This window comes from Sphaerisporangium corydalis, assembly GCF_025506355.1.
Taxonomy (GTDB): Bacteria; Actinomycetota; Actinomycetes; order Streptosporangiales; family Streptosporangiaceae; genus Sphaerisporangium; species Sphaerisporangium corydalis.
The window spans coordinates 88,333-143,320 of the sequence record NZ_JANZYP010000001.1; the positions used below are offsets into that span (position 1 = coordinate 88,333).

The 54,988-nt window shown below is 73.5% G+C and carries 52 protein-coding genes and 1 pseudogene (1 of these 53 cut by a window edge); 15 read left to right on the top strand and 38 right to left on the bottom strand.

Annotated features, from left to right (window positions below):
• Positions 1–81 precede the first annotated feature (81 nt).
• Positions 82–933 (top strand): SGNH/GDSL hydrolase family protein, encoded by an 852-nt coding sequence (locus tag NYZ98_RS00380; RefSeq protein ID WP_262840339.1) that lies wholly within the window; start codon positions 82–84, stop codon positions 931–933.
• A 71-nt stretch (positions 934–1,004) separates the two neighbouring features.
• Here the strand turns inward: NYZ98_RS00380 and NYZ98_RS00385 are convergent, their stop codons facing one another.
• From NYZ98_RS00385 to NYZ98_RS00405, 5 genes are all read right to left on the bottom strand, one after another.
• Complete coding sequence (locus NYZ98_RS00385; protein WP_262840340.1) at positions 1,005–1,610, bottom strand: response regulator transcription factor; 606 nt, start codon at positions 1,608–1,610, stop codon at positions 1,005–1,007.
• Between the two features lie 25 nt (positions 1,611–1,635).
• Entirely contained in the window at positions 1,636–2,775 is a 1,140-nt protein-coding gene (locus tag NYZ98_RS00390) for a sensor histidine kinase (protein ID WP_262840341.1), read from the bottom strand.
• Positions 2,776–2,828: 53 nt separating this feature from the next.
• Positions 2,829–3,554, bottom strand: coding sequence for an ABC transporter permease (locus NYZ98_RS00395; RefSeq protein WP_262840342.1), 726 nt, complete (start codon positions 3,552–3,554; stop codon positions 2,829–2,831).
• Positions 3,551–4,465: an ABC transporter ATP-binding protein gene (locus NYZ98_RS00400; protein WP_262840343.1), complete on the bottom strand. Its 915-nt coding sequence runs from the start codon at positions 4,463–4,465 to the stop codon at positions 3,551–3,553. The genes NYZ98_RS00395 and NYZ98_RS00400 overlap by 4 nt, the downstream gene beginning before the upstream one ends.
• Positions 4,466–4,684: 219 nt before the next feature.
• The gene (locus NYZ98_RS00405) at positions 4,685–5,578 is read right to left on the bottom strand and encodes a dihydrodipicolinate synthase family protein (protein WP_262840344.1); all 894 of its coding nucleotides are present in this window, start codon (positions 5,576–5,578) and stop codon (positions 4,685–4,687) included.
• A 71-nt stretch (positions 5,579–5,649) separates the two neighbouring features.
• Here NYZ98_RS00405 and NYZ98_RS00410 point away from each other — a divergent pair, with 71 nt between their 5' ends.
• Positions 5,650–6,678 (top strand): LysR family transcriptional regulator, encoded by a 1,029-nt coding sequence (locus NYZ98_RS00410; protein ID WP_262840345.1) that lies wholly within the window; start codon positions 5,650–5,652, stop codon positions 6,676–6,678.
• 39 nt (positions 6,679–6,717) lie between these two features.
• Here NYZ98_RS00410 and NYZ98_RS00415 read toward each other — a convergent pair whose 3' ends face one another.
• Both NYZ98_RS00415 and NYZ98_RS00420 read right to left on the bottom strand, forming a co-directional pair.
• A complete protein-coding gene (locus NYZ98_RS00415; RefSeq protein WP_262840346.1) occupies positions 6,718–7,722 on the bottom strand; it encodes a BtrH N-terminal domain-containing protein in 1,005 nt (334 codons plus the stop codon).
• Between the two features lie 90 nt (positions 7,723–7,812).
• A complete protein-coding gene (locus NYZ98_RS00420) occupies positions 7,813–8,550 on the bottom strand; it encodes an alpha/beta fold hydrolase (protein WP_262840347.1) in 738 nt (245 codons plus the stop codon).
• Positions 8,551–8,640: 90 nt separating this feature from the next.
• Here NYZ98_RS00420 and NYZ98_RS00425 point away from each other — a divergent pair, with 90 nt between their 5' ends.
• A complete protein-coding gene (locus tag NYZ98_RS00425; RefSeq protein WP_262840348.1) occupies positions 8,641–9,600 on the top strand; it encodes a helix-turn-helix transcriptional regulator in 960 nt (319 codons plus the stop codon).
• 88 nt (positions 9,601–9,688) lie between these two features.
• On the opposite strand, the gene NYZ98_RS00430 is transcribed toward NYZ98_RS00425, so the two are convergent.
• The 3 genes from NYZ98_RS00430 to NYZ98_RS00440 form a co-directional block, all read right to left on the bottom strand.
• Positions 9,689–12,988: a S41 family peptidase gene (locus NYZ98_RS00430; RefSeq protein ID WP_262840349.1), complete on the bottom strand. Its 3,300-nt coding sequence runs from the start codon at positions 12,986–12,988 to the stop codon at positions 9,689–9,691.
• A gap of 236 nt (positions 12,989–13,224) precedes the next feature.
• Positions 13,225–13,362, bottom strand: coding sequence for a hypothetical protein (locus tag NYZ98_RS00435; protein ID WP_262840350.1), 138 nt, complete (start codon positions 13,360–13,362; stop codon positions 13,225–13,227).
• Between the two features lie 115 nt (positions 13,363–13,477).
• Positions 13,478–14,512 carry an Rv2578c family radical SAM protein gene (locus NYZ98_RS00440; RefSeq protein WP_262840351.1) on the bottom strand — a complete coding sequence of 345 codons (1,035 nt, stop codon included), beginning with the start codon at positions 14,510–14,512 and terminating at the stop codon, positions 13,478–13,480.
• A 136-nt stretch (positions 14,513–14,648) separates the two neighbouring features.
• Here NYZ98_RS00440 and NYZ98_RS00445 point away from each other — a divergent pair, with 136 nt between their 5' ends.
• Positions 14,649–14,930, top strand: a complete 282-nt coding sequence (locus NYZ98_RS00445; RefSeq protein WP_262840352.1) for a DUF3040 domain-containing protein — start codon at positions 14,649–14,651, stop codon at positions 14,928–14,930.
• A 36-nt stretch (positions 14,931–14,966) separates the two neighbouring features.
• On the opposite strand, the gene NYZ98_RS00450 is transcribed toward NYZ98_RS00445, so the two are convergent.
• The gene (locus tag NYZ98_RS00450; RefSeq protein ID WP_262840353.1) at positions 14,967–16,601 is read right to left on the bottom strand and encodes a penicillin-binding transpeptidase domain-containing protein; all 1,635 of its coding nucleotides are present in this window, start codon (positions 16,599–16,601) and stop codon (positions 14,967–14,969) included.
• A gap of 108 nt (positions 16,602–16,709) precedes the next feature.
• Positions 16,710–17,378, bottom strand: coding sequence for a lysophospholipid acyltransferase family protein (locus tag NYZ98_RS00455; protein ID WP_262840354.1), 669 nt, complete (start codon positions 17,376–17,378; stop codon positions 16,710–16,712).
• A 336-nt stretch (positions 17,379–17,714) separates the two neighbouring features.
• On the opposite strand from NYZ98_RS00455, the gene NYZ98_RS00460 reads away from it, so the two are divergent.
• Positions 17,715–18,266, top strand: a complete 552-nt coding sequence (locus NYZ98_RS00460; RefSeq protein ID WP_262840355.1) for a GNAT family N-acetyltransferase — start codon at positions 17,715–17,717, stop codon at positions 18,264–18,266.
• Here the strand turns inward: NYZ98_RS00460 and NYZ98_RS00465 are convergent.
• From NYZ98_RS00465 to NYZ98_RS00515, 11 genes are all read right to left on the bottom strand, one after another.
• Positions 18,263–19,252 (bottom strand): tyrosine-type recombinase/integrase, encoded by a 990-nt coding sequence (locus NYZ98_RS00465; RefSeq protein WP_262840356.1) that lies wholly within the window; start codon positions 19,250–19,252, stop codon positions 18,263–18,265. The genes NYZ98_RS00460 and NYZ98_RS00465 overlap by 4 nt on opposite strands.
• Before the next feature lie 62 nt (positions 19,253–19,314).
• Positions 19,315–19,791 carry a MarR family winged helix-turn-helix transcriptional regulator gene (locus NYZ98_RS00470; protein WP_262840357.1) on the bottom strand — a complete coding sequence of 159 codons (477 nt, stop codon included), beginning with the start codon at positions 19,789–19,791 and terminating at the stop codon, positions 19,315–19,317.
• Between the two features lie 194 nt (positions 19,792–19,985).
• Positions 19,986–20,366, bottom strand: coding sequence for a SchA/CurD-like domain-containing protein (locus tag NYZ98_RS00475; RefSeq protein ID WP_262840359.1), 381 nt, complete (start codon positions 20,364–20,366; stop codon positions 19,986–19,988).
• 60 nt (positions 20,367–20,426) lie between these two features.
• Positions 20,427–21,059 (bottom strand): antibiotic biosynthesis monooxygenase family protein, encoded by a 633-nt coding sequence (locus NYZ98_RS00480; protein WP_262840361.1) that lies wholly within the window; start codon positions 21,057–21,059, stop codon positions 20,427–20,429.
• Between the two features lie 61 nt (positions 21,060–21,120).
• The gene (locus NYZ98_RS00485; protein WP_262840363.1) at positions 21,121–21,588 is read right to left on the bottom strand and encodes an SRPBCC family protein; all 468 of its coding nucleotides are present in this window, start codon (positions 21,586–21,588) and stop codon (positions 21,121–21,123) included.
• Positions 21,589–21,603: 15 nt separating this feature from the next.
• Positions 21,604–21,855, bottom strand: coding sequence for an acyl carrier protein (locus NYZ98_RS00490; RefSeq protein WP_262840365.1), 252 nt, complete (start codon positions 21,853–21,855; stop codon positions 21,604–21,606).
• A gap of 29 nt (positions 21,856–21,884) precedes the next feature.
• Positions 21,885–23,123: a ketosynthase chain-length factor gene (locus NYZ98_RS00495; protein WP_262840367.1), complete on the bottom strand. Its 1,239-nt coding sequence runs from the start codon at positions 23,121–23,123 to the stop codon at positions 21,885–21,887.
• The gene (locus NYZ98_RS00500; RefSeq protein ID WP_262840369.1) at positions 23,116–24,486 is read right to left on the bottom strand and encodes a beta-ketoacyl-[acyl-carrier-protein] synthase family protein; all 1,371 of its coding nucleotides are present in this window, start codon (positions 24,484–24,486) and stop codon (positions 23,116–23,118) included. Before NYZ98_RS00500 ends, NYZ98_RS00495 begins: the two co-directional genes overlap by 8 nt.
• Positions 24,483–24,902, bottom strand: coding sequence for a cupin domain-containing protein (locus tag NYZ98_RS00505; RefSeq protein WP_262840371.1), 420 nt, complete (start codon positions 24,900–24,902; stop codon positions 24,483–24,485). The genes NYZ98_RS00500 and NYZ98_RS00505 overlap by 4 nt, the downstream gene beginning before the upstream one ends.
• A complete protein-coding gene (locus NYZ98_RS00510; RefSeq protein WP_262840373.1) occupies positions 24,895–25,224 on the bottom strand; it encodes a TcmI family type II polyketide cyclase in 330 nt (109 codons plus the stop codon). The genes NYZ98_RS00505 and NYZ98_RS00510 overlap by 8 nt, the downstream gene beginning before the upstream one ends.
• Before the next feature lie 96 nt (positions 25,225–25,320).
• On the bottom strand, positions 25,321–27,195 hold the full coding sequence (locus NYZ98_RS00515) for an AfsR/SARP family transcriptional regulator (protein WP_262840375.1): 1,875 nt from the start codon (positions 27,193–27,195) through the stop codon (positions 25,321–25,323).
• A gap of 484 nt (positions 27,196–27,679) precedes the next feature.
• Here NYZ98_RS00515 and accA point away from each other — a divergent pair, with 484 nt between their 5' ends.
• The 3 genes from accA to NYZ98_RS00530 all read left to right on the top strand — a co-directional run bounded on the left by accA (position 27,680) and on the right by NYZ98_RS00530 (position 31,282).
• Positions 27,680–29,350, top strand: a complete 1,671-nt coding sequence (gene accA / locus NYZ98_RS00520; RefSeq protein WP_262840379.1) for an acetyl-CoA carboxylase carboxyl transferase subunit alpha — start codon at positions 27,680–27,682, stop codon at positions 29,348–29,350.
• Positions 29,351–29,411: 61 nt separating this feature from the next.
• Positions 29,412–29,891 carry an acetyl-CoA carboxylase biotin carboxyl carrier protein gene (locus tag NYZ98_RS00525; protein ID WP_262840382.1) on the top strand — a complete coding sequence of 160 codons (480 nt, stop codon included), beginning with the start codon at positions 29,412–29,414 and terminating at the stop codon, positions 29,889–29,891.
• A gap of 32 nt (positions 29,892–29,923) precedes the next feature.
• Entirely contained in the window at positions 29,924–31,282 is a 1,359-nt protein-coding gene (locus tag NYZ98_RS00530; protein ID WP_262840383.1) for an acetyl-CoA carboxylase biotin carboxylase subunit, read from the top strand.
• 111 nt (positions 31,283–31,393) lie between these two features.
• On the opposite strand, the gene NYZ98_RS00535 is transcribed toward NYZ98_RS00530, so the two are convergent.
• Together NYZ98_RS00535 and NYZ98_RS00540 are read right to left on the bottom strand one after the other, a co-directional pair.
• Positions 31,394–32,086: a response regulator gene (locus NYZ98_RS00535; protein ID WP_262840384.1), complete on the bottom strand. Its 693-nt coding sequence runs from the start codon at positions 32,084–32,086 to the stop codon at positions 31,394–31,396.
• Positions 32,083–33,282: a sensor histidine kinase gene (locus NYZ98_RS00540; RefSeq protein WP_262840385.1), complete on the bottom strand. Its 1,200-nt coding sequence runs from the start codon at positions 33,280–33,282 to the stop codon at positions 32,083–32,085. Before NYZ98_RS00540 ends, NYZ98_RS00535 begins: the two co-directional genes overlap by 4 nt.
• A gap of 327 nt (positions 33,283–33,609) precedes the next feature.
• On the opposite strand from NYZ98_RS00540, the gene NYZ98_RS00545 reads away from it, so the two are divergent.
• A complete protein-coding gene (locus NYZ98_RS00545; protein ID WP_262840386.1) occupies positions 33,610–34,293 on the top strand; it encodes a hypothetical protein in 684 nt (227 codons plus the stop codon).
• 118 nt (positions 34,294–34,411) lie between these two features.
• Here NYZ98_RS00545 and NYZ98_RS00550 read toward each other — a convergent pair whose 3' ends face one another.
• The 8 genes from NYZ98_RS00550 to NYZ98_RS00585 all read right to left on the bottom strand — a co-directional run bounded on the left by NYZ98_RS00550 (position 34,412) and on the right by NYZ98_RS00585 (position 42,604).
• A complete protein-coding gene (locus NYZ98_RS00550) occupies positions 34,412–34,960 on the bottom strand; it encodes a hypothetical protein (RefSeq protein ID WP_262840387.1) in 549 nt (182 codons plus the stop codon).
• The gene (locus NYZ98_RS00555) at positions 34,957–35,415 is read right to left on the bottom strand and encodes a hypothetical protein (protein ID WP_262840388.1); all 459 of its coding nucleotides are present in this window, start codon (positions 35,413–35,415) and stop codon (positions 34,957–34,959) included. Before NYZ98_RS00555 ends, NYZ98_RS00550 begins: the two co-directional genes overlap by 4 nt.
• Positions 35,416–35,456: 41 nt before the next feature.
• Positions 35,457–36,239 (bottom strand): hypothetical protein, encoded by a 783-nt coding sequence (locus NYZ98_RS00560; RefSeq protein ID WP_262840389.1) that lies wholly within the window; start codon positions 36,237–36,239, stop codon positions 35,457–35,459.
• 29 nt (positions 36,240–36,268) lie between these two features.
• Entirely contained in the window at positions 36,269–36,721 is a 453-nt protein-coding gene (locus NYZ98_RS00565; protein ID WP_262840390.1) for a hypothetical protein, read from the bottom strand.
• Between the two features lie 40 nt (positions 36,722–36,761).
• Positions 36,762–38,303, bottom strand: a complete 1,542-nt coding sequence (locus NYZ98_RS00570; protein WP_262840391.1) for a phenylacetate--CoA ligase family protein — start codon at positions 38,301–38,303, stop codon at positions 36,762–36,764.
• The gene (locus NYZ98_RS00575) at positions 38,300–39,874 is read right to left on the bottom strand and encodes a pyridoxal phosphate-dependent decarboxylase family protein (RefSeq protein ID WP_262840392.1); all 1,575 of its coding nucleotides are present in this window, start codon (positions 39,872–39,874) and stop codon (positions 38,300–38,302) included. Before NYZ98_RS00575 ends, NYZ98_RS00570 begins: the two co-directional genes overlap by 4 nt.
• A 740-nt stretch (positions 39,875–40,614) precedes the next feature.
• A complete protein-coding gene (locus NYZ98_RS00580; protein WP_262840393.1) occupies positions 40,615–41,961 on the bottom strand; it encodes a DUF1996 domain-containing protein in 1,347 nt (448 codons plus the stop codon).
• A 235-nt stretch (positions 41,962–42,196) separates the two neighbouring features.
• Positions 42,197–42,604 carry a hypothetical protein gene (locus NYZ98_RS00585; protein WP_262840394.1) on the bottom strand — a complete coding sequence of 136 codons (408 nt, stop codon included), beginning with the start codon at positions 42,602–42,604 and terminating at the stop codon, positions 42,197–42,199.
• Between the two features lie 149 nt (positions 42,605–42,753).
• Here NYZ98_RS00585 and NYZ98_RS00590 point away from each other — a divergent pair, with 149 nt between their 5' ends.
• Together NYZ98_RS00590 and NYZ98_RS00595 are read left to right on the top strand one after the other, a co-directional pair.
• A complete protein-coding gene (locus NYZ98_RS00590) occupies positions 42,754–43,383 on the top strand; it encodes a TetR/AcrR family transcriptional regulator (RefSeq protein WP_262840395.1) in 630 nt (209 codons plus the stop codon).
• Complete coding sequence (locus tag NYZ98_RS00595) at positions 43,376–44,800, top strand: hypothetical protein (RefSeq protein WP_262840396.1); 1,425 nt, start codon at positions 43,376–43,378, stop codon at positions 44,798–44,800. Before NYZ98_RS00590 ends, NYZ98_RS00595 begins: the two co-directional genes overlap by 8 nt.
• A gap of 128 nt (positions 44,801–44,928) precedes the next feature.
• Here NYZ98_RS00595 and NYZ98_RS00600 read toward each other — a convergent pair whose 3' ends face one another.
• Both NYZ98_RS00600 and NYZ98_RS00605 read right to left on the bottom strand, forming a co-directional pair.
• Positions 44,929–45,558 (bottom strand): LysE family translocator, encoded by a 630-nt coding sequence (locus tag NYZ98_RS00600; RefSeq protein ID WP_262840397.1) that lies wholly within the window; start codon positions 45,556–45,558, stop codon positions 44,929–44,931.
• A 387-nt stretch (positions 45,559–45,945) separates the two neighbouring features.
• Entirely contained in the window at positions 45,946–47,151 is a 1,206-nt protein-coding gene (locus tag NYZ98_RS00605) for an FAD-dependent monooxygenase (protein ID WP_262840398.1), read from the bottom strand.
• Between the two features lie 138 nt (positions 47,152–47,289).
• On the opposite strand from NYZ98_RS00605, the pseudogene NYZ98_RS00610 reads away from it, so the two are divergent.
• Positions 47,290–47,487: pseudogene (locus NYZ98_RS00610) on the top strand (GntR family transcriptional regulator); the annotation flags it as partial.
• 246 nt (positions 47,488–47,733) lie between these two features.
• Positions 47,734–48,462, top strand: coding sequence for a TetR/AcrR family transcriptional regulator (locus NYZ98_RS00615; protein WP_262840597.1), 729 nt, complete (start codon positions 47,734–47,736; stop codon positions 48,460–48,462).
• Between the two features lie 12 nt (positions 48,463–48,474).
• On the opposite strand, the gene NYZ98_RS00620 is transcribed toward NYZ98_RS00615, so the two are convergent.
• Positions 48,475–49,500: a tyrosine-type recombinase/integrase gene (locus NYZ98_RS00620; protein ID WP_262840399.1), complete on the bottom strand. Its 1,026-nt coding sequence runs from the start codon at positions 49,498–49,500 to the stop codon at positions 48,475–48,477.
• Between the two features lie 215 nt (positions 49,501–49,715).
• On the opposite strand from NYZ98_RS00620, the gene NYZ98_RS00625 reads away from it, so the two are divergent.
• Positions 49,716–50,819: a serine hydrolase domain-containing protein gene (locus NYZ98_RS00625; RefSeq protein WP_262840400.1), complete on the top strand. Its 1,104-nt coding sequence runs from the start codon at positions 49,716–49,718 to the stop codon at positions 50,817–50,819.
• Positions 50,820–50,822: 3 nt separating this feature from the next.
• On the opposite strand, the gene NYZ98_RS00630 is transcribed toward NYZ98_RS00625, so the two are convergent.
• Together NYZ98_RS00630 and NYZ98_RS00635 are read right to left on the bottom strand one after the other, a co-directional pair.
• Complete coding sequence (locus NYZ98_RS00630; protein WP_262840402.1) at positions 50,823–51,854, bottom strand: tyrosine-type recombinase/integrase; 1,032 nt, start codon at positions 51,852–51,854, stop codon at positions 50,823–50,825.
• 152 nt (positions 51,855–52,006) lie between these two features.
• Complete coding sequence (locus NYZ98_RS00635) at positions 52,007–53,914, bottom strand: serine hydrolase domain-containing protein (protein WP_262840404.1); 1,908 nt, start codon at positions 53,912–53,914, stop codon at positions 52,007–52,009.
• Between the two features lie 223 nt (positions 53,915–54,137).
• On the opposite strand from NYZ98_RS00635, the gene NYZ98_RS00640 reads away from it, so the two are divergent.
• Positions 54,138–54,988, top strand: partial view of a sensor histidine kinase gene (locus NYZ98_RS00640; RefSeq protein WP_262840406.1) — the 5' portion only. Its footprint extends 289 nt past the window's final position; only the first 851 of its 1,140 coding nucleotides appear in the window; it begins with the start codon at positions 54,138–54,140; its stop codon lies beyond the right edge, outside the window.

Consider the following 54,988-nt stretch of genomic DNA (forward strand, 5'->3'; position numbering starts at 1 on the left):
CGGTAATAGAGCGGGCCCCCTCCGGTCCCTACCTTGGTTCTCGGTCTCTTCCGGGATCGATCGTCCCAGGTGGAGGTGACCATGGTCAGAGGGATCGCGCTCGTCCTCGCCGCCGCGGCGCTGTGCGCGCCCGGCACGGCCGCCGCGGCGGCCGACCCGGTGCCCCCGGTGATGGCGGCGCTCGGCGACTCGATCAGCGCGGGGTTCAACGCCTGCGGCTGGTACGTCGTGTGCACCTCCCGGTCCTGGTCGGCGGGGGACTCGGCGGAGGTCGGCAGCCACTACCTGCGCCTGACCGCGATCTCCCCGGCCGTCAAGGGGCACAACTTCAACTTCGCGGTGCCCGGGTCCACCAGCGCCGGCCTGGCCGCCCAGGCGGCGCGGGCGGTGGCCGCCAGGGCCGCCTACGTCACGATCCTGATCGGCGCGCAGGACGCCTGCGTGGCCACCGAGGCGGGCATGACCCCGGTCGCCACCTACCGCGCCAACCTCGACCGCGCGTTCGCCACCCTGGCGACGGCGGGCGTGCGCGTCTTCGCCGCCAGCATCCCCGACCTGCGGCGGCTCTGGCGCATCGGCAAGGACAACATCGTGGCCAGGTCCTTCTGGACGATCGGCCACATCTGCCCCACGATGCTGGCCGGCGCCGCCTCCAAGGCCAAGAAGGACCAGGCCCGGCGCGCGCGGGTCAGGGAGCGCGTCCAGGACTACAACGAGCAGATGGCGGCGGCGTGCGCCGCCTACGGCCCGTCCTGCCGGTACGACGGGGGCGCGATCTTCTCCTATCCGTTCACCCTCGACCACATCAGCAAGTGGGACTTCTTCCACCCCAACACCGCCGGCCAGCGGGCGCTGGCCGGGGCGACCTTCGGGCGGGGCTTCCCCTGGGAGCAGGACACCCTCACCCGCGCGCCCCTCGTCGTGGCCCCCTGACACCGGCGGTGCCGGCCGCCCCCTCGGCCGCCGTGAATCGGGCGGAAGATGCCGGGCCCCCGTGAGGACGGTCAGAGCCAGCCGTGGTGGCGCGCGAGGGTGGCGGCCTCGATGCGGTTGCGGGTGCCGGTCTTGCCGATGGCCGCCGACAGGTAGTTGCGCACGGTGCTCTCCGACAGGTGCAGCCGGGCGGCGACGTCGGCGATCGTCGAGCCGCCGGCCGCCGCGGCCAGCACGTCGCGCTCACGGTCGGTCAGCGGGCTGGGCCCGGCGCTCAGCGCCGCCGCCGCCAGCGCGGGGTCGATCACGCGCTCCCCGGCCAGGACCCGCCGGACCGCCGCCGCCAGCTCCTCGACCGGGCCGTCCTTCACCATGAACCCCTGGGCCCCGGCCTCCATGGCCCGGCGCAGGTACCCGGGCCGGCCGAAGGTGGTGAGGATCAGCACCCGGCAGGAGGGCAGCGCCCCCCGCAGGTCGGCCGCGGCGTCCAGCCCGCTGCGGCCGGGCATCTCGATGTCCAGCAGCGCCACGTCGGGACGGTGCTCCAGCGCCGCCGCGACCACCTGCTCCCCGGAGGACACCTGGGCCACGATCTCGATGTCGTCCTCCAGCCCGAGCAGCAGCGCCAGCGCCCCGCGCATCATCCCCTGGTCCTCGGCCAGCAGCACCCGGATCATCGGGCGCCCCGGCGGCCGACGCGGGTCATCGGGGCTCCGCGGGCAGCGTGACGCGCAGCCGGAACCCGCCCGGGTCCTGGTCGGTCACCTCCAGCAGCCCGCCCGTCGCGGCGACGCGCTCGCGCAGCCCCTTCAGGCCGTGCCCCGACCACGCCAGGGGGGCGCCGCCCCTGCCGTCGTCGAGGATCTCCAGCACCGTGCCGTCGTCGCCCGCGGCCAGGTCGATGCGGCACGTGCGCGCCCCGCTGTGCCGGATCAGGTTGGTCACCCCTTCGCGCACGGCCCATCCGAGCAGCGCGTCGGCCTCGGGCGCCAGCTCCAGCACCCGGGCGCGCGTGGTGAGCCGCACCCCCGCGTCGGCGAGGACGGTGCGGGCGGACTCCAGCTCGGCCGACAGCCCGCGCCCCCGGTAGCCGGTGACCGCCGCGCGCACCTCGGTGAGGGCCTCGCGCCCGATGCGCTCGATGTCGGCGGCCTGCTGGACGGCGGCGGCGGTGTCGCCGGGCAGCACGCGCCGCACGGCCTCGGCCTTGACCACCATCACCGACAGCGTGTGCCCGAGCAGGTCGTGCAGGTCGCGCGAGAACCGCAGGCGCTCCTCGGCCACGGCCCTGGCGGCGAGCTCCTCGCGGGTCCGCTTGAGCTGTTCGATCACCTCGAACAGCCGCAGCATGATGGAGGGGACAAGGCCCGCCGAGAAGGTGCCCCAGCACAGCGACAGCACCGTGCCCCAGTCCTCGCCGTGACTCAGGGTGACGGCGAACACGGCGCCCAGCGTGACCAGCAGGACCACGGAGATCCGTCCCACCCCCTTGACCGCCACGCCGCAGGCGATCGCGAAGAGGGCGAAGAGCACGTACCAGTTGCCGTGCATCGTCCAGGCCAGCACCAGGGTGAGCGCGCCCAGGGCGGGCAGCGGCCCCCGCTCGGCCTTGCGCGGGTCGGCGAAGGCCGTCCGGATCGTCCCCACGTACAGCGCGCCGGCGGCGGCGACACCGGAGATCGCCAGCCACAGCGGGCGGGAGCCGCCGGCGAAGGTGTCCCACAGGGGACCGGTCAGCAGGACCAGCCACGGGTAGAACCCCTTGGCGTCGGGTCCCTCGGTCGCGAAGTCGTCGCCGCGGCCGCCCTGCCGCCCCTCCAGGGCGGGATGCGACGTGCTCACCGCCACACCGTAGCCGCTGCCGGCAGGGGTGTCGTCCGGCCCGGGGGAGGGGGTCACGAGCGTTCGCCGGCGCGGCGGTAGCCGTACATGGCGTACAGGCCGAACACGGCGAGCCAGCCGAGCAGGATGAGCGCCGCCCGCGCGGTGGGCGCCTGCCCGAAGGCCACGTCCCGTGCCAGGTCGGCGTAGGCGCGGGCCGGGGTCCAGTCGGAGATCGCCTTCAGCCAGCCGGGGAACCGGTCGGTGGGCAGCCACAGGCCGCCGACGACGGCCAGGGCCATGCCGGCGGCGAAGTTCGCGATCCCGGCGGCCTGCCCGGTGAGGCGGTAGCCGTTGCCGAGGCCGAACAGGGTGAACGGGACGGTCCCCGCCCACAGCAGGCAGATCACGGCCGCCCACCGGCCGGGGCTCAGGGAGACGCCGTTGATCAGCGTGCCGGCCAGCAGGATCGCGACGATGGCGGGGACCACGACCGCCATCCCGGTCACGGTCTTGCCCGCGATGACGGTGACCGGCCGCAGGGGCGTGAGGCGGAGCTGCCGCAGCCAGCCGAGGGCCTTGTCCTCGCCGAGCCCGGTGCCGTTGTTGAACGCCGCCCCCATCCCCCCGTAGGCGGCCATGCTGACCATGAGGTACAGCGCGACCTCCCGCTCGTCGCCCGGGGCCAGGCCGAGGTTGGTGAAGATGAGGTACATCACCACGGGCATGGCGATGCCGAACAGTACGAAGGTGAGGTCGCGCACGACGCGGAGCAGTTCCAGGCGGATGTAACCGATCATCGTGCGGCGCTCGTTTCTGGGGTCGGGGGAAGGGGGGCGGCGGTGAGGGCGACGAAGGCGTCCTCCAGGTCGGCGGGGGAGACCTCCAGGTCGCGGATGGCCCGCGCCTCGGCCAGGGCCGTCACGGTGGCGTCGGAGTCGGTGCTGCGCAGGCGGGCGCGCCCGCCGCGGATCTCGACGGCCGACACCCCGGGCAGGCGGGCCAGCCAGGCCGTCTCCCCGCTGACGGTCAGGCTGACCGTGGTCAGGGCGGTGACGCGCTTGATCTCCTTGGCGGTGCCGTCGGCGACCACCCGGCCACCGCTGATCATCACGATGCGGTCGGCGTGGTCGTCGGCCTCGTCCAGGTAGTGGGTGGAGAACAGGATCGTCGTGCCCCGCGCGGCGAAGTGGTGCATGCCCTCCCAGAACTCCCGCCGGGCCTCGACGTCCAGGGCGGCGGTGGGCTCGTCCAGGACGAGCAGGCCGGGGTCGCCGACCAGGGCCATGGCGAACCGCACCCGCTGGGCCTGGCCGCCGGACAGCCGGTCCGCCCGGCGGCCCGCCAGGCCGGTCAGGCGGGCGGTGGCCAGCACCTGGTCCACCGGCAGCGGCGCGGGGTAGCAGCCGGCGACGAATCCGACCAGCTCGCGGACCGTCACCCTCGGGATCAGGCCGCCCTCCTGGGTCATGGCGCCCACGCGCCCGGCCCGCACGGCGGCCTGCGGGCCGCCGCCGAACACCTCGGCGGTGCCGGAGTCGGGGGCGGAGAGGCCGAGGAGCATGCCGATGGCGGTGGACTTGCCCGCGCCGTTGGGACCGAGAAGGGCGAGGGTCTGCCCTTGGGGGATGTCGAGGGTCAGGCCGTCGACGGCCCTGACCGTGCCGAAGCTCTTGGTGAGCTCGGTGAGTGTTACGGCGTTCACGCTCATGTGGGCAACGCTAGGGATCACCCACGGGCGCCGGTAGAAACGTGAATCCGGCTTCCGGCAGGACAAAAGTCCTACGCCGCCGCCCCGCGAGGTACGGCCGATGGGCAGGCGGCGGTGTCGTCGGCTTCGGGGATGTACGGTCCGCCGACCCGCCGCCTGCCCCCCGGTCGCGCCCCTCTGCGGTGGGCGGGTCCCCGAGACAACCCACCTGGCCTTGATCTACAAAGTAAAGGCCTCGGCTTTGGGTCCCCACACGGTCTCCCAGGCTTCCAGCGCCGCCGCGACCGTGTCCGGAGAGGCGGCCAGCAGCGGCAGCCGTACGGCCGGGGTGGGGATGTCGCCGCGCGCGTGCAGCACCGCCTTGATCACCGTGGGGTTCGGCTCCGCGAACAGCCGCAGCGACAGCAGCGCCAGGCGGTGCCCGAGGGCGCGCGCCTCGCGCACCTCGCCGGACCGCCACGCGCCGACCAGCCGCGCGAAGCCGGCGGTGTCGACCAGCGCCGAGGCCAGGATGCCGCCGTGCGCGCCGAGGGCCAGCATCGGCGAGATGTACGGGTCGTCGCCGCCGAGGATCGCGAACCCCGGGGGCGGGTCGGCCAGCAGGCCGACGGTGTCCTCGTCGATCCCGCCGCGCGCGGACTTCACCCCGGCCACGCCGGGGATCGCGGCGAGCCTGCGCAGCGCCGCGACCGGCAGGTACTGGCCCGTGCGGTACGGGATGTCGTAGACGATCAGCGGCGCCGGGCTCAGCCCGGCGAGGTGCGCGAAGTGCGCGAGAACGCCCTCCTGGCCGGGGCGGACGAACGGGGGCACCACGGTCAGCGCGGCGACGACCTCCGGGTGGCCGCCCAGCTCCCGCAGCTCCCCGGCCGTGTTCGCGCCCACCACCAGCGGTGCCCGCCGCTCCCTGCACACCCGGGCCGCCACCTCGATCACGGCCCGCTTCTCCGCGTCCGTGAGCGCGCCGGGCTCGCCGGTGGTGCCGAGCGCGACCAGGCCGGCCGCGCCGTCGGCGAGCAGACGCCGCGCGAGCGCCTCCAGCGCGCCGAGGGCCACCTCGCCCGAGGCCTCGAACGGAGTGATCAATGGGACGTGGAGACCGTGGAGTGTCATGGGCACCATCGTCGCGCGGCCCAATGTGAAGGACCAGTTCCGATTCGTGAAGGCATGCGTAAGCTGAGCTTGTGCTTGATGTGCGCCGCCTGCGGCTGCTCCGCGACCTGGCCAGGCTCGGCACCATCGCCGCGGTGGCCCAGGCCCACGCCTATTCGCCGTCGGCGGTGTCCCAGCAGCTCGCGGCGCTGCAACGGGAGGCGGGGGTGCCGCTGCTGGAGCGGACCGGCCGCGGGGTGGCGCTCACCCCGGCGGGCGCCGCGCTGGTCGGGCACACCGAGACCGTGCTCGCCGCGCTGGAGGCGGCCTCGGCGACCCTCGCCGCCACCCGGACCGGGCTGAGCGGCACCGTGCGCATCGGGGCGTTCCCGACCGCCGTGCGCACCGTGCTGCCGGCGGCGCTGGTCGCGCTGGGCCGCGACCACCCGGGGCTCGACCTGATGGTCACCGAACTGGACCCGGCCGCCGCCCCGGAAGCGCTACGGGAGCGGCGGCTGGACGTGGCGCTGCTGCAGGACTACGACCTGGCCCCCGTCGAGCCCGACCCGTCGCTCGACTCGACACCCCTGCTGGAGGAGACGGTCTTCCTGGCGGTCCCGGATACGGCACAGGGCGCGCCTCCCACCGATCCGGAAGGCACGGCTCCCGTCCATGCGGAGGGTGCGGCTCCCGCCGATTCGGAGGGCGCGGCTCCCGTCCATGCGGCTCCCGCCGGTCCGGGGGGCGCGGCTCCCGTGGATCCGGTCGGTGGGTTCCGGGACGCGGACTGGATCGTGGCCTCGCCGGGCACGCTGTGCCATGCCGTGGCCTGGCGCGCCTGCCAGGCGGCGGGGTTCACCCCGAGGGTCCGTCACCACGTGGACGACTTCACCGCCGTGCTGGCGCTGGTCGCGGCCGGTCAGGGCGTCGCCCTGGTGCCGAGGCTCGGCGCCGGCCGGCCCCCGGGCGGTGTGCGTCTCCTGCCGCTGCCGGTCCGGCGCCGGACCCGGGTCGCCTACCGCCGGGGAGCGGGGGAGCATCCGGCGGTGGCCGCGTGCGTCCGCGCCATCCGCGCCGCGACCGAGGACCACCTGGCCGACCCCCGCTCGCCGGGCGACTAGGCCCGGCCAGGGCGAGCCCCGAAGCCGCGATCCACGACGTCATGGTCCGGGCGCGGACGGCGTCTCGATGGTGGCCAGTGCCCGCATGGCGTCGTGTTCGAGCCGTGAGAGGTCGTGCAGGAGCGTCGCGGCCTGGTCCAGGGGTGCGGGGTCGCCGGACTCGCCGGCCTTGGCGATCAGGCCGGCGACGCCGGTCCACATCGCGGCGGCGCGCCCGTACATCTCGTGGCCGGTGCGCAGCGCGGCGTCGTCACGCAGCTCCGCGCATTCGCCGAGGAAGTCCCGGTAGAGGTTGCGGAACAGGGCGCCGCCGGTCCCGGCGTGCTCCATCAGCAGCGCGGCCCGAGGCAGGTCCCGGGCGGGGTCCGCGCTGCGGCCCCACCACCTCCCGATCTGCCGGGCGGTCTTCTCGATGCCACGGTGGCCGAGGTTGGCGATGGGCGGGTCGAGGAATCCCGCCGCGCAGGCCTTGATCGCCGGGACGACGACGTCACGCGGGGCGGGGACCCGTTCGGGGACGGTGAGGGTGAACGACCGGTTCCGCGCCGTCATCGGGCCGCGTTCGGCCCTCGCCGCGGCCAGGGCGGCCAGGCCGGTCGTGACCGCCCCGCCCTGCTGGCCGGTGTCGACCAGGCGGGCGGCGTCGTCGTCGTACCCGTACATGGCCACGATGTGGCCGCCGAAGTGCTCCTTCGAGGTGAAGTAGTCCAGGTGGTGGCTGTCGAGCTGCAGTCCCACCGCCCGCCCCGCGTCGATGTGGTCGGTGACGTTCTGCCAGGCCTTGCGCCGCGAGGTGGTCTCCCGCACCTCCAGGTCCAGTCCCAGCCGGCCGGCGAGGTTCCTGGTCAGCTCGAACGGCCTGACCCGGCCGCCAAGGAACGGGAGGTCCATCCCCTTGGCGTCCCAGTAGACGAAACCCAGGCCGGCCCCGAGCCCGAACATCATCGGCTCGGACAGCTCCAGCCCCTGCTGCCGCAGCAGCACCCCCAGCGCCGTCGTCTCGCAGTGCAGCAGGCCCCGCGCGTCCACACCCTCGATGATCAAACCGGTCTCCCCCTTCGCCGATCCCCTTTCCTACCAGGGGGCGCCGACAGTTCGCCGGTGCGCGCGCGGCCGGTGGAGAACGACGGCCTGTCAGAGGGCGCCGAGCAGGCGTGCGGTGTCGGCGGGGCGGGAGAACATCGGCCAGTGGCCGGTCGGCAGCTCGTGCAGCTCCCACTCCGGGCCGGCCAGCGCCGCGAAGTAGGGGTGGCCCTGGTCGATCATCTCCTTTACCTGGCCGATCGGGTAGGAGCAGCTGACCAGCGCCTTCGGTGTGCGGGCCGCCTCCCCGCCACCGGTGAGCTTCAGCGGCCGGGTGAGCGCGCCGTACGGCTGGGGGGTCATCCTGGCGGCGATCCGGGATCGGCGCGCCTGGTCCAGGCCCTCGGTGCTGGTGCCGAGCGACTCATGGAGCTCGAAGGACAGGGGACGGTAGCGCCACCCGTCGCTCAGGTGATCGGCGATGATCTTCTGGACGTCCGGCGGGTACTGGTCGAGCGGGCGCGTGCCGCCGGCCAGCGGGCCGCTGTCGAGGTACACGACCTTGCCGACGCGTTCGGGGACCCGGTCGGCCGCCCCGGTGACCGGGGCCCCGGCGCCGCTGTGCGCGACCAGCACGACGTCGCGCAGGTCCTCGTGGACGAGGGTGGCCACGATGTCCTCGACGTGGGTGTCCAGGTCGGTGGCCGGGCCGCCGAGGTGGGCGCGGTCGGCGAGCCCGGTCAGGGTCAGCGGGTGGACGGTGTGCCCGGCGGCCCGCAGCGGGCCGGCGACCTCCCGCCACGCCCACGCGCCCAGCCAGAAACCGGGGACCAGGACGAAAGTGCTCATAGGTGTCTCCTCAGGGGTGTCGCTGATGTGCCTCCCTGGCACCCTAGGATCGAATCCGGGCAGAACCGGTCCGGATAAAACGAGGAGCCCATGCCGAATCCCGTCACCCAGGTGCTCACCCTGCTGGAGCTGCTCCAGGCCAGTCCCGGGCTGACCGGGGCCGAGCTGGCCCGCCGCCTGGAGGTCGACGAGCGCACCGTGCGCAGGTACGCGCTGCGCCTGGCCGAGATCGGCGTCCCGGTGCGGGCCGAGCGGGGCCGGTACGGCGGCTACCGCCTGATGCCGGGGTACAAGCTGCCGCCGCTCATGCTCACCGAGGACGAGGCCGCCGCCGTGGTGCTCGGGCTGCTGTCCGGCCGGCGCACGGGCCTGGCGGTGTCGGAGACCGCCACCGCCAGCGCCCTGGCCAAGATCCAGCGGGTGCTCCCTGCGGCGCTGCGCGAGCGGGTGGAGGCGGTGGCCGACACCGTCGAGCACACCGCCCGGCCCGCCGACACGCCCCGCCCCGCCGCCGCCACCCTGCTCACCCTGGCCGCCGCCGCCCGCCGCCGCAGGCGGGTGCGGCTGCGCTACCGGTCGTGGCGGGGGGAGGAGAGCGTGCGCGAGCTGGACCCCTACGGCCTGGTGTTCCACTCGGGCCGGTGGTACGTCACCGGCCTGGACCACCTGCGCCAGGACCTGCGCACCTTCCGGCTGGACCGGGTCGCCTCGGCCGAGCCGCTCGCGCAGGGGTTCCCCGGCCCGGAGGCGTTCGACCCGGTGGCGCACGTGGTGGCCTCGCTGTCGGGCGTGCCCTACCGGCACGAGGTGCGGGTGCTGCTGGAGACCACCCTGGCCGAGGCCCGGCGCCGGATCCCGCCCTCGGCCGCCACGCTCGGCCCCGCCGAGGGCGGGGTGCTGATGACCGGCCGCGCCGAACGGCTGGACGGCATGGCCGCGATGCTGGCCGGCCTCGGATGGCCGTTCACCGTCCTTGCCCCCCACGCCCTGCGCGAGGAGGTCACCGCCCTGGCGGCCCGCCTGACCGCCTGCGCCGCCCGCGTGACCTGACCGCACCCGCCCCGCGCGTGAACCGAGCGCGTCCGCCCGGCCGCCTCCGTCCCGGGGGAGGGGCGCGGTGCCCGCCGCGCGCGGCCGGCTACCCGCGCGGGGGCAGCAGCGGGGTGCCCAGGCGGGGCCGGTCGGCGGGGTTGGGGGTGTGCGGGGGGTACTGGGCCAGGCGTTCCAGCGCCAGGTCGATCGCCTTCTCGAGCTGGGTGTCGACCCCCCGTGCGTAGTCCTGCGGGGTGATGTCGACCTCGACGTCGGGATCGGTGCCGTAGTTCTCCACCCGCCACCCCACGTCGTCGAAGGCGAAGGAGTACTCCGGCTGGGTGGTCACCGTGCCGTCGGCCAGCCGGTGGCGCGGCCAGATGCCGATCACCCCGCCCCACGTGCGCTTGCCGACCAGGGGCCCGAGCCCGAGCAGTTTGAAGGTGTGGCTGAAGATGTCGCCGTCGGAGCCGGCCCACTCGTTGGCGATCGCGACCAGCGGGCCGCGCGGCGACTCGGCGGGGTAGGGCTCGGGCACCCCCCAGCGGGGGAAGTCGTAGCCCAGGCGGCGGCGGGCGAGCTTCTGCAGCAGCAGCCCCGAGACGTGGCCGCCGCCGTTGAAGCGCACGTCCACCACCAGCCCCTCGCGGTCGTACTCGGCCAGGTAGCCCCGGTGGAACTCGGCGTACCCCTCCGGGCCCATGTCGGGGATGTGCAGGTAGCCGACCTTGCCGCCGGTGCGCTCGTGGGTGCGGGCCCGGTTGCCCTCCACCCAGTCGCGGTAGCGGCCCGGCCGCTCGTCCGACAGCGCCTTGACGGTCACCGTCCTCGGGGCGGCGTCGCCGCGCCTGAGGGTCAGCTCGACCTCCTGCCCGGCCTGGTTGACCAGCAGCCGCGCGGGCCCGGCCGCCGCGCCGGTGGGCTGGCCGTTGACCGCCACCACCGCGTCGCCCGGCCGCACGTCCAGGCCCGGCCGGTTGAGCGGGGAGGTGGCGTCGGGGTCCCAGGGGTCGCCGGTGACGATGCGCGCGATGGTGTGGACGCCGCCGGCGTGCGCCCAGTCGACGCCGAGCTTGCCCTGCCAGTAGTGCGGGCGGGTGCGGTACTCGCCGCCGCTCTCGTAGGCGTGGGAGGTGCCGAGCTCGCCGAGCAGCTCCCACAGCAGGTCGGAGAACTCGCCGCGGGTGCCGACCCGGTCGACCAGGGGCAGGTAGCGCTGGTAGACGCCGTCCCAGTCGATGCCGGCCATGTCCTGCACCCAGAAGTGCTCGCGCTGCAGGCGCCACGCCTCGCGGAACATCTGCCGCCACTCGGCCTCGGGGCAGACCGAGACCTTGACCCGGTCCAGGTCGATCCACCCCCCGGCCCGGCCGGCGCCGTCGTCGTCGGAGGGCTGCTCGCCGGCCCGCACGACCCGCAGGCGCTGCCGGGAGCGGTACAGCAGTGTGGTGGCGTCCTGGCCGAGGCGGAAGTCGGTGACGTCGGAGACCAGGGTCTCGCATTTCTGTTTGGCGAAGTCGTAGGCCTGCAAGGTGCCGGAGGTGGACTCGGAGAACTCGTCGCCCCGGCTGCCCTCCACCGGGAAGGAGCTGAACAGGACCTTGCCCTTCATGCCGGCGACCCGGTCGTAGCGGCCCTCGGCCACCGGGAAGGGGACGACGCGGCGCTCGATGCCGTCGAAGTCGATCTCCAGCCCGGCCGGGGCGGGCGTGCCGGGCGCCTGGTCCCCGGCCTCGGCCGAGGTGCCGGTCTCGCCCTCGTCCCCCGGCTGCGCGGCGTCCGCGGCGGGCTCGGTGGCGGGGGCGTCCTTTTTGGCGTCCCCCTTCTTGGCCGCGTCCTCGCCGGTCAGCGGGCGGGCTTCGGGGACGAACGGCGAGCCGACGTCCGGGCGCAGCGTGATGGCGTACGGCCGGGTGCCGAGCGGGAAGCCCAGGTCGAACTGCAGGGAGTCGTAGACGGGGTTGAAGATCCGCTGCCCGATGAAGTACAGGTAGCGGCCTTCGGGGTCGAACGCGGGCCGGGAGTCGCGCAGCACCGGCCGGGTGGCCTGGCGGGTCTCGCCGGTGGCGGCGTGCCAGAGTTTGACGGCGGTGGTCTGCGCGGTGTCGGGGAAGGTGTAGGCGAGCCAGTCGCCGGCGGGGGACCAGACCACGTCCTCGACGCGGCCGAAGCGGCTGCTGTCGGCCACGGTCAAGGCGGCCGGGCCGCCGGGGTCCTCGGGCAGGTCGACGACGAGCAGTTCGTTGCGATGGTTGGTCACCGCGACCCGGTCGCCGGCCGGTGACACCGAAAGGGCGATGGCCCGGCCGGTGTCCAGGTCCGCCAGCGGCCGGGGGGCGGCGGCGCCGTCGGCGGTCAGCACGACCAGCACCTCGCGGTCGCCGTCGTCGCTGGCCGCCGCGACCAGGCGCTCGCCGTCGCCGAGCCAGGTCAGCAGCCTGTAGCGCACGCCGTCCGGCTCGCCGTGCTGGCGCACCGGCCCCTCCCAGTTGCCGAAGGAGTACGCCTTGCCCCGGGTGGTGATCGCCAGGCCGGCGCCGTCGGGGGTGAGGGTGGCGCTGTCGAGGTAGCGGCCGGCCGGGACGAACCGGCGGTTGCGCTGGGTGCGGGAGCTGCCGAGGCGCACCTCGACCCGGCGGGACTCCCCCTCGGCGGGGTCGAGCACGTACAGCTCGGCCGCCGCGTGGTAGACCAGCCGCCTGCCGTCGCTGGCGAGGTTGCGCGCGTAGTAGTCGTCGTGGTCGGTGTGCCGGCGCAGGCCGGTGCCCTCGGGGGTGCAGGAGTAGACGTTGCCGATGCCCTCGTGGTCGGACAGGAAGTAGATGCGGCCGCCGACCCAGCAGGGCGAGGCGAGGTTGCCGGGCAGGGAGACCAGGCGGCCGAACTCGCCGCCGCCCTCCGGGTCGACCCACAGGTCGCCGACGGTGCCGCCCCGGTAGCGCTTCCAGCGCGCGGGGTCGGCGGTGTTGCGGCCGAGCACGACGCCGCCGCCGGGGCCGTAGGAGATGGAGTTGGCCGGGCCGTGGGGCAGCCGTTCGGACGCGCCGCCGGGGTCCAGGCGGTGCAGCCACTTGCGGCGGCCGAAGGGCTGGCCCTCGTCGCTGGCGTAGATGACCGCGCCGGTGGGGTCCCATCCGGTGACGGTGCAGGTGGCGCCGTCGTAGGTCATCCGCCGTCCGGCGCCGCCGTCGGCGGGCATGACGTAGACCTCCTCGGGGCCCTCCTCGCGGCCGACGAACGCGATCTGGGTGCCGTCGGGGGAGAAGCGGGGGTAGCCGGCCTCGGCGACGCCGGCGGTCAGGCGGAAGGCCCGTCCCCCGTCGGCGGACACCATCCACAGGTCGTCCTCGGCGGCGAAGACGACGACCTCGCCGAAGATCGTGGGGAAGCGGAGGTATGCGGACATCGATCCTCGCGTTCGGGCCGGGGGCTTCCATGATCAGGCACCCGGGCCGCCGCGTCGAGACCGCGCCGGACCCGTTCCGGGCTCCGGACGCCCGGCGGGTGGGCGCCCGGGGGCCGGTTCGGCGTGCTCGCGTGGTGGCCGGAGGCAGGGTGCCTGGTCATGCTTGCGGTCAACTGCCCAATTTACGAGTCATGTCGGTATGTTGGGCGGCTTTCCGCGCCGGGCCGGACGACGGATCACTGGGCCTCGCCGGGCATCGGGCCGCGCTTGTCCTCTTCCTCGTGCTGATTCTGTTTGGTCTCGCGCGTGGCCTTGATGGCGGCCTTCTTGGCCTTGCCCGTGGCCTTGCTCGACTTCTTTCCGGTTCCCGCCATGATTCCCCCTGTTGTCATGGATCGGCCAATGAACGACAATGCGCCCTATTCAGCGCATCACCCGCATTAAATACCCAGGAGCGAAGTCAATCACCCATAAGTGACGTGCGCCGGGTCAGAGCAGCGTGAGCTGCTCGGGCCCGGCGTCCACGGGCGGCGCCGGGGCCGGGCGGGCGCGGCGGACGCGCGGGACGGCCGGGCGGCCGACGCCGTGGCGGCGGGCCAGCTCGGCGACCTCGGCCTCGACGCGGGCCTGGTAGGCGGCCGGGGCGTAGGCGCCCCGCCCGTACAGCTCCAGGTAGCGGGGGACCAGGCGGGGGTGCTCGCGGCCGAGCCAGGCAAGGAACCACTCGCGCGCCCCGGGACGCAGGTGCAGCACGATGGGGGTGACGTGGGTGGCGCCGGCCTCGGCGATCCGGCCGACCGCCGCCGCGAGCGCCTGGGGGGAGTCGGTGAGGTAGGGCAGGATCGGCGCCATCAGCACCCCGCACGACAGGCCGTGGCCGGTGAGGGTGGCGCACACCTCCAGGCGCTTGGCCGGCCGGGGGGTGCCGGGTTCCACCGAGCGCCACAGGTCCTGGTCCAGGAACCCGATCGACAGCGCGACGCCGACGTCGGTCACCTCGGCGGCCTCGGTCAGCAGGTCGAGGTCGCGCAGGATGAGCGAGCCCTTGGTGAGGATCGAGAAGGGGTTGGCGGCGTCCCGCAGCGCGGCCAGGATGCCGCGCATCAGCCCGTAACGCCCCTCGGCCCGCTGGTAGCAGTCGACGTTGGTGCCCATCGCGATGGGGTGCCCGCCCCAGCGCGGCGCCGCCAGCTCCTTGCGGACCAGCTCCCCGGCGTTCACCTTCACCACGATCTTGGAGTCGAAGTCGCGGCCGGCGTCCAGGTCGAGGTACTCGTGGGACTTGCGGGCGAAGCAGTACGTGCACGCGTGGGCGCAGCCCCGGTAGGGGTTGACCGTCCAGGAGAACGGCACGTGGCTGGCCGCCGGGACGCGGTTGACGATCGTCCGGGCGTGGATCTCGTAGAAGGTCATCCCCCGGAACTCGGGGGTGTCGAACGTGCGGGCGACCGCGCCGCGCGCGAACAACGGCAGGTCGGGGGCGTCCTGGCCGTCGCCGGTCAGGCGCAGGTTGTCCCAGCGCATCCCCGGATTAGAACAGATTTTCGGTCACCGTCGCAACCGGGGGAAACCAGCGGCAAAAACCAGGTGACGAAACGGCTAAAGATCTTCGTCGTGGGAAGAACGTCGGAACACCGCTTGCGTTGCCGGGAGGTTCGGCATGGCCTGGTCGCAGGACGAGGAGCGAATGCTTGTCCAGATCGAGAACTACCTCACCGACGAGGATCCGCGACTCGCAGCCCGGCTGGAGTCGTTCAACGAGCGCGTCCAGCGCAAGGAGAGCGGAGAGCGGAAGCGGACCGCCCGCCAGGCCCGGGGCCCGCGGCGCGGCCCCAGCAAGTCCACGATCATCATCATGGTGAGCTGGCTGCTGATCGCCACCTTGATCGCCACCTTGCTGATCATGGTCTTTCATCACGACGCGGCCGCCCTGCCGATGTGAGGGCGCGGCCGTCCCCTCCCGGGCGGGAGGGGACGGCTAGTCCAGACCGCGCAGGAAGCCGGCGGCGGCCGGGGCCGCGACCTCGCCGCCCATGCCGCCCGCCTCCACCACCACCGCGAAGGCGACGTCGCCGCGGAAGCCGATGAACCACGCGTGGGAGTCGAGCTTGCCGCCGGTGCCGAACTCCGCGGTGCCCGTCTTGCCGGCCGTGCCCGAGGGCAGCCCCGCCCCCTTGGCGGTGCCCTTGGTGACCACGGCCGTCATCATGGTGCGCAGGTCGCGCGCCACGGTGCCCTCCAGCGGCTGAGGTCTGAGCCGCTGCTTCAGCGCGGGCACCAGCGTGGGCGGGCGCCAGGTGCCGGCGGCGACCGCCGCGGCGACCGAGGCCATCACCAGCGGGCTGGCGGTGATGCGTCCCTGGCCGAAGGACTCGGCGGCCAGGTCGGCCGGGCCCGTCGGCTTCGGCATGCTGCCCCGGGTGGCCGGCACGCCGATGGTCAGCGGCTGGTTGAACCCCATCTTGGAGGCGACCTGGTACAGCCTGCCGCCGCTGAGGTGCTCGGCGGCCAGCGGGGCGAAGGTGGTGTTGCACGAATGGGCGTAGGAGTCCAGGAAGCTGAGCGACCCGAACGCCTCGTGGTCGGAGTTGCGGATCGCCAGCCCGCCGACGCTGGCCTTCTCCGGGCAGGTGACCTTCCGCCCGGGGGTGAGGCCCTGGGCCAGCAGCCCGGCGGCGGTGACGGTCTTGAACGTCGACCCGGGGGGGTAGCGCCCGTCCAGGGCGCGGTTGAACCCGCCGCGGTTGTTGACCACCGCGAGGATCTCGCCGGTGGAGGGGCGGATCGCCACCAGGGACGCCGGCTTCTTCAGGTCGCGCACCGCGGCGACGGCGGCCTTCTGCGCGCGCGGGTCCAGGCTGGTGCGCACGGCGGTGCCGGGGGTGCCCTGGAAGGTGGTGAGCACTTTGCCGGACGTGCCCGCCGCGCCGCCGGTGACCACGACGGCGGTGTCCGGGACGCCGGCCAGCTCCTTCTGGAACGTCTGCTGCAGCCCGCTCCTGCCGATGGCGTCACCGGCCTTGTACGGGGACCCCAGCTTCGCCACGTCCTTGCCGGTCGCCTTGTCGAGGTAGCCGGCGAGCTGCTGGACCGACCCGCCCACCTCGCCCTGGTCGATGCGGCCCCCGCGCGCGTCCTCGACCGCGGCCCGCTCGGGCCAGGTGGTCTTCAGCGCCAGGTGGGCCGGGCCGCCGAGCGCGGGGTGCACGGCCGCGGGCGTCCAGGCGACCTTCCAGTAGTGGTCCTTGACCACCAGGTCCACCGAGCCGGTGTAGGTCCACTCGCCGACGTCCTTCAGGGTCATGGTGGCGGTGTAGGCGGCCCTGGCGTGGTCCTCGCCCCGGGGGGTCACCGCGCCCAGGCGGACCGTGGGGCGCCCGGCGCCGAGGTTCCTGGCCGGCTCGGCGTAGGCGGCGTCGAAGGCGTCGGCCGGCGCGGCCAGGTCGGCCCGCATCGCGGCCAGGTCGCCGCGCTGCCAGGCGGCGGTGAAGTGGGCGGCGGTCAGCTCCGCGCTGCCGCGGGTGTGCAGGACGTAGTAGGCGCCACCGGCGGCGGCCCCCGCCACCAGCACGGTCGCGACAGACGTGATCGCGATGATACGGCCGCGCGGCACGCGTTCCCCCCGGTGTCTCGACGTCGCGTCGAGCCTAGCGCGGGGATTTCGCGCGTTGCCCGCCTTTGCCGTGACCGGTGCCCCCTCAGGTGCCCTGAGCGGTGCCCCTCAGGCGGCCTCCCGGCCCCGTTCCTTGTCCTTCTGGCTGGCGGCGTAGGAGGGGACGTACTCCTGGCCCGACAGCTTCTGGATGGCGTTCATGACCTCGTCGGTGACCGCCCGCCGGTCCTTGGCCCTGGCGGGGTCGCCGGTGAAGCGCATCGGCTCGCCGATGCGGACGCCGATCTTGGCGATCCTCGGCAGCGTGGCCCCGGGCGGCAGCACGCGCTCGGTGTTGACCATCGCGACCGGGATGACCGGCACCCCGGCGGTCAGGGCCAGCCAGGCGACGCCGATCTTGCCGCGGTACAGCCGGCCGTCGGGGGAGCGGGTGCCCTCGGGGTAGATGCCGAACAGCTCGCCGGAGGTGAGCACGCCGAGGGCCGCGTCCAGCATCGCCTGCGCCGCGCCCGCGCTCTCGCGGTCGATGGCCACCTGGCCGGTGCCGCGCATGAACATGGCCGTCAGGCGGTTGCCCGTGAAGTACTCGGCCTTGGCGACGAAGGTGACCTGCCGGGGGAGCATCAGCGGCAGGAACACCGAGTCCAGGATGGACAGGTGGTTGGAGGCGAGGATCGCCGCCCCCGCGCGGGGCACGTTCGCCGAGCCGGTGACCTCGGGTCGCCACAGCAGCCGCAGGACGGGACTGCTGATGATCTTTGCGATGCGATACAGCACGGACACTCCCGGTGTGCGGACGGCCAATGCCAACCATACGGCGCGGACGGGAAACCTTGTGTTACGCCAGCACACAAAGTGTTACATCGTCGTACAACGAAGCGCCCCGCGAGACGAGCTCGCGGGACGCTCACGTTTGAGGCCGATGTGGCGGTCGCCTCCTTGGCGAGAGGCACAACACGGCTCCAGCCGAACGGTATTCCGTGAAGGCGGTAATTGCGGCCCGGGGGACACAACCACATCGGCTCCACGACTCTAACCCACTCGCGGCGGTTGTCATTCCAGACCTGCCGATCCCGCCGCCCCTTAGGGGAAGATCTGGGGGAGGATGACCCCATGCTGGAGACCGAGCGGCTGGTCCTGCGCCGGTGGCGCGAGGACGATCTGCGGCCTTTCGCCGAGATGAACGCCGACCCCGAGGTGATGGAGCACTTCCCCGCGACGCTGACCGCCGCCCAGAGCGACGCGCTGGCGGGGCGCATCATGGCGGGCTTCCAGGACCCCGGCCTCGGGTTGTGGGCGGTGGAGATCCGCAGCACCGGCGCGTTCGCCGGGTTCACCGGGCTGGTGTGGCAGACCTTCCCGGCGCACTTCACCCCGGCGGTGGAGGTCGGGTGGCGGCTGGCCCGCCGGGCGTGGGGGCACGGGTACGCCACCGAGGCGGCGGCCGCCGCCCTGGACCACGCCTTCACCGAGGGCCTTTCCGAGGCGGTGTCGATGACCGCGGTGGGCAACGTGCGCTCCCAGGCGGTCATGCGGCGCCTGGGCATGACCCGCGACCCCGCCGACGACTTCCAGCATCCGAACGTCCCCGAGGGCGGCCCGCTGCGCCCGCACGTGCTGTACCGGCTCAGGGCCGCCGACTGGCACGCCGCGCGCGGGGCCTAGGGGCCGCCGGGGCGCAGGGGGCGGGCCTCGGGCATGCGCAGCCGGTCGACGGCCTCGCGGCGGCGGCTCTCGGGCCGCCGGTCGTAGCGTGCGGTGGTGACGGGGGAGGCGTGGCCGACCAGCGCCTGGGTGGTGGCCAGGTCGACCCCGGCGTCCAGCAGCTCGCCGATGAAGGTGCGCCGGAAGTCGTGCGGGGTGCGCCGGGCGGCCCCGGCGGCGGCCAGCCGCCGGGCCAGGATGTCGGCGACGGCCTGCCCGGTCATGGCGGCGGGCCTGCCGCCGGGGGCGCGCAGCCGTCCGGCCTTGTTGATCGGGGCGAACAGTGCCCCGGCCGCGGGCCCGCGCACCGACAGCCAGGCCTCGGTGCGGGCCACCGCCTCGGCGGTCAGGTAGACCAGGCGTTCCTTGTCGCCCTTGCCGCGCACCCGCAGCGAGCGGGCGCCGGCGTCGTAGTCCGACAGGGCCAGCGCGGCGACCTCGGCGCGCCGGCAGCCGGTGGAGTACAGCACGGCCAGCAGCGCCGCGTCGCGCGCCCCGGCGGGGGAGGCGTCGCCGTCGCAGGCGGCCAGCGCGGCGCCGGCCACCTCGGGGGGGACGTGCCGGCCGATGGGCAGCCGGGTGCTGCGGACGGTGGGCAGGTCGGTGGCGCGCTGGTAGTCCTCGGCGCTCACCTGGCCGAGCCGCCAGGCCTCGCGCATGACCCGGCGCAGCGCGACCAGGTGCTTGTTGAGGTAGGCGGGCGACCAGCCCTGCCCGGCCAGTACGGTGCGGATGCGCACGGTGTGCTCGTACCGCAGCAGGTGCCAGGGCTGCCCGGCGCCGGTGGCGGCGGGGTCGCCGGAGATGACGCGGGCGATCCTGTCCAGGCAGCCGCGCATGGTGCGGCGGGACTCGGGGCTGGTGAGGGAGTCGAGGTAGACCGCGTACGGGTCGCCGGCGGGGGTGAGGGGGCCGGGGGCGGTGCTGGGCAGCGCGGGCAGGTCCACCCGCCGATCCTAGGCCGCCCGCCCCGGCCCGTACTCCCGGGCGCGCGGCGTGCTTTATTGATCTACATTGTAAAGGCGTCGGGGCTGATGCGCATCGTCCCCACCAGATCGGTGAGCCTGCGGCTCTCGGCGAGGAAACCGGCGACCAGCGCCAGGTCGTCGAACCGGCCGCGGACCAGGGGATGCCAGCTCTCGCGCAGGTCGCGCAGGGCGGGTTCCAGGCGGGTGCGGTGCGCGGCCCGGTCGGCGTGGACCAGGACGCGCCGGCCGGAGTCCTCGCGTCGGCGGCCGGCGTACCCCTGGCGCTCCAGGCGGTCGACGATCTCGGCGGCGGCCTGTGCGGTGAGCCCGGCGAGCGCCGCCAGGCGGCTCTGGGGGAGCGGCCCCTGGCGGCACAGCACGGCGAGGCACCGGAAGCACGCGCCGTCCAGCCCCGCCCGGGCGGCGAGGGCCTCCACGAGCCGGTCGGCCTGGGTGAGCAGGTCGGCGGTCTCGCGCCCGATCGCCTCGAGCAGGCGGACGTCCTGGTCGTGGGACATGGTCGCTCCATTCGCGGGCGGCGGGGGGGCGGGGGGGGGGGGGCGCCCCCGCCCCCCCCCGGGGGGGGGGGGGGGGGGCCCCGCCCCCCCACGGCGGGGCGCGGGGGGGGGGGGGGGGCGGGGGGGGGGGGGCCCCCCCGGCCCCCCGGCTCGGCGGAGCGGCGGGTCGCCGGCTCCGCCTTCCGCGGCCGATGTCACAGCCGGGTGGGATGGGTCTCGCTGGAGGCCTGGGTGAGGCAGGTCATCATCGCGTCGCGGAAGAACGCGGCGAACCCGTCGGCGGTGGCCGTGTCGCGCGCGCCGGCCAGGAACGGCACGATGCGGTCCTCGATGACGTGGACGTGCTGCTGGCCGGCCAGGTGCCGGGCGATCTGCCCGAAGTCGCCCTCGTAGTGGACCAGGCGCACCAGCACGTCGTCCTTGACGAACACCCCGGTCCCGATCAGGCGGGCGACCTCCTCGCCGCCGGGCCCGGTGACGATGGGCGACTCCAGCGGCGGCGCGCCGCCGAAGACGTCGGCCAGCTCGGCCTCGTGTCCGGGCTTGATCCGGAAGGTGAGCATTGCGTACGGCATGTGAACCTCCGTCGTGGGTCCCGGCGCGAGGGCTCGCGCCGGGTGGGCGGCCTGGCCGGGTCAGTAGGCGGCCACGACCTCGTAGGAGCCGAAGATCCCCAGGCCCCTGTCGTGGTACCTCTCCAGCGGCGAGGTCGTCGGCAGGTGGTCGGGGCTGCGCTCCCACTCGCGGTAGGTGGGCACGTCGTCCCATTCGCTGAGCACCGCGTAGCGGCGCGGGTCGCGCAGCGAGCGCAGCAGCTCGTTGCCGCGCAGCCCGGTCCGGCCCGCGAGCGTGGTGCTGATCTGGTGGTAGGCGCTCTCGATGGACCCCTTGTCGGACTCGGGCTCGTTGAGGTACAGCGCGACGCGCACCCGGCCCGACCCGGGGCGCGACCCCAGGCGCGAGGCCACCACCATCGGGATCATCGAGGTGCCGGCCGGGTCGCGGAACGGGTCCAGGCGCATGCGGTTGGCGGCGTGCTCGGGGCTGTGCTCGAACCGGTGGAACCGCTCCTCGTCGGCCCAGTCGCTGACGATGTAGTACACCCCGTCCTCGTCGGGGCTCTTGGCCAGCGACTGGCCGGCGTTGTCGGGGTGGCGGGCGATGGCGGCGGCGATCTCGCGCCAGGTCCGCTCGAACTCCCGCTCCATGCCCGGGTGGATCCGCATCTTCACCATGACCCGGTACACGTTGTTGTCCTTGTCGTTCATGCCCGCTCTCTCTTTCGTGCGTCGGTGCCTGCTCGGACCGGCCGGGGCCGGCGGCGAAGGGTCACATGCGTGCGGGGGCCTGCTCGGCGGCCTCCTCGACGAGCTGCCGGATCCGGTTCATCTGGACCACGGTGCTGTCGTTGAGGCGCTTGGTCATCTGCTTGTCGCTGAGCGGGGCGTCGGGCTTCATCTCGAAGTCCTGGACCCAGCGCATGCGCACGGCGTCGGGGACCTGGGTGTACTCCCAGAACAGGTTCATGTACTTGAACCAGCCGGGTTCGACCCGGTGGGCGCGCACGGTCCTGGTCGCGGGGTCGGGGGTGCGTTCCGACACCCAGCTCCACTCGTTGCCGTCGGCGTCGGGGTGCATGGTGAGGCGGAACCGTATGGTGGGCCCGCGCTGTTCGAGGATCTCGGTGGCCGCGTACTCGCTGAACAGCCGGGGCCAGGACTCCACGTCGTTGGTCATGTTCCACAGAAGGTCCAGGGGGCTGGCGATGATGATCTCGTTGTCGGTGTGTCCTGCCATGGCGTTCCTCCGGTGTCAGGCGGCGAGCCGGCGGTTGACGTAGTCGACCGCGGCCTGCGGGGTCTTCATCTCGTCGATGGCGTCGTCGGGAATGCGCACGCCCATCCGCTGCTGGATGCGGGCGGCCATCTCCAGCACCGCGAGGGAGTCGTAGCCGAGTTCGGCGAAGGTGAGGTCGCCGATGTCGCCGGCCAGGTCGACGCTCTCCGGTACTCCGGCGCAGCCGCCCATGATGCGTCTGATGTCGTCCAGGGTGAATGTGGTCATGTGGTTCTCCGTTGTCGCGAGATGGGTCGCTACAGGTCGGTGACCAGCAGCGCGGCGTTGAACCCGCCGTGGCCTCGGGCCAGTACCAGTGCCTTGCGCACCGGGCCGTCCCTGGCGGTGCCGCGTACCAGGTCCAGCTCGTAGGCGGGGGCGGCGGCGCGCGTCCCGACGGTCGGGGGGATCACCCCGTCGCGGATGGACAGCAGGGCCGAGGCCAGGTCGAGCGCGGCGCCGCCGGCGTACAGGCGCCCGGTCATGGTCTTGGGGGCGGTGACGGGCACGCCGTGCGGCCCGAAGACCGAGGAGATGGCCCGTGCCTCGGCCAGGTCGGCGGCGGGGACGCCGAGGGCGTCGGCGAACACCACGTCCACCTGGTCGGGCGGCACCGCGGCCTCCTCCAGGGCCAGGGTGATGGCGCGGCGCAGGTTGGAGCGGGGTTCGCGGCCGTGGTCCGGGCGGGGGTCGAAGGTGGCGCCGTACCCGGCGATCGCGCCGTAGGGGCGCGCGCCCCGGGCGCGGGCGGTGTCCTCGCCCTCGACGATGAGCATGGCCCCGCCCTCGCCGGGGACGTACCCGCAGGCGTCGCCGTCGAAGGGCAGGTAGGCCCGTTCGGGGTCGTCGCGGGTGCTGAGCAGCCCGGTGGACATCTGGGCGACCAGCCCGTAGGGGCACAGGGAGGCGTCGGTGCCGCCGGTGACGACCATCGAGGCGTCCTGGCGGAGCAGCCGCCTGGCCTGGGCGACGGCGTCCAGGCCGCCGGCCTGTTCGGCGCAGATGACCCCGCAGGGGCCGCGCATGCCGTACCGGATGGAGATCTGGCCGGTGGTGGCGGCGTAGAACCAGGCGATGGACTGGTACACCCCGACGTACTGGGGGCCCTGGCTCCAGAGTTTCTCGATCTCGCGCTGGCCGAACTCGGTGCCGCCAGAGGATCCGGCGGTGACCACGGCCATGCGGTATTCGGGCAGGTCGGCCGGGTCGATGCCGGCGTCGGCCAGGGCCATGCCGGCGGCGGTGAGGCCGAGGTGGGTCCAGTGGTCGGTCTGCACGGCCAGGCGGCTCGGGACGTGTTCGGTGTCGTCGAACTCCGTGACCTCCCCGGCGACGCGTACCGGGTAGCGTTCGCCGTCGAAGCGGGTGATCGGGCCGAGGCCGCTTTTTCCGTCCAGGGTGGCCGACCAGTAGGCCTGGGTGCCCAGGCCGTTGGGGGCGGTGACGCCGAGCCCGGTGACGACCGGGCGGGGCGTGTCGGCGGTGCGTTCAGTCATGGCCGCTCCCCCGTCCGGCGAGCCCGTCGCGTTCGCGGGCCAGCAGCATGGCCGTCTGGAATCCGCCGAAGCCGCTGCCCACGGTCAGCACGACCTCAAGGGGCCGTTCCCTGGCGGTGAGCGGGACGTAGTCCAGGTCGCATTCGGGGTCGGTGGTGTGCAGGTTGGCGGTCGGGGGGACGACGTTGTCGCGGATCGCCAGGGCGCAGGCGGCGACCTCGATGGAGCCGATGGCGCCGAGCGAGTGCCCGATCATGGATTTGATGGAGCTGACGGGGATCTGGTAGGCCCGCTCGCCGAGGGCGCTTTTGAAGGCGGCGGTCTCGTGGCGGTCGTTCTGCCGGGTCCCCGACCCGTGGGCGTTGACGTAGTCGACGTCCTCGGGGCGCAGCCGCGCCTGGCGCAGGGCGTCGCGGATGGCCTCGGCCATCTCGCGGCCGTCGGGTTTGAGGCCGGTCATGTGGAAGGCGTTGCTGCGGCTGGCGAACCCGACGATCTCGGCGTACACCTGGGCGCCGCGGCGCAGGGCGGCGCCGCGTTCCTCAAGGACGAGGACTGCGGCGCCCTCGCCGAGGACGAACCCGTTGCGGTCCAGGTCGAAGGGGCGTGAGGCGTGGGCGGGGTCGTCGTTGCTGGGTGAGGTGGCCTTGATGGCGTCGAAGCAGGCGACGGTGATGGGCGAGATGGGGGCGTCGGCGGCGCCGGCGACCACGGCGCAGGCGGTGCCCTCCTTGACGAGCTGGTAGCCGTGGCCGACCGAGTCCAGGCCGGCGGTGCATCCGGTGGAGATCAGGGCGACCGGGCCCTCGGCGCCGGCGGTCCAGGCGATCTCGGTGGCGATAGTGCTCGGGATCATGTAGCCGTAGAGCTGGGGGACCCCGTAGGCGGGGTCGACCAGCCATTCGCGGCCGCCGTCGCTGAGGACGGCGTACTCCTGTTCCAGGCCCATGGTGCAGCCGACGGCGCTGCCGATGGAGACGCCGAGCCGGTCGGGCGGCACGTCGGCGGGGGTGAGCCCGCTGTCGGCGAGCGCCTCGCGGGCGCTGACCACGCCGAGCTGGGCGGCGCGGTCCATGCGGCGGACCTGCCGGGGGGTGAGCCCGTGGGCGCCGGGGTCGAAGTCGCATTCGGCGGCGATGCGGGAGCGGAACCCGGTGGCGTCGAACAGGGTGATGGCGCGGGTGGCGGTGCGCCCGGTGGTGAGCAGGTCCCAGAAGGACGTGACCCCGATGCCGCCGGGCGCGGCGACGCCGATGCCGGTGATGACGACCCGGCGGTCCTGGCGTGCCCGGGAGGGGCGGCCGGTGCCGGGGCGTGCCCGGGTGCGGCGCCGGGCGGCCGGGCGGGTGTCCAGGTGGTTCACCGGGGGCTCCCCGCCGGGGTGTCCTCGGCGGACGGTTCGGTGTCGACGTGGCCGAGTTCGGGCCGGGGTGCCAGCGGTCCGGCGTGGAAGACCAGGCAGGCCTCGTCGGTGCCGGTGTTCTCGATCCGGTGGCGGACGTTCTTGGGCACCATCAGGGCGTCGCCGGGCTCGAGGACGATCTCCTGGTCGCCGTCGATGCGGGCGTGGACCGTTCCATGTACCAGGTACATGAACTCCTCGGAGTAGGGGTGGTAGTGCTCGGTGAAGTGCTCGCCGGGCCGCAGGAAGGCCACGCCCATGAAGCCCGAGGTGGCGCCGGCGGTCTTGGGGCCGAGCAGGACGCGGATGTCGCCGCCTCGGCGGTGGTTGGGCGCGACCTGGCCGGCGTTGATCTTGTTGAGGCGGGTCTCAGGCATGTGCGTCCGCCTCCCAGGTGTAGAAGGGTTCGGCCATGGCGTCTTTGGGTTCGCGCCAGCCGGGGTCGAAGGGCCGGATGTGCTCGCCCAGCCGCTGGTTGATCTCTCCGTACAGCGGGTGGGTGCGTGCCTTGTACAGGTTGGGGGTGATGTCGTGGTCGGCCTCGACCAGGTGGAAGTACAGGTCGTGGAAGCGGAACAGTGTGCGCCTGGACACCCCGATGAGATGCGGCAGGTCGCTGGCGTCCGAGTCGGCGAAGATCTTGGCTACCGCCTCCGTCTCGGAGGGTTCCATCCTCGCCACGATTAGCGTCCGATGCACCACAAGTCTCCTTTCGTCCGTACACGGCAATGGTGTCCGGATCGTCTGGACTGGTGCTGATGCGGCGCTAGTGCCGCCGCGAACCCCGGCCCGCGCTCAGGTGCCGAGGACGCGGGGCGCGGCGGCCAGGTCGCCGGGGGCGGGCTCGCCGCAGGCGTCCAGTTCCCGCTCCAGGCACTCGCGGGCGAACAGCCGGGCCAGCTCGTGGATGGTGTACCGCACCTCGCCGCCGGGCTCGGGGCGGGCGCGCAGCAGCCGGCGGCCGGCCAGCCGGTCCAGCAGGCGTTCGGCGTGGCCGGGCTCGCGGCCGAGCAGCGCCCCGGCCTGCCGCATGGTGATGGAGGGGGTCTGCAGCAGGCCGAGCAGCCGGAACAGGCTGCGCTCGGGTTCGCCGAGCCGCTCGTAGGCGCCGCGGAAGGCGGTGCGCACGTCCAGGTCGGCCACGCTCAGCTCCGCGAGCCGCGACCGGGGGTCCTGCAGCCGTTCGGCGAGCTTCTCCAGGGTCAGGCCCTGCCCGGCGGCCAGCCGGGCGCCCGCGCACCGAAGGGCCAGGGGCAGCCGCCCGCACAGGTGGACGATGCGTTCGGCGGCGGCGCGCTCGTCCTCCAGGCGGGCCGGGCCGATGATGCGGGCCAGCAGCTCCAGGCCCTCGCCGGCGCCGAGCGGCCCGAGTTCCACCGTCTGGGCGCCGGCCAGCCCGTGCAGCCCGGTCCTGCTGGTGACGATCACCGCGCACCCGGCCGACCCGGGCAGCAGCGGCTGGATCTGCGCCGGGCCGTCGGCGTCGTCCAGGACGATGAGCACCCGGCGGTCGCCGCACCAGGTGCGGAACAGTTTGCTGCGCTCGTCGCGGCAGGCCGGGACCTCCTCCGCCGGTACGCCGGCGGCGCGCAGGAACCCGGCCAGGACCTCGCCGGGGTCGGCGGGGGCGCCGGCGCCGCCGAGCTCGGCGAACAGCTGGCCGGAGGGGAAGTCCGCGCGGGCGCGGTGGGCGGCGTGCACGGCCAGGGTCGTCTCGCCGGCGCCCGGCATCCCGGTGAGGCACACGACCCGCATGGCGGTGCCGGGGTCGGCGGCGCCCGACAGGATGGCGGCGATCTGGTCGCCGGCCTCGGCGCGGCCGACGAAGTCGGCGATGTCGGGGGGCAGCTGGGCCGGGGTGCCGGTCGCGGTCCCGGCGCCCGCCCGGGGCGGGCGCGGCGGCAGGGGGTCCAGGTCAGGCTGGTCGAGCCCGGGGTCGACCGACAGCAGGCGCTGCTGCAGCCGGCACAGGGCGGGGGAGGGGTCCACGCCGAGCTGGGCGACCAGGACCCCGCGCAGGTTCTGGTACACCTCCAGCGCCTCGCCGCGCCGCCCCACCTGGTACAGGGCGGTCATGAGCTTGGCGTAGAAGTCCTCGTTGAGCGGGTGGATGGCGATGAGCTCCTTGAGCTCGCTGACCAGCTCGCCGTGCCTGCCGAGCCGCAGGTCGGCCTCAAGGCGCAGTTGCAGGGCGCGCAGCCTGCCCTCCTCCAGGCGGGTGACCTGGGCCGACAGCAGCTCGCCCGCGGTCAGGTCGGCCAGGGCGGGGCCGCGCCACAGCCCGAGGGCCTGGGCCAGTGAGGTGGTGGCGCGTCCGGGGTCGTCGCGTTCCAGCGCGCTCCACCCGTCGGCCACCAGGCGTTCGAACCGGTAGACGTCGATGGTCTCGGGCGAGGTCGCCAGCAGGTAGCCGTAGGGCTTGGTGACCACCGACGCCGGGCCGCCGGTGCCCAGCATCTTGCGCAGTTTGTACACGTAGGTGTGCAGGGTGGGCAGCGCGGTCGCCGGGGGGCGCTCGCCCCACAGCTCGTCGATCAGCTCCCGTGTGGAGACGATCTGGTTGTGCCGCAGCACGAGCATGGCGAGCACGGCGCGCACCTTGGCGGCGCTGGGCGTCAGATCGGTGGTGTCGTCGCCGACGTGCAGCGGACCCAGAACCTGGAATTCCATGGCATCTCCGCGGATGATCGGCAACGCTCGTCCAAGCTGACCGGCGCTCGGCGTCGGCGTGACCTCGACGCCTGGTGGACCTCTCGAATTTAGATGAATCCGCTTATCGGAACATCCGGAAAAATGGCTCCTCAGGACAAAATCTCCGAAAAAGTCCTGGTCTAGTACTATATTCTTTACCTAGCGAGGGATTTCCGAATAGTGAGGTACGAGACCTCCGGCGGAATGACGGGCGACGCCCTGTCCGCCTTAATACGAAATAGCATTGTATTTCGGGACGAAATTCTTTGTTCGGTCGGCGGAGCCCGCCCCCGGACCAGGACGCGACCAGCGCCCTCCCATCGCCCGACCAGCGGACCACGGAAGCGTTTACGGCGAGCAGGCCCGCCGCGCGCCGACCGGGCGCCACCACGCCTGCCGCACGCCACGGGAGGAACGCCATGCGACCACACGCCCGCCCCGCCGCGAGCGCGGACCCGGCCGCGTGACCGCGACCGCCGCCCCCGTCTCGCTGTGGACCCGCTGCCCCGGGTGCGCGGGCCCGGTGTACCGCGAGCACTACCGCAGGGACCTGCGGGTGTGCGCCGGCTGCGGGCACCACGACCGGCTGAGCGCGCCCGAGCGCCTGGACCACCTGACCGACCCCGGTTCGGCGGCCCCGCTCGGCGCCACGCCCACCGTGCTGGACCCCCTGGTCTTCACCGACACCCGCCCCTACCTGACCCGGCTGGACCAGGCCCGCCTGGCCACCGGCCTGACCGACGCCGTCGTCTGCGTCACCGCCGCGATCGGCGGCCACCCGGTGGTCGCCGCGGTCATGGACTTCGCGTTCATGGGCGGCAGCCTCGGGTGCGCCGTCGGCGAGAGCGTCACCGCCGCCGCCGAGCACGCCCTGGCCACCGGCACCCCCCTGCTCCTGGTCACCGCCTCGGGAGGCGCGCGCATGCAGGAGGGCGCCCTCGCCCTGATGCAGATGGCCAAGACCAGCCAGGCCCTGGCCGACTGCGACGACGCCGGCGTGCTCACCCTGTCGCTGGTCACCGACCCCACCTACGGCGGCGTCGCCGCCTCCTACGCCACCCTGGCCGACGTCATCGTCGCCGAGACCGGTGCGCACATGGGGTTCGCCGGGCCCCGGGTCATCGCCGGCACCATCGGCCAGACCCTGCCGGACGGCTTCCAGACCGCCGAGACCCTGCTGCGCGGCGGGCTGGTCGACCTGGTGCGCCGCCGCGCCGAGCTGCGCCCCCTGCTGGCCCACCTGCTGTCGGCCGCCGCCTGGGCCGCGAAGGGAGGCCCGGTGCCGGCCGCCTGGGCCGCCGCCGCGCCCCCGCTGGTGCGCCACCACCAGGACCTGCCCGAACGCAACGCCTGGGAGACCGTCGCGCTCGCCCGCGACCCCGGCCGGCCCACCACCCTGGACTACGCCCGCTGCCTGCTGGAGGACTTCCACGAGCTGGCCGGGGACCGGATGTCGCGCGACTGCCCGGCCATCGCCGGCGGCATCGGCCGCCTCGACGGCGTCCCGGTCATGCTCATCGGCCACCAGAAGGGCCACGACACCCGCGAACGCGTCGCCCGCGACTTCGGCATGGGCTCCCCGGCCGGGTTCCGCAAGTCCGCCCGCCTGATGCGCCTGGCCGCCAAGCTCGGCCTGCCGATCCTCACGCTCATCGACACCCCCGGCGCGCACGCCGGCGTCGAGGCCGAGACCGGCGGGCAGGCGCACGCCATCGCCGCCAACCTGCGCCTGATGTGCGGCCTGCCCGTGCCGGTGGTCGCGGTGGTGACGGGGGAGGGCGGCAGCGGCGGCGCCCTGGCCCTGGGGGTCGCCGACCGCGTCCTGGCCCTGGGCAACGCCGTCTACTCGGTGATCAGCCCCGAGGGGTGCGCCGCCATCTTGTGGCGCGACCCCGCCGCCGCGCCCGCGGCCGCCGCCGCCCTGCGCCTGGGCGCCCGCGAGCTGCTGCGCCAGGGCGTCGTCGACGCCGTCATCCCCGAACCCGACGGCGGCGCCCACCGCGACCCCTCCGCCACGATTCGCCTGGTGGGCCAGGCCGTCACCGCGGCCTTCGGGGAGCTGGCCCGCACCCCGCCCGCCGATCTGCTGTCGGCCCGCCGTCGGCGTCTGCGCCGCTTCGGGGTCCGCCCCTGACGCCGTGACCTCCCGGGCCGCGCCCACGGCCCGGCCCGCCGCCGCCTGAAGGAGGAACCACATGACACTCGAACCCGAACCCGCCGGTGAGCGTGAGCAGGTGCTGGACTGGGTCGTCCGCCACGCCGCCCGGCTCGGCGACGCCGGGTCGGCGCCGCTGCGCCGGATCACCGTCTCGACCGCCACCGTGGCCATCGGCGTCGAATGGTCGCCCCCCGGACCGCCCGGCGCCGCCCCGCCCCCGACACCCGAGCGGGCGGACGACACCGCCGCCGACCCGGGACCGGACACCACCTTGCTGGTCACCGCGCCCATGGTCGGCACCTTCTACCGCGCCCAGGAGCCGGGCGCCGCGCCGTTCGTCGAGATCGGCGACCTGGTCGAGGCCGGGCAGCAGGTGGGGATCATCGAGGCGATGAAGCTCATGAACGCCGTCCAGGCCGACCGCCGCGGCCGCGTCAGCCGGATCGTCGCCGCCGACGGCACCCCGGTGCAGTACGACGAGCCGCTGCTGGCCCTGCTCCCGCACGACGGCCACTGACCGCCTTCCTCAGACCTTGGAGCCTGGTCGCGATGTTCACCACAGTTCTGGTCGCCAACCGGGGCGAGATCGCCCTTCGGGTGCTGCGGACGTGCCGCGAGATGGGGATCCGCACCGTGGTCGCCCATTCCACCGCCGACCGCGACTCCCCGGCGGTGCGCCTGGCGGACGAGTCCATCCAGATCGGCCCGGCCGCGCCCCGGCGCAGCTACCTCAACCCGGCGGCGATCGTCACCGCCGCCCTGCAGGCGGGAGCCGACGCCGTCCACCCGGGGTACGGGTTCTTGTCGGAGAGCCCGGAGTTCGCCGAGATCTGCCAGGCCCACGGCCTGACCCTGATCGGACCCCCGGCGGGGGTGATCGCACGCCTGGGGGACAAGGCCAGGGCGCGGGAGTTCGCCGTGCGCGCCGGGCTGCCGGTGCTGCCCGGCGGCCAGGGCCCGGCCTCCGGCGCCGCCGAGGCGGCCAGGACGGCCGACGCCGTCGGCTACCCGGTGGTGATCAAGGCCACGGCCGGCGGCGGCGGGCGGGCGATGACGGTGGTGCACGAGCCCGGCGCCTTCACCCGGGCGTTCGACGCCACCCGCCGCGAGGCGGTCGCCCTGTTCGGCGACCCCCGCGTGTACGTCGAGAAGTACCTGGACGCGGCGCGGCACGTCGAGGTGCAGATCCTGGCCGACTCCCACGGCAACGTCGTGCACCTGGGCGCCCGGGACTGCTCGGTCCAGCGCCGCAGGCAGAAGCTGATCGAGGAGACCCCGCCGCCGAACCTGCCCTCGGCGACGATCGAGCACCTGGGGGAGCTCACCGTGCGCGCGGCCCGGATGGCCGGGTACGTCGGGGCGGGCACCTTCGAGTACGTGCTGGACGAGCGCGGGGCGTGCCACTTCATCGAGGTGAACTGCCGGTTGCAGGTGGAGCACCCGATCACCGAGATGGTGACCGGGATCGACCTGGTGCGCGAGCAGCTGCGCGTCGCCGCCGGGCAGCCCCTGGGGTACGGGCAGCGCGACATCGTGTGCTCGGGGGTGTCCATCGAGTGCCGGGTGAACGCCGAGGACCCGGCGCGGGGGTTCCTGCCCACGCCGGGGGTGATCGAGGAGTTCGTCCCGCCCGGGGGGCCGTTCACCCGGGTCGACACCCACGTGGCGGGGGACACGCGGATCACGGCCGACTACGACCCGCTGATCGCGAAGGTGTCGGTGTGGGCGCCGGACCGTGCGCAGGCGCTGGCGCGTGCGCACCGGGCGCTGGAGGAGTTCACCATCAGGGGAGCGGGGGTGTGCACGGACCTGGCGTTCCTGCGGGAGGTGCTGGCGCATCCGCTGTTCCGGTACGCCAAGCACACCACGTCACTGGTCGACCAGATGATGTCCACCCCGCTGAGCTGACCGGCTCAATTGATCTACTTAGTAAAGGGCGGCGCTCGACTTCAAGATCATTTACGACCGCGGAAACCAACCTCCACCTACAGGGAAGCCGACCCGTGGAGGGCCGGGTGGCTATCGGGCCTCGGGGAGGGTCACGAGGCCGCTCTCGTAGGCGGCGATGACGAGCTGGGCCCGGTCGCGGGCGCCCAGCTTGGCCAGCAGGCGGCCGATGTGGGTCTTCACCGTGCCGACGCTGAGGTGCAGGTGCCCGGCGATCTCGGTGTTGGACAGCCCGGTGCCGACCAGGGTGAGGACCTCGCGTTCGCGCCGGGTGATGTCGCCGAGGTCGCGGGTGGCCGCGGCGGGGGCCGGGGTTCGCAGGAACCGGGCGATGAGCCGGCGGGTGGCGGTGGGCGCCAGGAGCGCCTCGCCGGAGGCGACGACCCGGATGGCGGCCAGGAGTTCGGGCGCGGTGGCGCTTTTGAGCACGAACCCGCTGGCGCCCGCCCGCAGGGAGGCGTGCACGTATTCGTCCAGGTCGAAGGTGGTGAGGATCAGGACGCGGACGCCGGCGTTGCCCGGGGCGGCGCAGATGCGCCGGGTGGCCTCGATGCCGTCCATGACGGGCATGCGGACGTCCATGAGGACGACGTCGGGCCGCCACCGGCCGGTCAGGGTCACGGCTTCGGCGCCGGTGCCCGCCTCGCCGACGGTGGTGAGCCCGGGTGTGGCGTCGATGAGGACTTTGAGGCTGTCGCGGATGAGCGCCTGGTCTTCGGCGAGGACGACGCGGATGGGCGGGGGCGTGGCGGGGCCGGTGGTCATGCCGGGGTGCCGTCCGGGTCGTAGGGGAGGTGGGCGGACACGCGGAAGCCCGCGTGGGGCCGGGGGCCGGCGGTGAAGGTGCCTCCGTACATTTTGGCGCGTTCGCGCATGCCGATGAGGCCGTGGCCGCCGGGCCCGGTTCTTTGGGGCGGGCCGTGGCGGGGGCCGTCGTCGAGGATCTCGATGGCGGCCTGGTGGCGGTCGATGTCCACGGTGACCGTGCAGTCGGTGGGCCCGGCGTGGGTGATGACGTTGGTGAGGGCCTGTTGGACGATGCGGTAGACCGAGGCGGCGACGGCGGGGGGCGGCGGGGTCCGCTGCCGGACGGTCAGGGTCACGCGGACGCCGGCCGAGCGGGCGTGGTCGGCGAGTGCGGGCAGGTCGGCCATGCCGGGGACGGGCAGGGGGTCGTGGCAGGGGTCGCCGTCGGATCGCAGGAGGCGCAGGACGCGGTGGATCTCGGTGAGGGTGGTGCGGCTGGTGTCCTCGATGACGGCCAGGGCGGCGCGTACCTCCTCGGGGCGGGCGTCGGCGACGTGGTTGGCGACGGTGGCCTTGACGGCGATCAGGCTCATGCTGTGGCCGATGACGTCGTGCAGTTCCCTGGCGATGCGCCGGCGTTCGTCGGTCACGGCGGCGGCGGCGAGGTGGGCGGCCAGGCGGGCGGTGGTGTCGCGTTTGTAGCGGACGGCGGTCCCGGTGGCCCAGGCGGCGGTCAGCAGGACGCAGGTCGCGCCGATCTCTATGGGCCAGTGGGGTGGCATCTCGGTGCGCCGGGTGGCGGGGGTGAGGCCGGGGAGCACCCGCGCGTAGAAGATCAGGATGGCGGTGGCGGCGGCGGTCGCGCAGGCGGCGAGGGTGGTGGCCGACCAGCGGGGCGTGGTGGTGGCGGCGACCTGGTAGAGGACCAGGACGGTGGGCAGGAAGGTCAGCCAGATCGCGCCCGCGGCGGCGGCGCCGGCGACGGTGGCCAGGACGCCGGTGGCGCACGCGAGGGTGAGCGCGGCGCGGGGGCGGTGGCGGCGGGCGGCGATGGGGAGGCTCAGGGCCGCGGCCACCGGCCACGCCGACCAGGCGGGCCACGAGGACGAGGGGCCGGGCGGGTCGACGATGGCGTAGCCGATGACCAGGGCCAGTGTGAGCGCCGCCGCCGCGTCGGCGGCGTGTTCTCCGGCCGGCCGCCGCGCGTGCTTCATGGGGTGAAGGTATCGCTTGGCCGGTTCGCCCGGCATCTGACCAGGGTCGGACATCGGGGTGGGTCCGGGGTCGCGGGCCGGGTGGTGCGCGCCGATGAAGATGCGACCGGGGCCGGACGCGGCCGGGGGGTGGTGCCCGTCACGATTTCGGGGCGCCCGGCGGATCGTGCCGGGGCGCGCCGGTGCCGGCGGGAAGGGGCGGGTCATATGGATGGCGGGTCGCGCGGGGGGTTGTCGCGGTGGCGGCGGGCGGGCGCGGAGCGGCGCGCGGCCAACGCGGCGGCGAATCTGGGGGTGGGGCCGGGGTTTCCGGGGCGGTGGCTGAGCGTGATCTCGCTGATCGGCGGCCCGGTGCTGGTCATGGCGGGGATCGTGCTGCGGTCGCGGTTCCACTACTTCTTCCCCGATCAGCTGGCGGCCTACGTCCGGTACCCGGATCTGGTCACCGCCGCGTACGCGTGTTTCGCGTGCGGGATCGTCCTGTTGTGGCCGGGGGTGATGACGCTGGCGCAGCGGATCGCGGTGACCAGCCCGATGTGGGGGCTGTGGGGCGGGGGTCTGGTGATGGTGGGGTTGTTCACCCGGACCTTCCAGTTCGGCACCGATCATCTGGCCTTCCACCTGACCGACGGTCTCGGGCTGCGGACGATGGTCGAGGGGATCGACGGGTATTACGTGGCGTGGCGGGATACGCGCTGGCATCCGTTCAGGGCGTTGTCGGGGCCGGCGTTCTTCGGCTGGGTGGTGCTGGCGGTCGGGGCCTATCGTTCGGGGGCTTTGGGGTTGGGCCGGTCGGTGGCGCTGGGGTCGATGTCGGCGCTGGCGCTCGGGACGCTGAAAGGGACCGAGCCGCAGTCGTTGGTGGCGGCGGGCGGGTTGTGCGTGGCGTTGATCCCTTTGGGGGTGTCGCTGCTTCGGGGTGGGCCGGCGCCGAGCCGGCGCGCGTGGGTGTGGTGTGTGGTGCTGGCCGGCGTGCACGTGGTCGCCACGCTGTACGGCCCGAGGGGGTGAGGCGGGCGGCGCGGTACGGACGGCCGTGCTGAGGGGGGCCGGGCGCGGGCGGAGGTCATGGCCGCCGGGGTGGCGGCCATGACCTCCGTTTCTCTCGGTGCCGTGGTGGTGGGGAGGGTCAGACGGGCAGGACGCGCAGGGCGGGGTAGCGGGCGGAGTTCAGGTACAGCTTGTCGGTGCCGTGTTCCTTCTCCAGTTCCAGGACGAACCGGTAGCGGTAGAGCCCGGGCTTGGCCTCGCTCATCACCGCCCCGGCCCAGTAGTAGTAGACGGCGGTGTACTGGTCGCGCATGCGGTCGGGGGCGCCGTAGACCTTGAGTTCGGTCATGATCCGGCGTTCGGCGACGTCGTCCTCGTCGCCTTTCTCGATGTCGAGGAACACCAGGTTGTTGATCTTCGGCATGGGTGGCCAGGTGCCGTCGGCGCCGCGGTGCATGTCGATGGGGCGGATGATCCAGTTGATCACCTGGCCTTGCTTGCAGATGGTCTCCAGGTGGTCGGTGCCCTGTCCGACGCCGCCGACGCTGTTGTCCATCATGTAGAGGCAGCCGTCCAGGGATTTGGTGGCGGCGGCGCGTTCCATGTCGACGAGGGTGACCACGTTGAGCTGGACGGAGTTGAGCTGGCCGCGATCGGCGAATTCCGCGGCCGCGTATGCCTGGGTCATCGGCCTTCCCTTGCCTGGTCGGCGGGTCCGGCCAGGGCCGGCCGTGCGGTGGGGGTGAACGGGGTGGTGACGGTGCCGAGCAGGAACGAGATGCGGTACCGCAGGGGTTCGGTGAGGTCTTGTTTGACCTCGGCGGTCCAGAACACGATGTCGGTGCCGGGGTAGACCTTGCGGGTGGGTTCGGCGACGCGGGGGTCGATCTCGATGTCGGTGATGGCGGCGTAGGTCTCGCATTCCAGCGGGATCACGTTCCACAGCAGGGTGTCGCCTTTGGTGACGCGGCTGTGCAGTTCGGGGGTGCCGAACCCGGTGGAGCCCGCGGCTTTGTTGGTGTCGTACAGGTAGAGGCTGTCGTCGAGGTTCTCCGAGGCCAGGGCGGCGACGGGGTCGATCACGGCGGTGATCGTCACGGGCCGGGAGGGCCGTCGTTCGGGTTGTTTGGTCTTGGGTGGCATGCGGTTCCTTCGCTGGTGGGTGCTCCGGTCGGGGGAGGGGGTCAGCCCGTGGCCGGGACGGCGGGCAGGGGCAGCAGGCCGAGCCCGGCGCCGGTGAATCCGTTGCGCTTCGGATCGGTGGTGATCTTGAGGGTGGATTCGCAGGTGAGGTCCACCGACTCCCAGATCATTTCGTCGTTCTGTTCGATGAGTTCGTGGAGCTGGACGTGCATGGTGTACGGGTATTCGCCGGGGCGGCTGGTGTCGACGGTCGCGGCCCAGTACCAGCCGTCGTAGATCATGTCGGGGGATCCGTACTGGGCCGGGTACATGATCTTCTCGGTGACGGCGGGGCCGGTGATGTCGGTGATGACCGGGGCGGGGTAGTTGTAGGCGCCGGCGCTGCTGGTGGTCTTGCCGGTGACGTCGAGCAGTTTGGCGGCGGTGAGGCCGCGTCCGCCGGCCGGCTTGCGTGCGCGTTTGCCGACGCGCTTCTGCAGTCGTTTGAGGTCGGTGTCGCTGACGCCGCCGTCGGCGTTGAGGGAGGCGAGCTGGTCCAGGGTGCGCCGGTCGTCGGCGCGTTCCTGTTCGGCCAGGTAGTTGCGCGGCACCGTCGGGGGGATGGCCCCGAGGGCGGCGGGCAGCCAGTTCAGGACCTGTTCGGTGGCCTGGGATCCGTCCATGAAGTGGGTGCCGGGGACGATGGTGACCAGGTGCTCGGTGCCTTCGCCGGTGGAGCCGAACAACTTCATGTTGTCGAACCAGTAGGTGTTGCCGGCGAGGGATCGCGTGCGGAGCGCGTTCTCGACGTCGAACAGCACGATGATGCCGTGTTGCTGGGCCATGAAACCGCCTTTCGGTTAAAGGAGGGGGCTCACACGCGCATCAGCGCGGGCGAGTCGACGTGCAGCACGCTGTTGGGTCCCTCGTGGAGCTTGAGGGAGAGCCGGTACCGGTAGGGGACGCCGGGTGTCATGTCGTAGGGCACGACGCCTTCCCAGACCAGCAGGTCGTGGTTCTCGGTGCCGTTGGAGCCCATGGCGTCGACCGGGGGCGGCGCGGCGGGGGAGGGTCCGGCGGGTGGTGCGGCGGGGGCGCCGGGCAGGAATTCGATGGAGTAGATCTCGACGGGGGTCTGCACGTCGATGTGGATGGGCGTCCATTGGACGACCTGTCCGGGGATGACGGTGGTGATCAGGTCGGGGGTGCCTTGGTGTTTGCTGCCCGAGCTGTCGTCGACCAGCGACAGGTTGCCGTTGTGCAAGGTGCGGTCCGACAGCGCCCCGACGGCGTCGACCATCACCACGATGCTGATCCTGTCTTTCATCGTTGCTCCCTTGGGTGGGTGTGGGGGACGCGGGCCACGCTCAGCCCCGGTCCCTGACCAGCGGCGTCTTGCCGACGGCGGTGCGTTCGATCTGCGGTGAGGAGCGGGGCACGAACACCAGCCCGAAGGTGTATCCGGTGTGTTCGATGGCGGCGGCGGTGGCCTCGCGGTCGTTGAACAGCGACAGCGAGGCCGGCAGCGCGGTGGTGAACAGGTGGCGGGTCCCGCTGGGGCCGAGGCCCTGGTCGATGGCGGCGGTGGTGGCCTCGGGGTCGTCCACGGCCACCAGCAGGGTGAGGGCGCGGTCGTCGCGGTGGTTGTGGAACTGGACCTCGTGGGCGACCAGGTCCAGGTCCAGGCCGGTGGTGGAGCGCAGCCGCCCGCGCAGGGCGGCGTAAGCCAGCGTGGCGGAGTACTGGCTGTCGTTGAGGTGGAGCACGTCGGCGGTGCGCCCGGCGAACTCGAATCGCCCGGTGCGCAGCCCGGGTCCGGACAGGGCGGGGCGGCGGATCATCCGGTCGCCGAGTTTGAGCCGCAGCAGGGGTGTCTCGTCGGCGTGCAGGCGGGTGACGACCAGTTCGCCTTCCTCGCCTTCGGCGACGGCGCGGCCGTTTTCGTCCACGATCTCCACCAGGTGCAGTCCGGGGACGGCCGACAGGGCGGGGTCGGTGTGGTCGAGCTGGAGGCCGACGCATTCGGCCTGGGTGGCGGCGAAGTAGCTGAGGATGGACACGTTGGGGAAGAACGCCTGGAGTTCGTCGCGTTTGCGCTGCGGGAGTGAGCCGCTGCCGTACATGGCGACGCGGAAGCTGGCCCTGGCCTGCGGGGACAGCCCGGCGCCGAGTTCGGGGAGCAGGGCGATGCCGGCGGTGATGCCCATGAGCGCCTTGTGGCCGGGGTAGGAGAACATGTGCTCCAGGACCGGGGCGCTGACCGGGCCCGCGCCGATGTAGTTGACGCCGGGGACGCTGGACAGCACGCCGCCGACCATGGTGCCGCTGCTCCACATCTGGTAGTCGGCCAGGGTGGTGGCGAGCCAGCGGGGGGCGGGGCCGCGCAGGTAGCGGCCGAGCTGGTAGGCGCCCATGAACGCCCCGGCGATGCGGTAGGTGTCGCGGAGTTCCCGCAGGGAGTACACGATCTCCAGGGGCATGCCGTCGCCGGTGCCGCCGCTGGCCACCACCTCGAATCCGCCGCGGTCCAGCGGGACGACCATGCCGGCGCGGGCGCCCATGAACATGTCCCATTGCACGGTCTTGTCCGACAGGGGGACGCGTTCCCATTCGGACATGTCGGCGGGGGCGTCGCGGATCCCGAAGTAGTGCAGCCGTTCGCGCCACAGCGGGTTGAGCAGGGCGACGCCGACGAGCTGCTGGAGGCGGCGCAGCACCAGGGCGTCCTGTAGTTCCAGGGGGGACTCGCAGTAGGGGACGCCGGTGAGGCGCCCGCATTCCTCCAGTTTCCCCGCGAAGGACGGCAGGCGGGTGACCTCCTCCACCGAGCGGGGCCGTAGCTCCTGGTCGGGGATCAGCCGTGCCGCGAGCTCCGCCGAGGAGGCGACGCCCAGGTCCGTCATGGTCATGTGTGGCTCCCGTTCCGCTGGTCGTTTCCGGTGGCGGCGCTCGCGCGCAGCACCTGTTGCCCGATGTCCCTGATCTCGGCGATGAGCATGGCCAGGTGGCCGGCGTCGATGAGGTGGTTCATGACCACCACGCGCAGCGCCGCCACCGCGTCGATGTCGACCTTGGAGATGAAGAAGCGGCCGCCGCCCCGGATGCGGTTGCGGATCTCCAGTTGCAGCCGGTGGGCGGTGGCGTCCTGAAGGCCCGGTGGCCGGTACCGGAAGCACAGGATGTTGGATTCCGGCCGGTGGGCGACGGCGAAGTCGGGTTCGGCGGCGATCATGTCGGCGGCCTGCCGGGTGACCTCGCACAGCCGGTCGATCTTCTGGGCGAACAGCGCCGGCCCGTACACCGACCAGACCGCCCACAACGGCATGATCATCGGGCGTTTGGTGCATTCGAAGTTCTTGTCGGCGCTGTCGTAGGCGCTGTAGGGGTCGGGTTCCTCGTCGAAGACGTAGCTGGCGCGCTGGCGGAACGCGCCGCGCGCGGTCGCGGCGTCGCGGTAGAACAGCAGGGTGCAGGGGGCCGGCATGAACAGCATCTTGTGGGCGTCCCAGGTGAGCGAGTCGGCCTGGTCGATGCCGCGCAGTTTGTGTCGGTGGTGGTCCGACAGCAGCAGGCTGGCCCCGTGGGCGCCGTCGACGTGCAGCCACAGCCCGTAGCGGCGGGCGACGGCGGCGAGTTCCTCCAGGGGGTCGAAGGCGCCCATGGCGGTGGTGCCGGCGGAGGCGACCAGGCAGAAGGGGCGCAGGCCGCGCCGGTGGGCCTCGTCCAGCGCGGGGCCGGCCAGGTCGGGGCGGATGCGCCCGGCACTGTCGGCGGGGAGGCGGATGATCTGCCGTTCGCCGATGCCGAGGACCCCGGCGGCCCGGGTGACGCTGTAGTGGGTCTGTTCGCTGACCGCGATGGCGGGGGGGCCGGGGGTGCCGCCGGCGCCGCGGGTCCAGATCTGGGGGAAGGCGCGGTCGCGGGCGGCCAGCAGGGCGGTCATGTTGGCCAGGGAGCCGCCGGAGGTGGTGACCATGGCGTACCGGCCGGGTTCCCAGCCGATGAAGTGGTTGAGGTGTTCGGCCATGAGGCGTTCGGCGACGCTGGGGAGCTGGCCGGCCTCGTAGAAGGAGGAGGGCTGGTTGACCACCGAGCCGACCAGGTCGATGAGGCTGGCCAGGGGGACCACGCCGGAGAACTGGCGTCCCATGTACCCAGGGGAGTACACCGGGATGCCGGTCCCGGTGTACAGGTCGACGATCTGGTTGACCCGGTCGGCGTCGAAGTCGGCGATGTGCGCGGTCTCGTGGGTCATCAGGTCGCGTGCGGCCTTCAGCAGCACGGCGGGGTCGAGCAGGTCGAGTCCCCGGACCGAGTGGTCGCCCAGGTATCGGGTCAGGCGGGTGACGATGGCGGCGGCGCCGTCGTGGAAACGTTCGGGGTCGAAGGCCGCGGTGAGGCCCGGTGCGGGTGACCGGGGGCCTTGGCCGGTGGTCGGTTCGGGAAAGGAACTCTGGACATCGGAAAGCGAACTCGTCACGGAGGAGACTCCAACTGATCCGGCGTCGAGAATGGTCAGGTGACCGGCGGGGGGTGAATTCGGGCGTGGTGGTGCCGGGTCCGGGCGGTCACATGAGGGTTCTCGCGATTAAATGCGTGAACTGCGGTGCGAGGGCGTGCGATAAAGGGTTCTCCGGGCGGCGGGGGCGGGACGGCGGTGCTGCCGTCGCCGGGCCGTCCCGGCGGGTTGGAACGGTTCAACTTCGGGGGTGGGTGGAGGGGGGATGTGGTCCGGTCGCGGGGAAGGTGGCGGTGGTGGCCGCCGCGCCCCTGGTCACGCGCAGTTCGGGCGGTGCGGGTCAGTCCGGCGGTGCGGTCGCCGGTAAGGAGGGCAAGGCGGTGGCCCGTCGGGGACGAATCACGATTAATTCGATCTGTATTTCACCCGCCGTATACGTTGGCACGCCCGTCATGTAAGCGACCTAATCATTGTTGACAGGAGGGGCGCAAGACCTCGGATGCAGGTGGAGTGGCAGATTCCGGCCAAAGTTACTTGCGTGTGGTGATCGGGTCGGGGCCGGGGGGCTCGTGAGTTTCCCTCGTGACATTCGGGCGGGGTGGTTATTCGTGGTCGCGGCCGTGCGGTGGGCGCCCTTTATCGCCCGGACATTCTTATTGCATGCGGTTGTATTCCAATAAAGGTGGCGAAAGCCCTCGATCAGGCCATAAAAGGGGCCGGTCCCTGCCCGCGCGGGCAGGGACCGGCCGGGTGGCCCGCCGTCAGAAGGTCCCGGCGGTGTTGCACTTGGCGCTCTGCACGACGCAGTCCTTGACCCGGTGGCCGAGCGCGCCGTTGTCCCAGGCGTTGAAGAAGTCGCCGTGCATCGAGGAGGCCATCCCCGACGCCAGGCGGAACCCGTCGGCGGTGCCCGCCGAGGGGTAGGCGATGACGAACGACACCGACGGGATGGCCACCGGGTAGGCGCCGCCGCAGGTCCCGGTGTAGGTGTAGGCCAGGTGCGACTTGTGGTCGGGGCTGTCCAGGTGCCGGCCGTCCCAGCAGTCGGGGAAGACCAGCTGGAACATCAGGGTGGCGGTCGGCGCGCACACCGGCCAGTTGCCGTCGGCGCTGCGCCCGGTCTCGCCGCCGGGCCCGGCGCAGTAGAACTGGTTGACCGAGCCGCGCGGGGTGGGCACCTGCGACCGGGCGTCCCCGGCGATCATGCGGAAGCCCAGCGGGAACGGCACCGTCGCCGAGGCGTCGGTGAGACGGGAGCCGTAGTAGACGATCACGCCCTTGGGTTCGACGGGCCGGTCGTGCTCGTACAGGGTCGGGATCCAGTACGCCGACAGGTCCGCCGGGGCCGGCGCGCAGCTCGTCGCGGTGGTGCCGAGCAGGGACTGGGTGGTGGTCAGGGCGTCGGTGCTCCGGTTGCCGAGGAAGCTGTGCATGTGGGAGGCGCCGGGGAGCCCGGGGAACACGATCGGGTCGTCGGGCCGGGAGTGGCTGTAGGCGCAGGTGGCGTTGAACTCCGGCACGCGCACCGCGCCCGCGGGCACCGGCGCGGGGGTCATCGCCCGGAACGCGGCCAGCTGGGCGTTCCAGGCGGCCGGGTCGACGTCGGTCCACCCGCCGCCGGAGGAGGCGGTGGCCTCGAAGGAGAACCAGTTGATGTTCGCGAAGTCGCCGCCGGCGGCCGACCGCATGATCGCGAACACCGTCTGGGGGCCGGCGGGGTGGGTGGCGGCGCTCGCGGTGGTGGTGACCCAGCTCTGCCAGCCGCCGGTCGCGGTGACCGGCAGGCCGGCCAGCAGCGGCCCGGTGAGGGAACCGGTGCGCAGCTCCACCGTGCCCGAGCCGGCCGCGGAGGCGACGCGCACCGCGACCGTCAGCGCCGCGGTGCCGAGGTCGACGCCGTCGAAGCGCATCCAGTCGCCGGAGGCGAGGTAGGCGGCGTTCTGGCCACCGCCGGTGTCGGCGGTCGCCTCCAGCTGCACGCCGGACTGGGCGGCGAAGGACTCGGCTTGGACGACGGTGGCGGCGGCCTGGGCGGCGGAGTGGGTGAGCGCGGTCGCGGCGAGGGCGGCGGCCAGCAGGGCGCGCAGCAGGAACTGTGGTCTTCGCACGGGGGTTTCCTTCCGGGCACGGGGGGACCGCGGCGGGGGCGGCCGGGGGCGCGCCCGCCGCCGGCGGGGCGGAGCGGAAAGGCGCGCCGACGTCGTCACCCATGCTTTTGGTGCTTAATTTTAGGTGTGAAGAGAGCGCTCCCATGGTCAGGATCATCCCGCCTTCACGTCCTGTCAAGCCCTTTGACAGGCGGATGTCCGGTGAGCGGACGGGCGTTCGGCGGGCGAAGGGGGCTCAGCGGCCGGCCGGCGGGGCGACGAGCAGCCCGGTGCCCGGGTCGTGACCGGCCGGCGCGGGACCGGCGACGATCATGGTGGCGCGGGCCCACGGCCGTTCCCGCGACAACAGCGGCACCTCCTCCAGCAGCCACCGCGCCACGTGCGCCAGCTGCTCGGGGGATTCGCCGTCGCGGGCGGCCAGCAGCCGCTCCTGCTCGCCGAGGTGCACGATCGCCGAACCGGGTACCGCCGCGCGGAGCCGCCCGGCCAGGGTCGTCTTGCCGGCGCCGCCCCGGCCGTCGATCGCGATCACCCGAGGGCGGCCGGTGACGCCGGGCGAGGCGGCCAGCAGGTGCCGGACGGCGCCGGGCACCGACATCGGCCGCCAGCCGGTGGCCTCGGGCTCGCCTGGATGGAGACGCATCGGCACCCTGCCTGCGAGGAGGAGAACACGGGCCCGGACGGGCCGCCGGTCGCCTCACCTTATCGACGCCGTGCCCTGCGGACGCCGAAAACCGGCCGCGTTGAAGTTTCCAGTGGCTGGAAAAATCAATGAGGTGTACATTGGTGCGCGTGGAGGAGACACGGCGCGAGCGCAAGAAACGGCTGACCCGGCGGCTGATCGTCACCGCCGCCCTGCGGCTGTTCGAAGAGCACGGGTACGAGGGGACCACGGTCGCCCAGATCACCGCCGCCGCCGACGTCGACCCCAAGACGTTCTTCAACTACTTCCGCAGCAAGGACGAGGTGCTGTTCGTCGACACCGAGCACACCTACGCCCTGCTGCTCGGCGCCATCGCCGAACGCCGCCCAAAGGAGGGCCCCGCCGAGGTGCTGGCGCGGATGCTGGAGCGGTTCACCGCCCACCACATGCCCGAGCTCCCCCCGGGACGGGCGCGGGAGCTGGCGCTGGCCTACCGCCTGGTCTCCACCGTGCCCGCCCTCCAGGCCAAGGCCCTGTACCTGCTGTTCGACCTGCAGCACAAGATCGCCGACGAGCTGTGCGCGGCCTTCCCCGGCCATCTGGACCCGATCACGGCGGCCGCGATGACCGGGTCGCTGATGGGCGCCGTCCAGCAGGCCGGCATCGCCGCCGTCCGCCTCGGCCGCCCCCAGCAGGACCTGTGGGAGGCCGCCCGCGTCGGCGTCGGCGTCGCCATGGACGGCCTGCGAGCACAGAAAGGACCCGACGACCATGGATGACAGCGTCCGCCGGCTGACACGTGACGCCCGCCGCGCCGCCGCGCAGGGCCCCGAGGCGATCGCGGCCCGGCGACGGGCCCGCCTTGCGGAGATGGTCGCCCACGCGCGCGCCGCCTCCCCCTACTACCGCGAGCTGTACCAGGACCTGCCGGAGCGGGTCGAGGACCCGGCGCTGCTGCCGGTCACCACCAAACGGGACCTGATGGGCCGCTTCGACGAATGGGTCACCGACCCCGAGGTGACCCACGACCGCGTCCAGGCGTTCATGGCCGACCCCGGGCGGGCCGGGGAACGGTTCCAGGGCCGCTACCTGGTGGCCACCACCTCCGGCACCAGCGGCCTGCGCGGGGTGTTCGTGCTGGACGACCGGAACATGGCCGTGAACTTCGCCCTCGGCTCGCGCAGCCGGGGCGCGCTCGGCGCCGGCGCCATCGTCAAGATCCTCACCCGGGCCGGGCGCACGGCCATGGTGTCCGCGCCCGGCGGCCACCTCCTCAGCACCGCCCTGACCGCCCGCCTGCGCAAGGAGAGCCGCCGAGGCCGCGCCCTGCGGGTCTTCTCGATGTACGAGCCGCCGGCGGAGCTGTACGCCGAGCTCGCCCGGTACGACCCGGCGCTGGTCGTCAGCTCCCCGAGCATGCTGGGCCTGCTCGCCGCCACGCAAGACGCCATGCGAGGGGCCGCGCAAGAGGCCGGGCAAGGCGCCGGGCGAGAGGCGGGGCGGGCGGCCGGTCGGGCGCGGCTCAGGCCGGTGCTGGTCATCGCCGGCGGCGAGACCTCCACCGAAGACGACCTCGACCGCATCGCGGCCGCGTTCGGCGCGCCGGTCCACACCGCCTACGCCGCCACCGAATGCGGGTTCCTCGCCTACGGGTGCGAACGGCGGTGGTACCACCTCAACAGCGACTGGGCGATCCTGGAACCGGTCGACGCCCACCACCGGCCCACCCCGCCCGGGGAGCCCTCGCACACCGCCCTGCTGACCAACCTCGCCAACCGGGTGCAGCCGATCCTGCGCTACGACCTCGGCGACAGCGTCATGGCCCGCCCCGACCCCTGCCCGTGCGGGAACCCGCTGCCGGCGATCCGGGTGCAGGGCCGCGCCGCCGACGTGCTCACCTTCCCCACCGGGCGGGGCGACCGCGTCGGCATCACCCCGATGGCCTTCGGCACCCTGCTGGACCGCACCGCGGGCGTCGAACGGTTCCAGATCGCCCAGACCACCGCCACCACGCTGCGCGTACGCCTGGTCCCCTCGGCGGGCGCCGACCCCGGCCGCGTGTGGAGCGCGGTGCACGCCGAGATCACCCGCCTGCTCATCCGGCACGACGTCACCGGCGTCACCCTGGAACACGCCGAGGAACCACCCCAGCGCTCACCCGGCGGCAAGTACCGCCGCATCATCCCCCTCGCCTGACCCCACCCCACCCCGGCCCTGCCCGCCCCGGTCGGCCCTGCCCGGCACGCCGCCGGGGCAGGGGGAGGGGGAGGGGGAGGGGACCGGCCGTCCGGCCTGCGGGGGATCGGCGGTATCGGTGCGCACGGTCAGTCGGCCGCCAGGGCCAGGCGCACCCCGAGGCCGATCAGGACCGTCCCGGTGATCCGGTCGGCGGCCCGGCGCACCGGTTCCCGGCTCAGGACGCCGCGCGCCAGCTCGGTGCCGAAGATGAGCAGCGTGAACCACGCGAACCCCTCCAGGTTGTGCACCAGCGCCAGCAGCACCCCGGTCAGCAGGTGCGGGGCGCCCTCGGGGATGAACTGCGGCAGCAGCGCGACGTAGAACACGCCGATCTTGGGGTTGAGCAGGTTGGTCGCCAGCCCGCGCGTCCAGGCCCGCCCCGCGCCGCCCGGGACCGGGGCCTGCTCGGCGGCCGGCCCGTTCGCGGCGCCGCGCCGGGCGCGCCACAGCATCGAGGCGCCCAGCCACACCATGTAGGCGGCGCCCGCGTACCGCAGCACGGTGTAGGCCGCTTCCGAGGCGGTCAGCAGCGCGGAGACCCCGGCCGCGGCGCCCGCGCCCCAGATCAGCACCCCGGTGTTGATCCCGAGAGCGGTCGCGAACGCCTGCCGGCGCCCACCGGTGACCGCGGCGCGCAGGACCAGGGCGGTGTCGAGCCCCGGCACGATGGTCATCAACGCGGCGACCACGGCGAACGACGCCAAAGAGGAAAGCACCCGCCCATCCTCCCCCATTCCCCACGAATCCCCCACCAAAAGCGGGGGTGAGCGGCCGGCCCGTGGGGGCGGGCGTGTGCGGGTGGACACCCGCCGCCGGCACCACTGCGCCGGACGGGACACCGAATCCCCACGAACCCCCGCCGAACTCGAACCCGCCGCCGAAGTGGCCGGCCCTGGGTGCGACCCCCGGCCGGAATCCTTCCGCTTCCCCACGAACCCCCCACCGCCGAAGTGGCCGGCCCTGCCGTGGGCGCGGACCCAGGCCGGAATCCCTTCGCGATCTCTCTCCTCCGCTCCTCTGGTCTTCCCCTGGCGGAAAGCGGGGGCCCGATCTTTCACCCGCGACCCCCCAGAAAGCGGCCCGGGATTTCACGAGTGACCGGTCTAGGTGCGGGTGGCGGCCGGGGTGTAGTCCTTCAAGGTGATGGCGTCGCCCCGGGAGACGGCCTTCTCGATCAGCCCGGCCCACGGCAGGTGCGGCATCAGCCGGATCGACAGGTTGCGCATGCTGATCGCCGCCCGCGAGTTGGGGACGAAACCGCTGACGCCGCCGGGCGGGAGCTTGTGGCACTGCCGTACCAGGGGGCGCATCTCGCGTTCGTAGGCGGCGAACCCCGCCCGGTGGTCGCCGCCCGCGCGGGACAGTTCCCCGGCGAGCACGTACGCGCCGACCAGGGCGAGCCCGGTGCCGTTCCCGGCCAGCGGCGAGGGGCCGTACCCGGCGTCGCCGAGCAGGACGACCCTGCCGCGCGACCAGCCGTCCATGACGACCTGGGTGGCGGAGTCGAAGTAGAAGTCGGTGGCGGCGTCCATCCGGCGCAGGATCTCGGGCACCTGCCAGCCCGCCCCGGCGAACACCCCGGCCACCACCCGCCTGTGCTCGGCCGCGTCCCGCCGGTCGCGGCCCAGGGGAGCGGAGGCGAACCCCAGCAGGACCTTGGCCTCCTCCGGCCGCCGGGAGGGGCGCAGGGCCGCCATCTTGCGGCCCGGCATGTTATAGAACAGCTCCCAGTCGGTGATCCCGAACACGTTCGGCACCGTGAAGGACGCCGTGCAGCACCCGAGCTCGCGGCGGAACCCCGCGTCCGGGCCGAACACCAGCGACCGGGTCGTCGAGTGCGTGCCGTCGGCCCCCACCACCAGGTCGAACTCGCGGGCCGCCGACCGCTCGAAGGTGACGCGCACGCTCGCCGGTGCCTGGGCGATCGCGGTGATGGTGTCGCCGAAGATGTACTCGGTGTCCGGCCCGGCGGCCTCGAGCAGCAGGCCGGCCAGGTCGCCGCGCGGGATCTCCACCTCGCCGACCACCCCGTTGCCGCCGAGGAAGGAGGCGGGCATGTCGGCCACCCGCCTGCCGGAGGCGTCCACGAACGACATCCCCTTGGAGCCCACCGACAGCTCGCGGGCCCGCGGCAGCAGCCCCATCCGGTCGACCACCTCACGGGCGGCGCCGCGCAGGTCGACGGTGTGGCCGCCGGGGCGCGGGGCGGGCGCCCGCTCGACCACGGTCACGGTGTGGCCGTGGCGGCCCAGCCAGTGGGCCAGGGCGGTTCCGCCGATGCCGGCACCGCAGATCAGCACGTTGGTCATCACAGGTCCCCTCGTTGTCGTGCCGCCACCGTACCTCCGGTGCGCGTACACTGTAAGCGAGCACTAGTGCACCAATTCGTGCCGGTCGGCACCCGGCCCGCCCGGGGCCACGCGCACTAGTGCGGGGGAGAGGGGACCATGGACCAGACCCGGCCGCCGTACCTGCGGATCGCCGACGAACTACGGCACCGCGTCACCACCGGCCGGCTACGACCCGGCGACCGGATGCCCTCGACCCGGCAGATCACCCGGGAATGGGGAGTAGCCATGGCCACCGCCACCAAAGCACTCGCCATCCTCCGCCAAGAAGGCCTCCTGACCCCGGTCCCCGGCATAGGCACCGTAGTGACCACCCCGCCTACGGGCGCCTCCCCGCCCTCCCCGCCCTCCGCTCCCGGCACCGGCTCCCGTGCCCCTCGTACCGGCCCGCCTCTCGGTGCCCTTCCTTCCACCGCTCCCCACACCGGCTCACGCACTACCTCTCGTAGCCGTCCCTTCCCGTCTTCAGATCCCTCGGCGGCGGGTTCCGGTACGGCCGACCCCCGGGCGGGTCTCGCCTCGGCGGGTCGCGGTGGTGCTGAGTTGAGCCGGGAGCGCGTCGTGGGGGCCGCGATCGCCATCGCCGATGCCGAAGGGCTGGCCGCGTTGTCCATGCGGCGGATCGCCGCCGCCCTGCGCACCTCGGTCATGGCGCTGTACCGGCACGTGCCCGGCAAGCAGGAACTGCTCACCCTCATGGCCGACACCGCCCTGGCCGGTGCCCCGCTGCCCGAACCGCCGCCCGACGGCTGGCGGGCCCGGCTGGAGCTGGCCGCCCGGACGCAGTGGGCCCTCTACCACCGCCACCCCTGGCTGGCCCAAGCCATGCCGATGACCCGCCCCGCGCCCACCCCGAACGGGATGGCCCAGGCCGAATGGGCGATGCGCGCCGTGGACGGCCTGGGACTGGACCCGGTCACCATGGTCCACATCTACGTGACCCTCGCCAACTACGTGCGCGGCACCGCGACCAACCTGGAGGCCGAGGCCGACGCCGTGCAGCAGACCGGGATCACCGACGAGCAGTGGCTGCGGACCGCGGTCCTGCCGATGATGGCGGGCTTCCCCCTGCTGTCACAGATCCCGCCCGACACCATGGACCTGGACAGCCTGTTCGACTTCGGCCTCAACCGCCTGCTCGACGGCATCGCCACCCTCCTCCCACCGGACCCCACCACCCCGGCGCGAACGACACCACCGGCGTCCGAACGAGCCGCTCGACACCCCCGGGCGGACCGGTATCCCCACCCGCCCCATGACCGTGAACGCTGAGGTCCCTCGGGATCATTCGCTGGCGGCCGGGCGGCGCAGCAACGGGTGGGTGCGCATCGCGACCTCCAGCTCACCCGGCAACTCGTCACGGTAACGGCCCAGGGTCGCCAGGTCGCTGTGCCCGAGCACCCGGCGCACCGCGTCCATGTCGACCGCGTCGGCCAGCAGATGGGTCGCGGTGGTGTGCCGCAACCCGTGCGGCGTCACCGAACGCCGCTGCGCCGGGTCGACCCGCCGCTGCACCCGGTCGATCACCGCCTGCACGTCCCCCCGGGCCAGCCGCCTGCCCCGCCACGACAGCAGCAACGCCTTCTCCGCCGAGGCAGGGCGCCCACCCGACAGATGGGCGTCCAGCACCTCGGTCACATCGGCCGGCAACGGCACGTCACGCGTCCGGCCGCCCTTGCCGAAGATGCGCCAGTACCGCACCCCGTTGTTGGTGTAGAAATCCTCCACATTCGCCCGGACCAGCTCCGACACCCGGGGCCCCAGGGTCGACAACAGCAACACGATCAGCGCGTCACGCACCTCGGTGCGCTGGTCACGCCGCCCCCGGTCGGGCTCGGCCGCCGTCAGCGAACGCGCCGCCCCCACCAGCCCCTGCGCCTGCTCACGCGTCAACGCCCGCCGCTCGGCCCGCAGCCCGCCCCGCTCCTTGGCCGTCACCGTGGCGGTCGTCATCGGGTTCACCTGCACCCACCCCGCCAGCGTCGCGTGCTTGAAGAACGCCGACACCGACCGGCGGAACCGCGACTGCGAGGACGGGCTCTGCGCCTGCCCGCCCGCGGCCCCGCCCGGCGAACGGCGCCCGTCGGGTTTGCGGGCGAACGCCAGCAGCACCGCGTCCACGTCCTCACCCGTCAGGTCGTCCAGCACCCGCCCCGCCCCGGCCAGCACCGTGAACGTGGCCACGTCCCGCGCGTACACCTCCGCCGTCGCCGGGGCCAGCGCCCCGGTCACGGTCTTGGCGCGGACCAGCTCCACGTAACGGTCGGCGGACTCCTCGACGGTGACTCGCTTCAACTGGATGGGGCGCATCGATCAGCTCAGTCCTCTCGGCCAGGTCGAGCCGACCGTACCCGCCCGCACCGACAATTCCCACGCCCCGCCGGGAAACCCCAAGCCCGGCACCCGGGAACCGGAGAACAAGCCGACACCACGACACGCCACCGCACGATGACGCCCGCCCGAGCCGGGGGCCCCACGGGCGAGGCGGGTTGGGTGCGGGCGGCGCCGGTGGGTTAGGTTCGAGCGTGGCACCCATACACGGAACCTGCGACGACCGGTTCGCCAAAGTGGCCGACACCCTGGCCGGCCTGCTGGACGGCGACGACGTCGGCGCCAGCGCCGCGGTCTACCTCGACGGCGAACCGGTGGCCGACATCTGGGGCGGATACGCCGACGCCGCCCGCACCCGGCCCTGGGAACGCGACACCATCACCAACGTGTGGTCGGTCACCAAGACCATGACCGCGCTGTGCGCCCTGATCCTCGCCGACCGCGGCGACCTGGATCTGACCGCCCCCGTCGCCCGCTACTGGCCGGAGTTCGCCGCCGCCGGCAAGGACGGCGTCACGGTGGCCCACCTGCTCTCCCACACCGCCGGCCTGCCCGACTGGCGGCCACCCCTGCCCGCCGGCGAACTGTACGACTGGGCCGCCGCCACCGCCCGCCTGGCCGCCCAGGCCCCCATGTGGCCGCCCGGCACCCAGGGCGCCTACCACTCCCTGACCCAGGGGTACCTGGTCGGCGAGGTCGTCCGCCGCGTCACCGGCCTCACCCTGGGCACCTTCTTCGCCCAGCAGGTCGCCGGCCCCCTGGGCGCCGACTTCCACATCGGGCTGCCCGCCGCCCACGACCACCGCGTCGCCCCCGTCATCCCGCCCCCCGACGACCCCGGCCAGACCGGCGACCCCGGCGACCAGACGCCGATGCGCGCCGCCGACGCCAACACCACCCCCTGGCGGCGCGCCGAGATCCCCGCCGCCGGCGGGCACGGCAACGCCCGCTCGGTCGCCGCCGTGCAGTCCATCCTGGCCTGCGGGGGAGCGGCCCGGGGGGTACGCCTGCTGTCCCCGGCGGGCTGCGAACGCGCCCTCGAGGAGCAGTACCACGGCCCCGACCCCTACCTGGGCGGCATGCCCGCCCGCTACGGCCTGGGCTACGGCCTCAACGACGAGGACCTGCGGATGTCCCCCAACCCGCGCACCTGCTTTTGGGGCGGATGGGGAGGGTCACTGGTGGTGGTCGACCTGCAGGCCCGCATGACCGTGTCGTTCGTGATGAACCGGATGCTCAACGGCGGCGACCGCGCCGGCGACATCGTCCGCGCCGCCTACGACGGGCTCACCACCTGACCCTCACACGGCGGGGGAGACCCCATCGCCCGAAGCCCCGCCCGGCAGCAACCCGTCCAGCACCCCGTACGCCGGATTCGCCCGCGCCGCCCCCCGCACCTCACGCGCCGTCGAGGCCACATACCCCTGCCCCGTCACGATCGAGGAATGACCGAGCAACTCCATCAACTCGTGCGCCGAGGCGCCCCGCTCGGCCAGCCGGGTCGCGAACTCGTGCCGCAACGCGTGCACCAGCGTCCCCTTCTGCACCCGGTCGTTGATCCCCGCGTACCGGTAACACTGCCCCACCAGGTACTGCAACCCGCCCCGCCGCAACGGCGCGTTCCTGGTGTCCACCAGCAACGCCGCCGACCTCGGCAACGACACCAGGCCGAACCGGCGCGACCGGCTGTCCAGATAATCCTCGATCAACCGCTCGATCGGCGCCTCGATCGGCAGCGAACGCGACCTGCCGCCCTTGCCCACCACCTGGATCCGGCGATCACCCGGCGCCCCGCCGATCGACCCGATCGTCACACCCAGCAACTCCGCCGACCGCATCCCGGTCACCAGCGCCAGCCCCAGCACCACCAGATCGCGCTCCACCCACGGGTCACGCGCCTCCCGCGCCCCCGCCGCGATCCGCTCCAGCAACGTCGCCGACGCCGAACCGTCGCCCAGCAGCGGCTTGGGCGCCTTGGCCGGCTGCCTCGGCCGGGGGACCGCCGCCATCGGATTGCCCTCCAGCATCCCCTCGGCCACACAGAACGTCAGGAACTGGTTCCACGCGCTCCACGCCCGGTTCACACTCGCCGGCGACCGCGGCCCGGCGAAATCGGCGAACGCCGCGCGCACCAGCCGCCCCGTCAGCCGGCGCACCTCCAGCCCGCCCGGCTCCACCCCGGCCGCCTCCTCGGCGATCCGCCCCACGATCAGCAGATCACGCCGGTACCCGGCCACCGTGTGCGGGGACAGCTTCTTGGCCCGCAACCCCGACAGAAACTCCGCGGTCGCCTCGGGCACCCGCATCAGCACCAGAGGGTCACCATCACCCATGACGGCCTCCGCACCGGCCAAAGCACCCGATCGTACGACGTGACACACCTGCCGGTGATTATCCCGAAACCCGGCGAACCCACCCCCGCGACACGCCGCCCCGCACCCCGACCGGCCACGGAACGAACCGCCGGGGCACGGGGCGGCGGCCCTCAGAACCGCCAGCCGATCAGATTCCACTGCCACAAAAACCACACCAGCCCCGACAACCCCGCCAGCACCACCACCTGGTGGACCCGGGCCACCACACCGGCACCCGGCCCCCGCCACCCCCGCACCGTCAGCACCGCCGCCGCCCCGGCCATCGCCAGCACCACCACAGGCACCACGAACAACACCCGGAAACCCACCGGGGCACCGAACAGGAACCCGTCGGTGTCCCCCGACAACCACACCCCCAGCGCCACCAGGAACCCCAGCCCCGCCACACACGCCCCCGCGCCCAGCCAACGCGCCACCCGCCAGGCGCCCCCCGTACGAACAGGCCGGCGCCGCGCCCGCCGCCACACCCCCGCCACCGGAACCGCCAGCACGCTCAACGCCACCACCGCGAACACCAGCAGCACCGGCAGGTTCACCGCCGGCGTCCGCCACACCGACATCAACTCGAACGCCGAACCCCGGTCGGTCGCCACATAACGCCGCCCGCCCGCACCCGACAGGAACACCAGCCGGTCACTCCCGTCCGCCAGCGCGTACGCCCCGTCCGCCTGAGGCGACCAGTCCTTGTCCTGGAAACGCACCACACCGTCACCGCGCACCGCCACCCGCGCCGGCCCGAGCAGCACCAGGATCTTCTCGATCGTCGACTCACCGTGCCGCGTCCGCTCGTACAACCCCGCCAGCGGCGCGGCCGGCCGGGTGCCCGGCGGCGGCACCGGCCCGGGGGAGTCGGGCACCGCCCCCGCCGGGGCGAACCGGTCGAAGAACCCGTCGATCACCTTCTGCAACCCCGCGTCCGCGACACCGTTCACCGACACGAACACCCCCAGGTCACACCCCGGCACCAGCATCAGGACGCTCAGGAAACCCTCCCACCCGCCGTCGTGCATCAGCACCCGGTGCCCGTTGAACACCCGATCCTGGAAACCGTGCGCGTACCCGCCGAGCCGGGGGTCGTTGCCCGAGGACCGCTGGAACATCAGCGCCGCCGTCGCCGGATCCAGGATGGCCGCGTCACCGAACCGCCCCCCGCCCAGGTGGGCGATCATGAAGTGCGCCATGTCGGCCGCCGTGGCGCTGATCGAACCGTCCGGCGTCATCGGATCGAACGTGAACGGCACCGGCACGGCCCCCGGAAGGTAACTGCGCGCCAGGTCCGCCGCCAACGGCCCCGGCACCGGCTCGGCCGCCGTACTGTGCCCCATCTTCAACGGATCCAGCAGATGCCGCTGCACATAACGGTCGAACGGCTCCCCGCTCACCTGGGACACGATGTACCCCGCCAGCGCGGCACCGTAATTGGAGTACGCCGACACCTCACCCGGCGGCCGCACCCGCGCCGGAACGTGCGCCGCCAGATACTCGCCCAGCGGCGGCACCTCGGCCGCGGTCCGCGCCCCGGTCCCGACGAACCGGTCCTCGAAACCCGCGGTGTGCCCCATCAACGTGCGCAACGTCACCGGCGCGGCGAACGTCGCCGGGATCGTGAACGTCCTCAGGTACCGGTTCACGTCCACGTCCAGGTCCAGCCGCCCCGCCTGCACCTGCTGCATCACCGCCGTCCAGGTGAACAACTTGGTGATCGAGGCGATCCGCACCAGCGACCGCGAAGCGTCGAACCCCACCCCCCGCGCCACGTCCGCCAGCCCGTACCCCTTGGCGAACACCGTCCGGCCACCCGACACCACCGACACCACCGCCCCCGGCACACCCTCACGCCGCAACCCGCCCGGCAGGGCCCCGTCGAAGAACCCCGCCACCGCCGCCGGCGCGGGGGAGCGGCACCCGGCCGAATCCGACCACGCCGGCGCCGCACCGCCCACCGGCACGGCGGCGGCACCCGCGCACAGGCCGAGCACCACGGCCACCCGGCTCAGACGGGACAGGAAAGCACCCATGGAACGACTCCTCGAAGACGACGGCCCGCCGCCGGACGGCGGCACCGGCCGGGGGACAGGGCCGCCCCGGCCGGAAGCGACGCCCCCCACCCTCGCCAAACCCCCGCACCGCCCACATCGCCCCGCGAGCGAAACCGCCTGCGACCAAAGTCGCAGCCCACCGCCCCCACCCGCCGACCAAAGGCCCACGAGAACACCCGCACCCACGGCCTAAGCTGCGGACATGGACGCGACACGCCGCCTGCGGGCCCGCCTCGCCGACCCGCGCCTCACCGACGCCGCCGTCGTCGCCGCCTGCCTGATCCTCACCGCCTTCGCCGTCAAAGCACGCTGGACCGACCTGCCCCGCCCCCTGATCGCCGCCGCCGGCACCGCCGGCGGCCTGGCCCAATGGCCCCGCCGCCGCCACCCCCTGATCGCCGCCGTCACCGGCGCCGCCGCCTACGCCCTGTCGGGCAACCCCGGCCCCCTGCTCACCGGCCTGTACGCCGGCGCCTCCTACGCCCCCCGCCGCCACCTGTGGATCGTCCTGCCCGCCGGATGGGCCGGGCTCGCCGCCTGGTCATGGATCGCCGAAGGCACCCTGACCGCGCCCGACGCCACCTGGGCCGCCCTGGGCACCCTGGCGGTCACCGCCGTCGGCGTCCACACCGCCACCCGCCGCGACCTGGCCACCTCCTGGCGGCAACGCGCGGAAAGCGCCGAAGCCGAACGCCTGCTCCGCGAGGAACAGGCCCGCGCCGCCGAACGCACCCGCATCGCCCGCGAGATGCACGACGTCCTGGCCCACAAGGTGTCGCTCATCGCCCTGCACGCCGGCGCCCTGGAACTCACCACCACCGGCACCCCCGCCAACCAAGGCGCCGCGCTCATCCGGGTCACCGCCCGCGAAGCGCTGCAGGAACTGCGCTACGTCCTCGGCGTCCTGCGCACCGAACCCGGCTCAAACCACCCCCGCCACGACGAGCCGTTCGCCGACCTGACCTCCCTGGTCCGCGCCTCCACCGACGCCGGGCAGCACGTCGAGCTGGCCGACCACGCCGGCCCGCTGCCACCGGCCATGGCCCGCGTGGT

What these genes read in the sequence shown, in the direction of transcription:
- NYZ98_RS00380 (WP_262840339.1), top strand. Translation starts at nt 82, where the DNA reads ATGGTCAGAGGGATCGCGCTCGTCCTCGCCGCCGCGGCGCTGTGCGCG.
- NYZ98_RS00385 (WP_262840340.1), bottom strand. Translation starts at nt 1,610, where the DNA reads ATGATCCGGGTGCTGCTGGCCGAGGACCAGGGGATGATGCGCGGGGCG.
- NYZ98_RS00395 (WP_262840342.1), bottom strand. Translation starts at nt 3,554, where the DNA reads ATGATCGGTTACATCCGCCTGGAACTGCTCCGCGTCGTGCGCGACCTC.
- NYZ98_RS00400 (WP_262840343.1), bottom strand. Translation starts at nt 4,465, where the DNA reads ATGAGCGTGAACGCCGTAACACTCACCGAGCTCACCAAGAGCTTCGGC.
- NYZ98_RS00405 (WP_262840344.1), bottom strand. Translation starts at nt 5,578, where the DNA reads ATGACACTCCACGGTCTCCACGTCCCATTGATCACTCCGTTCGAGGCC.
- NYZ98_RS00420 (WP_262840347.1), bottom strand. Translation starts at nt 8,550, where the DNA reads ATGAGCACTTTCGTCCTGGTCCCCGGTTTCTGGCTGGGCGCGTGGGCG.
- NYZ98_RS00425 (WP_262840348.1), top strand. Translation starts at nt 8,641, where the DNA reads ATGCCGAATCCCGTCACCCAGGTGCTCACCCTGCTGGAGCTGCTCCAG.
- NYZ98_RS00430 (WP_262840349.1), bottom strand. Translation starts at nt 12,988, where the DNA reads ATGTCCGCATACCTCCGCTTCCCCACGATCTTCGGCGAGGTCGTCGTC.
- NYZ98_RS00435 (WP_262840350.1), bottom strand. Translation starts at nt 13,362, where the DNA reads ATGGCGGGAACCGGAAAGAAGTCGAGCAAGGCCACGGGCAAGGCCAAG.
- NYZ98_RS00440 (WP_262840351.1), bottom strand. Translation starts at nt 14,512, where the DNA reads ATGCGCTGGGACAACCTGCGCCTGACCGGCGACGGCCAGGACGCCCCC.
- NYZ98_RS00445 (WP_262840352.1), top strand. Translation starts at nt 14,649, where the DNA reads ATGGCCTGGTCGCAGGACGAGGAGCGAATGCTTGTCCAGATCGAGAAC.
- NYZ98_RS00460 (WP_262840355.1), top strand. Translation starts at nt 17,715, where the DNA reads ATGCTGGAGACCGAGCGGCTGGTCCTGCGCCGGTGGCGCGAGGACGAT.
- NYZ98_RS00470 (WP_262840357.1), bottom strand. Translation starts at nt 19,791, where the DNA reads ATGTCCCACGACCAGGACGTCCGCCTGCTCGAGGCGATCGGGCGCGAG.
- NYZ98_RS00475 (WP_262840359.1), bottom strand. Translation starts at nt 20,366, where the DNA reads ATGCCGTACGCAATGCTCACCTTCCGGATCAAGCCCGGACACGAGGCC.
- NYZ98_RS00480 (WP_262840361.1), bottom strand. Translation starts at nt 21,059, where the DNA reads ATGAACGACAAGGACAACAACGTGTACCGGGTCATGGTGAAGATGCGG.
- NYZ98_RS00485 (WP_262840363.1), bottom strand. Translation starts at nt 21,588, where the DNA reads ATGGCAGGACACACCGACAACGAGATCATCATCGCCAGCCCCCTGGAC.
- NYZ98_RS00490 (WP_262840365.1), bottom strand. Translation starts at nt 21,855, where the DNA reads ATGACCACATTCACCCTGGACGACATCAGACGCATCATGGGCGGCTGC.
- NYZ98_RS00495 (WP_262840367.1), bottom strand. Translation starts at nt 23,123, where the DNA reads ATGACTGAACGCACCGCCGACACGCCCCGCCCGGTCGTCACCGGGCTC.
- NYZ98_RS00505 (WP_262840371.1), bottom strand. Translation starts at nt 24,902, where the DNA reads ATGCCTGAGACCCGCCTCAACAAGATCAACGCCGGCCAGGTCGCGCCC.
- NYZ98_RS00515 (WP_262840375.1), bottom strand. Translation starts at nt 27,195, where the DNA reads ATGGAATTCCAGGTTCTGGGTCCGCTGCACGTCGGCGACGACACCACC.
- NYZ98_RS00525 (WP_262840382.1), top strand. Translation starts at nt 29,412, where the DNA reads ATGACACTCGAACCCGAACCCGCCGGTGAGCGTGAGCAGGTGCTGGAC.
- NYZ98_RS00530 (WP_262840383.1), top strand. Translation starts at nt 29,924, where the DNA reads ATGTTCACCACAGTTCTGGTCGCCAACCGGGGCGAGATCGCCCTTCGG.
- NYZ98_RS00535 (WP_262840384.1), bottom strand. Translation starts at nt 32,086, where the DNA reads ATGACCACCGGCCCCGCCACGCCCCCGCCCATCCGCGTCGTCCTCGCC.
- NYZ98_RS00540 (WP_262840385.1), bottom strand. Translation starts at nt 33,282, where the DNA reads ATGAAGCACGCGCGGCGGCCGGCCGGAGAACACGCCGCCGACGCGGCG.
- NYZ98_RS00550 (WP_262840387.1), bottom strand. Translation starts at nt 34,960, where the DNA reads ATGACCCAGGCATACGCGGCCGCGGAATTCGCCGATCGCGGCCAGCTC.
- NYZ98_RS00555 (WP_262840388.1), bottom strand. Translation starts at nt 35,415, where the DNA reads ATGCCACCCAAGACCAAACAACCCGAACGACGGCCCTCCCGGCCCGTG.
- NYZ98_RS00560 (WP_262840389.1), bottom strand. Translation starts at nt 36,239, where the DNA reads ATGGCCCAGCAACACGGCATCATCGTGCTGTTCGACGTCGAGAACGCG.
- NYZ98_RS00565 (WP_262840390.1), bottom strand. Translation starts at nt 36,721, where the DNA reads ATGAAAGACAGGATCAGCATCGTGGTGATGGTCGACGCCGTCGGGGCG.
- NYZ98_RS00570 (WP_262840391.1), bottom strand. Translation starts at nt 38,303, where the DNA reads ATGACCATGACGGACCTGGGCGTCGCCTCCTCGGCGGAGCTCGCGGCA.
- NYZ98_RS00585 (WP_262840394.1), bottom strand. Translation starts at nt 42,604, where the DNA reads ATGCGTCTCCATCCAGGCGAGCCCGAGGCCACCGGCTGGCGGCCGATG.
- NYZ98_RS00595 (WP_262840396.1), top strand. Translation starts at nt 43,376, where the DNA reads ATGGATGACAGCGTCCGCCGGCTGACACGTGACGCCCGCCGCGCCGCC.
- NYZ98_RS00605 (WP_262840398.1), bottom strand. Translation starts at nt 47,151, where the DNA reads ATGACCAACGTGCTGATCTGCGGTGCCGGCATCGGCGGAACCGCCCTG.
- NYZ98_RS00620 (WP_262840399.1), bottom strand. Translation starts at nt 49,500, where the DNA reads ATGCGCCCCATCCAGTTGAAGCGAGTCACCGTCGAGGAGTCCGCCGAC.
- NYZ98_RS00630 (WP_262840402.1), bottom strand. Translation starts at nt 51,854, where the DNA reads ATGGGTGATGGTGACCCTCTGGTGCTGATGCGGGTGCCCGAGGCGACC.
- NYZ98_RS00635 (WP_262840404.1), bottom strand. Translation starts at nt 53,914, where the DNA reads ATGGGTGCTTTCCTGTCCCGTCTGAGCCGGGTGGCCGTGGTGCTCGGC.